Annotated in this window: 49 protein-coding genes and 1 pseudogene (2 of these 50 cut by a window edge); 32 read left to right on the top strand and 18 right to left on the bottom strand. The window is 42.5% G+C overall.

Features of this window, described 5'->3' with window-relative positions:
• Positions 1–449 carry the start of a hypothetical protein gene (locus BCU75_RS20640; protein ID WP_102474937.1) on the bottom strand. Its footprint begins 907 nt before the window's first position, so 449 of the gene's 1,356 nt are visible here — the first part of the coding sequence; it begins with the start codon at positions 447–449; its stop codon lies off the left edge, out of view.
• 28 nt (positions 450–477) lie between these two features.
• On the opposite strand from BCU75_RS20640, the gene BCU75_RS20635 reads away from it, so the two are divergent.
• Entirely contained in the window at positions 478–1,386 is a 909-nt protein-coding gene (locus tag BCU75_RS20635) for a CvfB family protein (RefSeq protein ID WP_198593442.1), read from the top strand.
• A gap of 304 nt (positions 1,387–1,690) precedes the next feature.
• On the opposite strand, the gene rsmF is transcribed toward BCU75_RS20635, so the two are convergent.
• The 4 genes from rsmF to BCU75_RS20615 form a co-directional block, all read right to left on the bottom strand.
• Positions 1,691–3,112, bottom strand: coding sequence for a 16S rRNA (cytosine(1407)-C(5))-methyltransferase RsmF (gene rsmF / locus BCU75_RS20630; RefSeq protein WP_076678174.1), 1,422 nt, complete (start codon positions 3,110–3,112; stop codon positions 1,691–1,693).
• 169 nt (positions 3,113–3,281) lie between these two features.
• Complete coding sequence (locus tag BCU75_RS20625; RefSeq protein WP_076678175.1) at positions 3,282–5,939, bottom strand: MlaD family protein; 2,658 nt, start codon at positions 5,937–5,939, stop codon at positions 3,282–3,284.
• Positions 5,926–7,263 carry a paraquat-inducible protein A gene (locus tag BCU75_RS20620; protein WP_102474936.1) on the bottom strand — a complete coding sequence of 446 codons (1,338 nt, stop codon included), beginning with the start codon at positions 7,261–7,263 and terminating at the stop codon, positions 5,926–5,928. Before BCU75_RS20620 ends, BCU75_RS20625 begins: the two co-directional genes overlap by 14 nt.
• A 78-nt stretch (positions 7,264–7,341) precedes the next feature.
• Positions 7,342–9,138: an ABC transporter ATP-binding protein gene (locus BCU75_RS20615; RefSeq protein WP_076678177.1), complete on the bottom strand. Its 1,797-nt coding sequence runs from the start codon at positions 9,136–9,138 to the stop codon at positions 7,342–7,344.
• 89 nt (positions 9,139–9,227) lie between these two features.
• Between BCU75_RS20615 and BCU75_RS20610 the strand changes: the two genes are divergently transcribed.
• The 14 genes from BCU75_RS20610 to rmf all read left to right on the top strand — a co-directional run bounded on the left by BCU75_RS20610 (position 9,228) and on the right by rmf (position 30,762).
• Positions 9,228–9,719, top strand: a complete 492-nt coding sequence (locus BCU75_RS20610) for a GAF domain-containing protein (RefSeq protein WP_076678178.1) — start codon at positions 9,228–9,230, stop codon at positions 9,717–9,719.
• A 97-nt stretch (positions 9,720–9,816) separates the two neighbouring features.
• A complete protein-coding gene (proQ, locus tag BCU75_RS20605) occupies positions 9,817–10,440 on the top strand; it encodes an RNA chaperone ProQ (protein WP_076678179.1) in 624 nt (207 codons plus the stop codon).
• Between the two features lie 17 nt (positions 10,441–10,457).
• Positions 10,458–12,452: a carboxy terminal-processing peptidase gene (gene prc, locus BCU75_RS20600; RefSeq protein WP_102474935.1), complete on the top strand. Its 1,995-nt coding sequence runs from the start codon at positions 10,458–10,460 to the stop codon at positions 12,450–12,452.
• A gap of 286 nt (positions 12,453–12,738) precedes the next feature.
• Positions 12,739–13,422 carry a hypothetical protein gene (locus BCU75_RS20595; protein WP_076678181.1) on the top strand — a complete coding sequence of 228 codons (684 nt, stop codon included), beginning with the start codon at positions 12,739–12,741 and terminating at the stop codon, positions 13,420–13,422.
• Positions 13,423–13,640: 218 nt separating this feature from the next.
• A complete protein-coding gene (pepN, locus tag BCU75_RS20590; protein ID WP_102474934.1) occupies positions 13,641–16,247 on the top strand; it encodes an aminopeptidase N in 2,607 nt (868 codons plus the stop codon).
• A 219-nt stretch (positions 16,248–16,466) separates the two neighbouring features.
• Positions 16,467–16,685: a DUF2835 domain-containing protein gene (locus tag BCU75_RS20585; protein WP_004733645.1), complete on the top strand. Its 219-nt coding sequence runs from the start codon at positions 16,467–16,469 to the stop codon at positions 16,683–16,685.
• Positions 16,686–16,913: 228 nt separating this feature from the next.
• Complete coding sequence (locus BCU75_RS20580) at positions 16,914–21,755, top strand: NAD-glutamate dehydrogenase (protein WP_102474933.1); 4,842 nt, start codon at positions 16,914–16,916, stop codon at positions 21,753–21,755.
• 333 nt (positions 21,756–22,088) lie between these two features.
• On the top strand, positions 22,089–23,099 hold the full coding sequence (gene pyrD, locus BCU75_RS20575; RefSeq protein WP_102474932.1) for a quinone-dependent dihydroorotate dehydrogenase: 1,011 nt from the start codon (positions 22,089–22,091) through the stop codon (positions 23,097–23,099).
• Positions 23,100–23,304: 205 nt separating this feature from the next.
• A complete protein-coding gene (locus BCU75_RS20570; protein ID WP_102474931.1) occupies positions 23,305–23,853 on the top strand; it encodes a cell division protein ZapC in 549 nt (182 codons plus the stop codon).
• A 558-nt stretch (positions 23,854–24,411) separates the two neighbouring features.
• A complete protein-coding gene (rlmKL, locus tag BCU75_RS20565; RefSeq protein WP_017086278.1) occupies positions 24,412–26,532 on the top strand; it encodes a bifunctional 23S rRNA (guanine(2069)-N(7))-methyltransferase RlmK/23S rRNA (guanine(2445)-N(2))-methyltransferase RlmL in 2,121 nt (706 codons plus the stop codon).
• A gap of 25 nt (positions 26,533–26,557) precedes the next feature.
• Positions 26,558–26,818, top strand: a complete 261-nt coding sequence (locus BCU75_RS20560; RefSeq protein WP_017106982.1) for a glutaredoxin family protein — start codon at positions 26,558–26,560, stop codon at positions 26,816–26,818.
• The gene (locus tag BCU75_RS20555; protein WP_017106981.1) at positions 26,796–28,712 is read left to right on the top strand and encodes an ABC transporter ATP-binding protein; all 1,917 of its coding nucleotides are present in this window, start codon (positions 26,796–26,798) and stop codon (positions 28,710–28,712) included. Before BCU75_RS20560 ends, BCU75_RS20555 begins: the two co-directional genes overlap by 23 nt.
• A gap of 9 nt (positions 28,713–28,721) precedes the next feature.
• Positions 28,722–30,428: a DUF3466 family protein gene (locus BCU75_RS20550; protein ID WP_102474930.1), complete on the top strand. Its 1,707-nt coding sequence runs from the start codon at positions 28,722–28,724 to the stop codon at positions 30,426–30,428.
• A 160-nt stretch (positions 30,429–30,588) separates the two neighbouring features.
• A complete protein-coding gene (rmf, locus tag BCU75_RS20545) occupies positions 30,589–30,762 on the top strand; it encodes a ribosome modulation factor (RefSeq protein ID WP_017074275.1) in 174 nt (57 codons plus the stop codon).
• 247 nt (positions 30,763–31,009) lie between these two features.
• On the opposite strand, the gene fabA is transcribed toward rmf, so the two are convergent.
• Entirely contained in the window at positions 31,010–31,525 is a 516-nt protein-coding gene (fabA, locus tag BCU75_RS20540; RefSeq protein ID WP_010440782.1) for a bifunctional 3-hydroxydecanoyl-ACP dehydratase/trans-2-decenoyl-ACP isomerase, read from the bottom strand.
• 70 nt (positions 31,526–31,595) lie between these two features.
• Positions 31,596–33,248 (bottom strand): AAA family ATPase, encoded by a 1,653-nt coding sequence (locus BCU75_RS20535; RefSeq protein ID WP_102474929.1) that lies wholly within the window; start codon positions 33,246–33,248, stop codon positions 31,596–31,598.
• Between the two features lie 188 nt (positions 33,249–33,436).
• Here BCU75_RS20535 and matP point away from each other — a divergent pair, with 188 nt between their 5' ends.
• The 4 genes from matP (at position 33,437) to BCU75_RS20515 (ending at position 36,001) form a co-directional block, all read left to right on the top strand.
• Positions 33,437–33,892 (top strand): macrodomain Ter protein MatP, encoded by a 456-nt coding sequence (matP, locus tag BCU75_RS20530; protein WP_102474928.1) that lies wholly within the window; start codon positions 33,437–33,439, stop codon positions 33,890–33,892.
• Between the two features lie 20 nt (positions 33,893–33,912).
• Positions 33,913–34,221, top strand: coding sequence for a DUF3634 family protein (locus tag BCU75_RS20525; protein WP_102474927.1), 309 nt, complete (start codon positions 33,913–33,915; stop codon positions 34,219–34,221).
• 104 nt (positions 34,222–34,325) lie between these two features.
• Positions 34,326–34,637 carry a hypothetical protein gene (locus BCU75_RS20520; protein WP_102474926.1) on the top strand — a complete coding sequence of 104 codons (312 nt, stop codon included), beginning with the start codon at positions 34,326–34,328 and terminating at the stop codon, positions 34,635–34,637.
• Positions 34,638–34,741: 104 nt separating this feature from the next.
• A complete protein-coding gene (locus BCU75_RS20515) occupies positions 34,742–36,001 on the top strand; it encodes a hypothetical protein (RefSeq protein ID WP_241905398.1) in 1,260 nt (419 codons plus the stop codon).
• Between the two features lie 97 nt (positions 36,002–36,098).
• Here BCU75_RS20515 and BCU75_RS20510 read toward each other — a convergent pair whose 3' ends face one another.
• The 4 genes and pseudogenes from BCU75_RS20510 to BCU75_RS20495 all read right to left on the bottom strand — a co-directional run bounded on the left by BCU75_RS20510 (position 36,099) and on the right by BCU75_RS20495 (position 39,540).
• Positions 36,099–36,701, bottom strand: coding sequence for a DUF2971 domain-containing protein (locus tag BCU75_RS20510; protein WP_102474925.1), 603 nt, complete (start codon positions 36,699–36,701; stop codon positions 36,099–36,101).
• 342 nt (positions 36,702–37,043) lie between these two features.
• Entirely contained in the window at positions 37,044–37,643 is a 600-nt protein-coding gene (locus BCU75_RS20505) for a porin family protein (RefSeq protein ID WP_076679274.1), read from the bottom strand.
• A gap of 358 nt (positions 37,644–38,001) precedes the next feature.
• Positions 38,002–38,529, bottom strand: a pseudogene (locus BCU75_RS20500) (helix-turn-helix domain-containing protein); the annotation flags it as partial.
• Between the two features lie 687 nt (positions 38,530–39,216).
• Positions 39,217–39,540, bottom strand: a complete 324-nt coding sequence (locus tag BCU75_RS20495; protein WP_157933917.1) for a helix-turn-helix domain-containing protein — start codon at positions 39,538–39,540, stop codon at positions 39,217–39,219.
• Between the two features lie 160 nt (positions 39,541–39,700).
• On the opposite strand from BCU75_RS20495, the gene BCU75_RS20490 reads away from it, so the two are divergent.
• The 3 genes from BCU75_RS20490 (at position 39,701) to BCU75_RS20475 (ending at position 41,646) form a co-directional block, all read left to right on the top strand.
• Positions 39,701–40,843: a phage/plasmid replication protein, II/X family gene (locus BCU75_RS20490; RefSeq protein WP_102474924.1), complete on the top strand. Its 1,143-nt coding sequence runs from the start codon at positions 39,701–39,703 to the stop codon at positions 40,841–40,843.
• A 9-nt stretch (positions 40,844–40,852) separates the two neighbouring features.
• Complete coding sequence (locus BCU75_RS20485; RefSeq protein WP_102474923.1) at positions 40,853–41,134, top strand: single-stranded DNA-binding protein; 282 nt, start codon at positions 40,853–40,855, stop codon at positions 41,132–41,134.
• 278 nt (positions 41,135–41,412) lie between these two features.
• Positions 41,413–41,646, top strand: a complete 234-nt coding sequence (locus BCU75_RS20475) for an RstC protein (RefSeq protein WP_102474921.1) — start codon at positions 41,413–41,415, stop codon at positions 41,644–41,646.
• Positions 41,647–41,820: 174 nt separating this feature from the next.
• On the opposite strand, the gene BCU75_RS20470 is transcribed toward BCU75_RS20475, so the two are convergent.
• The 3 genes from BCU75_RS20470 to BCU75_RS20460 form a co-directional block, all read right to left on the bottom strand.
• A complete protein-coding gene (locus BCU75_RS20470) occupies positions 41,821–43,545 on the bottom strand; it encodes an ATP-binding protein (RefSeq protein ID WP_102474920.1) in 1,725 nt (574 codons plus the stop codon).
• Entirely contained in the window at positions 43,545–44,729 is a 1,185-nt protein-coding gene (locus BCU75_RS20465; RefSeq protein ID WP_102474919.1) for an FIST signal transduction protein, read from the bottom strand. The genes BCU75_RS20470 and BCU75_RS20465 overlap by 1 nt, the downstream gene beginning before the upstream one ends.
• Before the next feature lie 115 nt (positions 44,730–44,844).
• On the bottom strand, positions 44,845–45,210 hold the full coding sequence (locus BCU75_RS20460) for a hypothetical protein (RefSeq protein WP_102474918.1): 366 nt from the start codon (positions 45,208–45,210) through the stop codon (positions 44,845–44,847).
• 252 nt (positions 45,211–45,462) lie between these two features.
• Here BCU75_RS20460 and ccoN point away from each other — a divergent pair, with 252 nt between their 5' ends.
• The 10 genes from ccoN (at position 45,463) to uspE (ending at position 54,450) form a co-directional block, all read left to right on the top strand.
• On the top strand, positions 45,463–46,896 hold the full coding sequence (ccoN, locus tag BCU75_RS20455; RefSeq protein WP_008221953.1) for a cytochrome-c oxidase, cbb3-type subunit I: 1,434 nt from the start codon (positions 45,463–45,465) through the stop codon (positions 46,894–46,896).
• A gap of 11 nt (positions 46,897–46,907) precedes the next feature.
• Positions 46,908–47,528, top strand: coding sequence for a cytochrome-c oxidase, cbb3-type subunit II (ccoO, locus tag BCU75_RS20450; protein WP_016767204.1), 621 nt, complete (start codon positions 46,908–46,910; stop codon positions 47,526–47,528).
• Between the two features lie 9 nt (positions 47,529–47,537).
• Positions 47,538–47,714: a CcoQ/FixQ family Cbb3-type cytochrome c oxidase assembly chaperone gene (locus tag BCU75_RS20445; RefSeq protein WP_017108018.1), complete on the top strand. Its 177-nt coding sequence runs from the start codon at positions 47,538–47,540 to the stop codon at positions 47,712–47,714.
• Entirely contained in the window at positions 47,714–48,688 is a 975-nt protein-coding gene (gene ccoP, locus BCU75_RS20440) for a cytochrome-c oxidase, cbb3-type subunit III (RefSeq protein ID WP_076678448.1), read from the top strand. Before BCU75_RS20445 ends, ccoP begins: the two co-directional genes overlap by 1 nt.
• A gap of 85 nt (positions 48,689–48,773) precedes the next feature.
• Positions 48,774–49,253, top strand: a complete 480-nt coding sequence (locus BCU75_RS20435; protein WP_102465478.1) for a FixH family protein — start codon at positions 48,774–48,776, stop codon at positions 49,251–49,253.
• Positions 49,254–49,258: 5 nt separating this feature from the next.
• A complete protein-coding gene (locus tag BCU75_RS20430) occupies positions 49,259–51,631 on the top strand; it encodes a heavy metal translocating P-type ATPase (RefSeq protein ID WP_102474917.1) in 2,373 nt (790 codons plus the stop codon).
• A complete protein-coding gene (gene ccoS, locus BCU75_RS20425; RefSeq protein WP_076678445.1) occupies positions 51,631–51,870 on the top strand; it encodes a cbb3-type cytochrome oxidase assembly protein CcoS in 240 nt (79 codons plus the stop codon). Before BCU75_RS20430 ends, ccoS begins: the two co-directional genes overlap by 1 nt.
• On the top strand, positions 51,860–52,534 hold the full coding sequence (locus BCU75_RS20420) for a sulfite exporter TauE/SafE family protein (RefSeq protein ID WP_102474916.1): 675 nt from the start codon (positions 51,860–51,862) through the stop codon (positions 52,532–52,534). Before ccoS ends, BCU75_RS20420 begins: the two co-directional genes overlap by 11 nt.
• An 86-nt stretch (positions 52,535–52,620) precedes the next feature.
• Positions 52,621–53,367: an FNR family transcription factor gene (locus BCU75_RS20415; protein WP_004733691.1), complete on the top strand. Its 747-nt coding sequence runs from the start codon at positions 52,621–52,623 to the stop codon at positions 53,365–53,367.
• A 132-nt stretch (positions 53,368–53,499) separates the two neighbouring features.
• Complete coding sequence (uspE, locus tag BCU75_RS20410; protein WP_102474915.1) at positions 53,500–54,450, top strand: universal stress protein UspE; 951 nt, start codon at positions 53,500–53,502, stop codon at positions 54,448–54,450.
• A gap of 137 nt (positions 54,451–54,587) precedes the next feature.
• Here the strand turns inward: uspE and ttcA are convergent, their stop codons facing one another.
• The 4 genes from ttcA to BCU75_RS20390 all read right to left on the bottom strand — a co-directional run.
• The gene (gene ttcA / locus BCU75_RS20405; RefSeq protein WP_102474914.1) at positions 54,588–55,481 is read right to left on the bottom strand and encodes a tRNA 2-thiocytidine(32) synthetase TtcA; all 894 of its coding nucleotides are present in this window, start codon (positions 55,479–55,481) and stop codon (positions 54,588–54,590) included.
• A gap of 341 nt (positions 55,482–55,822) precedes the next feature.
• Complete coding sequence (locus BCU75_RS20400) at positions 55,823–56,473, bottom strand: DUF2987 domain-containing protein (RefSeq protein WP_076678441.1); 651 nt, start codon at positions 56,471–56,473, stop codon at positions 55,823–55,825.
• A 123-nt stretch (positions 56,474–56,596) separates the two neighbouring features.
• Positions 56,597–57,445, bottom strand: coding sequence for a glucosaminidase domain-containing protein (locus tag BCU75_RS20395; protein WP_102474913.1), 849 nt, complete (start codon positions 57,443–57,445; stop codon positions 56,597–56,599).
• Positions 57,438–57,671, bottom strand: the 3' portion of a protein-coding gene (locus tag BCU75_RS20390; RefSeq protein ID WP_102474912.1) for a hypothetical protein. It continues 624 nt past the right edge of the window; the window shows 234 of its 858 coding nt (coding positions 625–858); the start codon falls outside the window, past its right edge; the stop codon is at positions 57,438–57,440. The genes BCU75_RS20395 and BCU75_RS20390 overlap by 8 nt, the downstream gene beginning before the upstream one ends.

Raw genomic sequence — 57,671 nt, 5'->3', positions numbered from 1 at the left:
ATGTTTGCGTAGTAGCGTTTGAGATTTTCTTCATAAGGAATACTTCGGCGAAGCTTCTTCAAGATGTCTAACGCTAGCTCAATGACTTCATCAACTTCATCAGCTGTTATGTCGTCACTATCAGTCTTATTTAAACTGCTCACAGCTTTATCTAAAGCAATAACATATTGATATGCGAACAAACTCAAACTGACACGATATTGTGTCGTCGATAAGCGCCCACGTTTTGCTAAGCGACTGTGAACCAAAGGCAACAGCGTTTTGTCACTGTAGTAGGCGCGCTTTTGAGTAATTGAGCTGTAGAAAAAGGCACTTTCAGAAAGTACTTCGGGAGTGAGTCCGAGTTCACCGGGGATGAATAGATAAACGTCCATGTCGAGCTTTTTGGTCTTCGCCATCGCATGGTTAATTTTAAGTGTTATCGCATCTTGTTTATCAACGGTGATCAACGATGTCTCCTAGAATGTAAAAATATGAATGAAACTAGCGAAAGCATATCAGAGATCACGTATAATCACCGCCAAATTTAAAGTAGAGACAATCTTGATGATTAATATTGGTCAAATAAACAACTTAGAAGTAGTAAAGCAAGCCGACTTCGGTGTATTCCTTGACGCTGCCGACTATGGAACCGTGTTGCTGCCAAAACGATTTACTCCTGAAGGTGTTGAAATTGGTCAAAAACTGGATGTTTTCTTATACATTGATTCTGATAACCAGATTGCTGCAACGACTGAAAAACCAATTGCTCAAGTGGGGCAGTTTGGCTTGATGACGGTTGAAGGCGTAAACAGCACCGGTGCATTCATGAGTTGGGGCGTGAAAGGTAAAGATCTTCTTGTTCCTTTCAGCGAGCAACGTGGCCGTTTAAACGAAGGTCAGTCAATCTTAGTATATGTGTATATTGACAAAGCATCTAGCCGCATTGTAGGTACAACAAAGTTCAACAAATGGTTAGACAATACGCCTGCGACTTATAAGCAAAACGAGCAAGTGGATCTCATTATCGCTGAGCGCAGCCAATTAGGTTATAAAGCGATCGTGAACGGTGAGCATTGGGGCATGATTTTCCCATCAGACATCATCGGTAAGCTGTTCATCGGTAAAGCGTTAAAAGGCTACATTAAAAACGTTCGTGAAGAAGACGGTAAGATTGACTTGTCTCTTCAGAAGATTGGTGTGGCTAAAATGGATGACTTAAGCACTAAGGTTCTCGATCTGCTTGAGAAGAAAGGTGGTTACTTACCTTTGAATGATAAGTCTTCCCCGGAAGTTATTTTCTCTGCATTCAGAACCAGCAAAGGTACGTTCAAGAAGACAATTGGTGGTTTGTACAAGTCTGGCAAGATCACTATCGACAAAGAAGGCATCAGCCTAGTTAAATAAGCGAGCTTGTCGGTCAAAAAAAAGCCCAAACCTTCCTGTTTGGGCTTAGGGGAAAGGGCTCCGAAGAGCCTACGCTAATCGTTTTAATTTTTTAACTATTAGACTGAAGTCTAGTTTAAATTCCCTATTAAGCGATTTTTGTAATTGGAAATAGTGACTTGAATTGATATTTGTGTAATTAAGTGTTGATTTTTCAGTGCTTCCCTTGAAATGAACTAGCCGACAAGAATAGAAAAAGCCCAAACAATGAATGTTGTTTGGGCTTTTTGTTTTTATCAGTACAGTGAGAGCTTTAATCGAACGACTAGAAAAGGTTTTTGTCGCGTACTAGCTCTCTTGGTAAGCCATTTTTCACTCGGTTACCTACCCATTTACCAAGGCCGATGATTGCACCGTTGTATTTCACTAGCACTTCGCCTTTGCCTGACAAGCCTTCTGGGCGAACGTCTCGACCCATGAACCATTCTCGAGCATCTTCGATGCTGAGGTCTACAATATTAGCCTCACGACCTGTCGCGAGCGTTGTCGCGACTTGGTGTTGCCAGCGGTAACCTTTTTTATGGGTTTCAGCGATCTTGATGCCCATGCGAGAGAAACGGAATTCGCCAATCATCGGCTCTAGTGCTTCAGGGAATAGCCAAACGTCTTTGTCACGAATCCAAACTTGAGCATCGCTTGGCAGTTCAATATCGAGAGCACTAAGCAGATGTTCAGCGACTTCTTGCTGAGCTTTCTTTGACGCTTTTTCAAATGGGAATTTCCCCATTCGTTTTTTAACTTCTGGTGGAGTCACAGACGCTAGTTTACGGATACGGGCAACAAAGAAACCTTCAGAGTCATACACCTGAGGGAAGATGTGAAGAAAGCCTTCTTCAGTCGTCGTTGCTTTTGCGTTGTCGAACAGTGATTCAAGAGATTCAAACTCAACCGCATCACCAAAGGTTTCTTTTAGGTGATGGCACACTTGTTGGTTCTCTTCCGTGCTTAACGTACATGTTGAGTAAACCAAAACACCATTAGGCTTAAGAGCATGGAATGCACTTTCAATCAGGTCTTTTTGCGTGTCGGCAATATCGACTACAGATTGATACGTCCAGTTCTTCATCGCATCAGCGTCTTTACGAATGGTACCTTCGCCAGAGCAGGGTGCATCCAGCAAGACAGCATCAAACTGTTCTGGCAACCAACCACCGAAAACTCGACCATCGAAGTTACTGAGTGCGGCATTACGAACGCCACAACGTTCGATGTTGGCGTGAAGTACTTTCACACGGCTTGCAGCGTATTCATTGGCAACCAACACGCCGCGATTATTCATTAGCGCAGCGATTTGTGTTGTTTTAGAACCGGGTGCAGCAGCAGTATCTAGCACGGCTTGGTAATCAGCTTCGCCTTGGAAAAGTGCCGAAGGTGGCATCATAGAACTGGCTTCTTGGATGTAGAAAAGACCAGACATGTGTTCTGCCGTATTACCTAGAGGCGCTTCACTTTCATCGGCTGTAATCCAAAAACCTGTTTCACACCAAGGTACAGGTTCCAGTTCCCAGCCTTTCTCTTTTGCTCGTACTAGGAAGTCTTCCACACTGATTTTTAGTGTGTTGACTCGAATACTTTTACGAAGTGGTTTTTGGCATGAGGCAACAAAAGAAGCCATATCTAGGTGACTAGGCATGATCGCTTCGATGTGCGTTAGGAATTCTTCAGGAATATATACGTTAGCGTGCAAAAGAGTATCTCGAATTATTGCATTAATGCGGGGAGTTTAAAGCAAAATGAGGTCGTCCTAAACCATATTTACGGCAAACAACAAAAATGCAGCCGAATGGCTGCATTTTGATGAAGAATTAGTCTTCGTTAAGCTGTATTAATTTGCTTGGAGTTTCTGAGGATTCACTCTATGGGCGAGGAATCGCGGTTCTCCATGACTTCCACTCATCTTCTGCTTGAGGGTATAGGTAGAAAGACTGATCTTCGCTTGCCACAGGCTGAAGTTCACTCGTCGGTGGCGTTGAGAAGGTAATTCCGCCTCTTAATAAACTGTCTACCGTTCCGGCTTTGATGTTTGCACCAGAGAGGCCGATAGAAACATCGACACCTGACACGTTCCAGAACACAGTGTTTGCGCGGATCAGATACGCGTAGTTAGGTTCTATTTGAATCGTAGAGATGATGCGGTCAGCAAACTCGCCTAGTTGAACATCGATAACACTACCGATTTCTAGCTCACGGAATAGGATAGGTGTGCCTTCAGACACCGAGCCTCGCGTTTCGCTTTGTAGCTGGAATATCTTGCCTTCAGGCTGCACTGGTCCTTTACTAAGCTTAAATTTCGTATTTCTGTCACCACTGCCCGGATCTACGTTGATGTGCTTAGAGAGAAGCGCAGAGACGTTTTTGATGCCATTAAGGCCGATCTCAGGTTCTGCCAACCAGAAGTGACTGTTCGCCACGGCAATCTTGTCAACGTACTCAGGTAAGATTCGCGCGGTGATTTCAATGCCACCTTTATTAAAGTTAGGAATCACCAAAGTGACCTCACCAACAGTGACACCTTGGTATTTGATAGCCATACCCTTGCTGACTTCTTGATCGCCCGAAGAGGTAATCGTAATTGCGCGGCCAAATTTTCGAGCGGATTTAGAATCTTTGTAAAGCTTCCACACATCACCGAGCTTATTGTCGATACCAGGAAGCGAATCAAAAGCAATACCACCTTGAATTAGCGTTTTAACGGGGGCCGCTTTAATACTAATACCTGATAGCGAAGCATCAATCTCTACACCTGAGCGGTTCCAGAAAACAGTATGTTTATTGAGTAAGTGTGTGTAACGATTTTCGATCGTGACTTTGATTCTTACACCACCATCTGCAAGCTGAAAATCCGAAATGCTGCCAACTTGTAGGTTACGGTAGAGTAATGGGCTGCCTTTAGAAATTGAAGGTAACTCACTAGCAAATAACGAAAGCGTCTTTGAGCCTGACTGATTAAATTTAGCAATTTCTGCTAGCGATTTGCTTTGGAAAAGCTGGTAGTCAGTTCGAGCTTCAGGTTTACCTTCACTCACAAAACTAATCGAGCCAGTAAGAAGCTGTTTTGCTGGTGGAACCGTAACACTTAAACCTGATTCGGTCAGCTCTGCGGTCGCACTACCAGTAACAAAGAAACGGTTGTGGCTTTTGATAAGGTGAGCATATTCGTTATCGATAAGCGCATCCATAAACACTTCGTGCTTGTCAGAGCCAGTGCCAACACCATCGACTAAGCCAACTTGAATGATAGAACCAACAGCAATGCCTTTGTAGAGCAGTTGTGTGCCGACATCTAATCCGAATGAATTGTTTGATGTTAAACGAATCGCGACTGTCTTCTCTTGTTCTTGACTGAATTCGTTTTTACGAATGGCAGTAAATCGACGTGCCTTTTCACCTTCGCCCGGTACCAAGGTTAAAAAGTTACCTGTCACTAAGTTGGCAATGTTTTTCATACCAGTGAGTGATAGTTCAGCTTCTTCTAAAACGAATTTACTACCGTTATTTAAAAAGTCACTGAATGCCGGTTGGATAGCTGCAGATGCAACCACGTTTTCGCGGCCTTCGCTTAAAGATAAATCAGTGATCTGACCGATTTCGATGCCTCGATACATGATCGGAGCGCCTGTTGCGCTGATCTTGTTGTCATCTGGCACGGCGATCTTGATAGAGATACCACGACCGGCGGTTTTCAAATCTGGGTAGAGCTTGAACTTGGTGTTCATCTCGACGGGCTGACCTTCTCCTGGAGAATCAACCGCAATTGAACCACCAAGCAGTGCGCTCAGGCTCTCTAAGCGCACGTCGACGCCTGAAAATCCAATACTGGCACCTAAGCCACTCACATTCCAAAAGCGGCTTTGATCGGTAATGATATGGCTGTATTCATCTTTAATCGATGCTTGAATCGTAACGGATTTAGCGTTGTCGTTTAGCTGGTAGTTGTAAACCTCACCAATAGGGATTCTACGATAAACTATTTGAGAGCCAACAGACACACCGCCCAGATCTTTGGTCGTCAGTGAAATGTTCAATCCTTCAGAAGCGAGTAAATCAGAAGGGGACGATTCTAGGGCTTGGAAAACGGTTTCTGGTTCTTCTTTCGTTTCGCTAGGATGAATAGCAATGTAGTTACCTGAAACAAGCGCGTCTAACCCTGAGATACCGGACAAACTCGCCGTTGGTTTTACGAGCCAGAAACGTGTGCCCTTTGAAAGTAGCTTCTTGGCTTCTGGGTAGATGTCAGCATCGACATAGATGCTCGATAAATCTTTGGACAAGGTGATGTCGCGCACCATACCCACCTCTAAGCCTTGGTAACGAATCGTTGTTCGACCTGCGACCAAACCTGCGGCATCTGAGAAGTATATCTGCACACGTTGCCCTGCATCGTGTATCGATTTCATGACTAACCAACCGGCTAATGCGACGGTTAATATCGGCAGAATCCACAAAGGAGAGATGCCTTTGTTTTTCCTTACTTCTGGTGAATATGACGTTTGTGATTGGTTATCGTTGTTCATTCACTGACTCATCTTTAGAGGTGTAGTTATCCCAAATTAGCCTAGGATCTAAGCTTTCCGCTGCCAGCATCGTAAGAACAACAACGACACCAAAAGCGACTGCACCATAACCTGGTGTAAAGTTTAAAATTTGTCCACGGTCGACCAAGGTCATCATGATAGAAATAACGAACAGATCCATTACCGACCATTTCCCCACCCATTTCACAATGAAATAGATGGTCATGCGCTGCCTGTGGTAAACCGCGCGCTTCATCTTTATACAAATCAATATGTACGTTAAGCCAAGTATTTTCGCGACAGGTACGACGATACTGGCAATAAAAATGATCGCTGCGATACCATACATATCGCTATTAATTAACGAAGCGACACCAGAAATTATTGTGTCTTCTAACCTTTGTCCGTTTGTAATAAGGATAGAAATGGGAATAACGTTGGCTGGTACGATTGCTACTGATGCAGCAAACAGCAAAGCCCATGTCTTCTGTATAGAGTAGGGCTTACGGTGATATAAGTCATGGTGACAACGCACGCAAGTATGACCGTCAGGTTGAGAAAGATGGCAGTTGTGGCAGTGTACTTTCTTACTTTCAGCAAAAGAGTAATCAGACTCTTGAGACCAAGCTTCCCAATAGCGACGCACACTGATACGACTTACTAGTAAGACACTGAAAAGCTGTAGCAGAATAAGGCCGACTAAGCCCGGGCCGACAAAAATATCGGAATAATCTTGTAGTTTGAAACATGAGACCGCCAAACTTACCAGAAACACATCCAACATCATCCAATGCTTTAATGTCTGGATAATGGCTAACGCATACCTAAATGGTGTGAAAATCTTAAAACGCAGTGATGCATGAGTGACGAGTACAGAGGTACAAACGAGTAATGGGGCAATCGAACTGCAGAATAGGATGAGTAAGCCAAGTAGAGGGAAGCCTTCACCCATTAAAGTAAAGACGCCTGATGGCAACGTCGCAGGTATCATGACGCCAATCAGACGAATACTGATAAATTCAAAAAAATGTGAGGGGATAAACAGCAATAAACAGGTAATCGCGATGGCTAGATTCCCAGACAGGCTAGGAGTACCGCCTCGGTAAAGCTGGGTGCCACATCTTGGACAATATGCGGATTTCCCCAGAGGGATGTCCATTTTATCAATGGGGATCTCGCAGCCCTGACACAGACGTACTGAGCTGCTATCGCACTGGTGCCCGGTTCTTAACGGAGACTTAGTTGTTGACGGAGACTTAGTCGACAACTGGTGTTGAGTCGATAAAGAGTTGGTTACGGATGGGGAGGTCACGCGACCTCCCAAGTTGAAACACTAATCAGGCTGTTAAACTGATTGAAAAGTCCGGAATAAAACTGATTTAAATCCTTAGAACAAAAAACATCAGGCGTGCGATTGCACACTGCCATAGAGTGTTTGATATAGTCCTTGTTGTTCAACCAATTCACCATGTGTTCCCGTTTGTGTTACTTGCCCATCTTCTAAAACATAGATTAGATCGGCCTGTTTCACCGCTGATAACCGATGAGCCACTATCAAAGTTGTGCGATCTTTCAAAAACTCGCTCAGCGCTTTATGCAGTGCTGACTCTGTTGCTGTATCAAGTGCCGATGTCGCTTCATCAAGAATAACAAATTTAGGATTACTCAGCACCATGCGGGCTATCGCTAAACGTTGTCGTTGACCGCCAGACAGTCGAACGCCATTCCTACCAATTTGCGTATCCAAGCCATTACTCAGTTGTTTGATTACATCTTGCATCTGAGATACTTCAAGCGCGCGCCACAGCGACATTTCATCGTATTCAGCACCAAGGGTCAGATTATGCCTTAATGTATCGTTAAAGAGTATAGGTTGTTGTAAAACAACGGCAATTTGACTGCGTATCACGTCAAAACTGATGTCGTCTGTTGTTTCACCGTTAAAGCGTATACAACCAGAGTCCGCCTGATAAACCCCAATTAGTAACTGGATCAACGTTGATTTACCACCACCGCTAGCACCTACCAGAGCGACTTTCTTGCCTGCAGGTATGTGTAACGACAGCCTATTTAAAACAGTGTTTTCTAATGTGTAAGAGAATGTAACGTCTTCAATGTCGACTGTCACTTCTTGATGTTCATTGAACGGATTTACTTTACTCACCGGACGATGTTCTTCTTCAAGTAACAGTAGGTCGTTAATACGCTGAAGCGCTGCCTTCGCGCTATACCAAGAGAATTGAATTCCTAGTAATTCTTGAACAGGGCCTAACATGAACCATAAGTAGCCGAATACAGCAAAAATCTGACCAATGGTTAAGTCACTGAATAACACCATTAGCATAGCGACGGCACGGAAAAGCTCGAAACCTAATAAAAACAGTAGAAAGGAAACACGGCCTGCAGCTTCAGATTGCCACGCGTATTTATCGGCATCGATTCTTACTTGGTTTGCTTGAACTTTAAGTTCATCCAGAAAGATACGCTCTTTATTAGCGGCACGAAGTTGATAGATGCCATCTAAGGTTTCGACAAGGCGATTTTGGAAACGCTCAAAAGACTGGTTCTCATATTTTTTGAGGTGTTTAACTCGGCTACCGAGTTTACGAGAAAAGTAAATAACAACAGGATTGACCAGTAGAATGAACAACCCTAAACGCCACTCTAACCATAGTAGGACGATAGCGGTACCGAGCACCGTTAAGAAGCTGATGATAAACTTAGAAAGGGTTGATCCAATGAACTTATCAATGGTCTCAATGTCTGTAATCAGATGAGCATTAATACCGCCGCTGCCTTTGGTCTCGTATTGTCGGATGCTAATGCGGCCAAGTTTATCGATCATCTTGCTACGCATCTGGTAGGTGATCGTCTTGGAAACCAAAGTAAACTGACGACCTTGTAGAATATTCAGCGCTTGGCTGGCCGAGCGCATTAAGATAACCAACAAGAGAGTAAGAGCAATATAACCAGTCGGTGTTTGCAATGATACTGGAAGTAGGTGATTCATCATCTCTAACCCTGAAGCTGGCTTATCAAGCAATACTTCATCGACCATGAGTGGCATAAGCAGAGGGATAGGGACGCTAATCAGGGTTGCAAGAATAGCAACAAAGTTAGCAAACAGTAATTTGGACTTGTGTTTTTTTACTTGAGTTATCAACCAAGAACGGCTAATAGTGTCTTCTGAATTGTTCATTGTAATGAGAATGAGTCCTATTTAGTTTGATGGCCGCATTTTACTGCGTTCTCTTGATAATGGAAGTCTCAATTTAATTGGAAGTTAATATGAAAATAGAACATTACCAACGCTTAACCAAACAAGCCGTTGCATTAATTGAATCAGAAACCGATCTAATTGCAAATCTTGCCAATATTAGTTCATTATTATTCATGGAATTGGATGAACTGAATTGGGCGGGTTTCTATTTAATGAAGCAAGACCTAGCTAAGGAAAAAGACGAACTTGTACTGGGTCCATTCCAAGGTCAACCTGCTTGTGTTCGAATTCCGGTAGGGCGTGGTGTGTGTGGAACTGCGGTTGCGACGAATACAGTTCAGCGCATTCATGATGTGCATGAATTTGAAGGTCACATCGCTTGTGACGCTGCAAGTAACTCAGAAATCGTCATTCCATTCTCTATTGATAGTAAAGTCGTGGGTGTTCTTGATATCGATAGTCCAAATATTGGTCGTTTTTCTCAAATAGATGAAGACGGATTGACATTTTTTATGGCTGAAGTGGAAAAGGTGCTTAATTCGCACGCGAACAAGGCATAAATTATTCTCTTACTGTGGTTTTTCCCAAGCATCTCTCTATAATACGTAAAAATATTTTCTTAATGCTCGCGGAAAACCGCAAAAACCAGGAACCCACATGGAAAACACTGAAAAGTTAAAAAACAGCAAAGAAGTTATCGCATATGTTGCTGAATGTTTCCCTAAATGCTTTACTCTAGAAGGTGAAGCAAAACCACTTAAAATTGGTATTTTTCAAGATCTTGCTGAACGTCTAAATGAAGACGAAAAAGTAAGTAAGACTCAGCTTCGTGCAGCGTTAAGACAGTACACATCATCATGGCGTTACCTGCACGGCGTAAAAGCTGGCGCAGATCGTGTTGACCTAGACGGCAACGCGTGTGGCACATTAGAAGAAGAGCACGTTGAGCACGCTAAAGCTACACTTGCAGAAAGCAAAGCGAAAGTTCAGGCTCGTCGTAAAGAACAAGCACAGAAAGCTCGTGAAGAAGGCAAAGCGAAAGCTAAGGCGAAGAAAGCTCAACAGCCTCGTCGTCAAGCGCCTAAAGCACCGAAAGTAGAAAAGCCTGTAGAAACACGCGCTTTGAACGCTGACGAATTCATCGCTGGCAAAGAAGTAAATGTGAACATGGGTACAGGAAACATGGCTGCGACCATTGTTGAAATCAATAAGGAAGATGTGCGTGTTCAGTTAGCAAACGGCCTACAAATGGTTGTTAAAGCGGAGCACTTGCGCGCTTAAAGGAGATACTCCTACGCATGAAATGCCGTTTAAAATTGACACTGATTGCTGCTAGCTTTTGTCTAGCAGCTTCAGCTCAGGCTCTTGAAGCCAAATTAGATCAGGACGATTTACCTCTACTCGTTCCTGAGGCCCAACACGAAACTGCTAGTAAACGTGTTACTTCTCGATTCACTCGTTCTCACTACAAGCACTTCAATCTCAACGATGATTTCTCTCAAGCTATCTTTAATCGTTATTTAGAGATGCTGGATTATAATCGTAATATCTTCACTCAAGCTGATATTGACTCTTTCTCCTCATCATCTGTTCAAATTGACGATCAGCTGAAAGCGGGTAATAACCAGATTGCTTTCGATGTTTATAATCTTTCTATGCAGAAGCGTTTTGAACGTTTTCAGTATGCGCTGTCTTTGCTAGACACTGAGATTAAGTTTGATACCGATGAAAGTATTGAGCTCAATCGCAATGAAGCGGAATGGCCGAAAGATATCGCCGAAGTGAATGAGCTTTGGAGGAAGCGTGTTAAATACGATGCGTTGAACCTAAAACTTACTGGTAAAGAATGGCCAGAGATTCAAGAAGTTTTGGAAAAGCGTTACAACAATGCGATGAAGCGTATCACGCAATCGCATAATGAAGATGCTTTCCAAATCTACATGAACGCATTTGCACGTGAAGTTGATCCTCACACCAGCTACCTTTCTCCAAGAAATGCAGAGCAATTCCAATCGGAGATGAATCTATCTCTAGAAGGTATTGGTGCTGTACTTCAGATGACTGACGACTACACCGTTATTCGATCTCTCGTTGCTGGTGGCCCTGCGTCAAACAGCAAACAATTGAGCGACGGCGATCGTATTGTTGGTGTTGGTCAAGATGGCGAAGAGATTATTGATGTTATCGGCTGGCGTTTAGACGATGTAGTGCAATTAATCAAAGGACCGAAAGGGACCAAAGTTAAGCTACAGATCTTGCCAGATGGTAAAGATGCAAAAAGTCACGTTGTCACAATTGTGCGCGATAAGATTCGTTTAGAAGACCGCGCTGTTAAATCAGAAGTTATCGAGAAAGATGGCAAGAAGATTGGTGTACTAGAAGTACCAAGCTTCTATGTTGGTCTTTCTAAAGATACAGACAAACTGATCACTGAGCTTAAAGGGCAAGGTGTTGACGGTATTATTGTTGATCTGAGAAACAATGGTGGTGGTGCACTCACTGAAGCAACTGAACTCTCTGGTTTGTTTATCAAAGAGGGACCCGTTGTTCAGGTGCGTGATAGCTACGGTCGTGTCAAAGTGAACAGTGATACTGATGGTGAAATTAGTTACCAAGGCCCACTAACGGTATTGGTCAATCGCTATAGTGCTTCAGCCTCTGAGATCTTTGCGGCAGCGATGCAAGATTACGGTCGTGCAATCATCCTTGGCGAAAACTCTTTCGGTAAAGGAACGGTGCAACAACATCGCTCTTTGAATCATATCTATGATTTATTCGATAAAGAGTTGGGCTACGTTCAATACACAATCCAGAAATTCTACCGAATCAATGGTGGGAGTACGCAAAACAAAGGTGTAGTACCTGATATTGCTTATCCAACACCAATTGATCCTGCTGATACTGGTGAAAGTGTTGAAGATAATGCTCTGCCTTGGGACAGTATTGATAAAGCAAATTACGCAGTGTTACAGCGTAACGATGAAGAAGTTATTGCTTTGACTGCCCAACATCAAGCTCGCATTGCTACTGACATGGAATTTAGCTTTATCGCGCAAGATATTGAAAAATATAAGGCAGATAAAGACGATAACGACCTTTCTTTGAATGAAAAGGTACGTCAGCAAGAAAGTGATGATGCGGATGTGCTTCGTTTAGAGCGTATCAACCAACGTCAAAAAGCCGCTAAATTAGAGGCATTTAAAACGTTAGATGATATTCCTAAAGACTACGAAGCCCCAGACGCCTATCTTGATGAGTCAGTCGCTATCATGGTAGATATGATAAAGAAATAGACCCTAACATACCTTGTTAAAGATGGCATTTGGTAAAAAGCGAGCTTAGGCTCGCTTTTTTTTGTATCTGAGATTTGACAAAAATAAGGTGTTTCTTTGTTAATTTAAGCTTGAAAATATTCTGAATTACTCATTTTTAAGAGCTGTTTTTGCGAGTGATTATGTCACCCAGTTACTTCGTATTTAAAATCTGGTTACTTCGCACTTAAAATTTAGTGACTTGGATCATATTTTTTCGCTTTCTATTCATTACGTGCCTAAGCTTAAAGAAAACGAGGGCGTGCGTATGAAATGGATTCTACTATTTTTATCTTGTTTAAGTTTTGTTGCTTTTGGGAGTGAGGTCGCTCCAAGCGATCAACAATCAAAAAGTGATAGCAATCTATCTCATTTTGACCTTCCTTTGTTACTTGGTGATTGGTATTTGATGAACTCAGCCCCTGAAAAAGGTACTGAAAATTTTAGAGCAATCAAGCTTACCCTCGATTCAAACTACTCATTCTCCATTGATATTCAAAAGAAAGACTATAGTGTCGACCATTGGGAAGGTTTGTATAATGCCAATGAAGACACAATTATTTTGGGTTTGAATACCTCAGAGCCTCAAGTTTACGCCTACAGCAGTAACCATAATATGTTGAACCTCAATGGCGTCATGTTTACTAAAGCCTTACCGAATGCACTGGCTGGTATTTGGTCGAGTGCTGAACTTTCAGGTAGTGATTTACGTGCAAGTAATATCCAAAAAATGGATCTAGTACTCCAACCTGACTTTGTGTTTATGTTCCGAGTGTCTGATGAAGTGGGCAGTGAAGTGGTTCGTCGTGGAGTGTATTACACGGAAGGCGACCAGCTAGTACTCCTGTATGAAAATGGCGAACATGGTACTCGTTACACATTAAACAGTGATGTGTTGACGCTTCAAGGTGAAGAAGGTGATATGTTTGCGGTGCTCAATCGCATTCGTTAAGCACCTTATCTCGCTATAAAGTCGGGTTCGTTGATAATATGGTTCACAGTTCATTTCTTAGCCGTTCCTGTCTGATTTGATTGATAAAATAGCAAAACATGGAGGCATTTTCCTGTAATGCCTCCTTTTTTCAATAATCCTCTTGTGTTCTTGGCGCTCAACCTTTAGATATATACAGTTAAAATATAATTACGTATAACGATCAAAAGGAACCCGTCATGGCACATACACCTCAAGCCAAATATCGTAAAGATTATCAATCACCATCTCATACTATTTCTGAAATCGATCTTACTTTCGATTTGTACGATTCGGCATCTATCATTACCGCTGTTTCTAGTGTTAAGCAGGAGAAAGAAAGCTCGACATTAGTACTTGATGGTGAAGGCTTGAAGTTGGTGTCTGTTTTGGTAGAAGGTACGGAATGGACGCAGTTCGAACAGTCTGAAACTCTACTTACTTTGAATGATCTTCCGAAAGAATTTACGCTAACGATCGTGACTGAAGTTAACCCTGAGGGGAACAGTGCTCTTGAAGGCTTGTACAAGTCGGGTGGTGCGTTCTGTACTCAATGTGAAGCTGAAGGTTTCCGCCGTATTACATATTACATGGATCGCCCAGATGTGTTGGCGAAATTCACGACAACGGTGATCGCAGATAAAGCAGAGAATCCATTCCTACTCAGTAACGGTAACCGAGTAGACGAAGGTGAAGCTGAAAACGGCCGTCACTGGGTGAAGTGGCAAGACCCACATCCAAAACCTGCATACCTGTTTGCTTTAGTTGCGGGTGACTTCGATGTACTTCGTGACGCATACACCACACAATCTGGTCGTAATGTTGACCTAGAAATTTTTGTCGACAAAGGCAACCTCGACCGCGCAAGCCACGCGATGGTTTCTTTGATTAACTCAATGAAGTGGGACGAAGAGCGTTTCAACCTCGAGTACGACTTAGACATCTACATGATCGTGGCCGTTGATTTCTTCAACATGGGCGCGATGGAAAACAAAGGCCTGAACGTATTTAACTCTAAGTTCGTTTTAGCGAATGACCAAACAGCAACCGATACTGACTACCTAGGTATTGAAGCAGTCATTGGTCACGAATATTTCCATAACTGGACAGGTAACCGAGTCACTTGTCGTGATTGGTTCCAGTTGAGCTTGAAAGAAGGTTTAACGGTATTCCGTGATCAAGAGTTCTCTTCTGATCTTGGTTCTCGCGCAGTAAACCGTATCAATAATGTTCGAACTATACGCGGTCCACAATTTGCTGAAGATGCGAGCCCAATGTCTCACCCAATTCGCCCAGAAAAAGTGATAGAAATGAATAACTTCTACACATTGACGGTATACGAAAAGGGCAGTGAAGTGATCCGAATGATCCACACATTGTTGGGTGAAGACGGTTTCCAAAAAGGCATGAAGCTGTACTTTGAACGTCACGATGGCACGGCGGCAACATGTGAAGACTTCGTAACGGCAATGGAAGATGCATCGGGTGTTGATCTTTCTCAGTTCCGTTTATGGTACAGCCAGTCTGGTACGCCGACGCTGTCTGTTGAAAGCCATTACGACGCAGAGAAAAAAGAGTACACGTTAACGACTCGCCAAGTAACAGCGGCAACTCATGAGCAAACCGAAAAACAGGCTCTGCATATTCCTCTAGACATCGAACTATACGCAGCGTCGGGTGACGTGATTGGGTTACAATGTAACGGTCAGCCAGTTCACAATGTATTAGATGTGAAAGAAGCGGAACAAACGTTTGTGTTTGAGAATGTAAACGAGCAACCAGTTCCATCTCTGCTGCGTGAGTTTTCTGCGCCAGTGAAACTTGAATACAACTATTCAGACGAAGAGCTGATCTTCTTGATGGTTAATGCTCGCAATGAGTTTTCTCGCTGGGATGCAGGTCAAATGCTATTGGCTAAGTACATCCGCAGTAACGTTGAAAAAATTCAACAAGGTCAAGCGTTTGAACTTTCAGCTTCTGTTGTTGATGCATTCCGTGGCGTACTGCTTAGTGATTCTTTAGAGCCTGCGTTTATTGCAGAGATGCTTTCTCTACCAAGTCATAATGAAGTGTCAGGTTGGTATGAGCGTGTCGATATCGATGCTGTTGCATCTGTATTGAAAGCGATGAAAGTGATGCTAGCGAAAGAGCTCGAAGATGAACTTTCTGCGGTTTACCACAGCAACGCGTTGACAGAATACACGATCGACCACGATTCAATTGGTAAGCGAACTCTGCGTAAAGTTTGTCTAAGTTACTTAGCTTTTACTGAGCAGGGGAATGACTTGGTTGTTGCTATGTATCAGCAAGCGAACAACATGACAGACACCATGGCAGCAATGGGCGCGGCGAACAGTGCACAACTCCCATGTCGTGAAACTTTAATGGCGGATTACAGTGACAAGTGGAAACACGATGGTCTTGTCATGGACAAATGGTTTGCTCTTCAAGGAACAAACCCGAGTTCAAACGCACTTGAGGTGATTAAGGCGTCTATGTCACACCAAGCGTTCAGTTTGAAGAACCCGAACCGTACTCGTAACTTGGTTGGTTCGTTCTTAAACATGAACCCGGTTCAGTTCCACGACAAGTCAGGACAAGGTTATGCGTTTGCTGGTGAGATCCTACGTGAGCTGAACAGCAGCAACCCGCAAGTGGCTTCTCGTTTGATTGACCCTCTACTTAAGTTCCGTAAGTACGACGATGCCCGTCAAGTTCTGATCAGAAAAGAACTTGAGACGTTAAAGAACATGGACAACCTAGCAAAAGACTTATTTGAGAAAGTGACGAAAGCACTCGAGGCTTAAGTTCGCGATCATTCACGTAACTATTTGCTAATAAGCGGTTTGCTAGAACCTGTTTATTAATAACGAAAAGTCATCAGTGGTAGAGAATCTCTGCCGCTGATTTTTTGTTTCTGGTTCATCGAATTTTCGATAAGCTAGAGCAGTTTCAAGCTCAGTTTCACATTCAGACATCGTTAAGTGCCAAAAAATACCGGCACTGTATGTTTATACAGGTATCGTATGAATCGCTATATTTTCCAACTTAACATCTCATATCAGCAGTTTTTGGCCAGCTATTCTGGTGCGGCAAGTAAAGTCCAAGTGATCACAACAACTGGATTACGTTTACAGTTACCTGCAACTCGGTTCAGACCATTTCTTACACAAATAGGGGTTAGAGGGCAGTTTAGACTGACAACTGACCAAAAAAATAAGTTTATTAAGTTAGAAGCTCTGTAAACCTTGGCGTGCCTAGTGAGTTAAAAGGAATCTTAATCACATAATCAAACATTTCACCTCCTACCACCTCCAAAACAATTAACTATTTCTCAATAATGCTTTTACAATAAATGAATGCATTACCTTTGCTTAACTCGTTAGTAGGAAAGAGCTTAACGGCTCAATTCAAACACCAGCTTAAGTAAGCCCCCTAATAATAAAATATAATTCTAATTGTGGAGTGTGACTATGACCGCACGTGAAACTGTGGTTCCAGTTTTACTTGAAAAAGTGTACAAACTGATTCAAGACAAACTTGACCTTGCTCATCGACCTCTCGTAACTCAACTTGCTCAACACTTGTTTAGTAACGTTTCTCACGACGACCTAACTCAGAGAAACGAATCCGATTTATACGGTGCTGTAGTTAGCTTATGGCATCACATCAATGAAAAGAAAGCCGGCGAAATTTCTGTCCGCGTTTTTAACCCGACAGTGAGCCGCCAGGGTTGGCAATCGACTCACACCATCGTTGAGATAGTGGTACCAGATAGCCCATTCCTCGTTGATTCTGTAAAAATGGCATTAACTCGCCTCGATCTCTCTTCTCACCTTATGCTTCATAACCCAACACAAATCTCACGTTCTGATAAGGGGAGTGTTGTTGGGGTAAGTAACAATGAAGGTGCATTCCAATCGCTTTTCCATATTGAAGTTGACCGTCTTAGCAGTAAATCTGAAATGGCAGCGCTTAAAACGGAACTGCTAGATATCTTTACCGATACTGACTTAGTTGTGAACGATTGGTTGAAGATGGTTGAAAGACTTGAAGAAGTAACGAATCAAGTCGAAAAACAAAAAGAGAACATCCCAGTAGACAGCCAACGTTTTGATGAGACGCTAGCGTTTCTTCGTTGGTTAGGCGAACACAACTTCACATTCATGGGTTATAAGGAATATGACCTTGTTTCCGTTAACGGCGACACTGAACTGCAACCGACCAATGAGCAAGGTCTTGGTTTGTTTGCGAATTCAGATCGCGTACGTAACGTTAAGCTGTCTGAGTTTTCTGACTCGGCGCGCTTAGAAGCGAAAAAACCGTATGTATTGATCGTAACAAAGGGCAACACGGCTTCACGCATCCACCGTCCAGCTTACAACGATTACATCGGCATCAAGAAGTTTGATAAAAACGGCAAGGTAATCGGTGAGCACCGCTTTACGGGTCTTTATACTTCTGCTGTTTATAACCAAACCGTTGAAACCATTCCACTGGTTCGCGAGAAAGTAGAGCGTATCTTAGATGCAAGTGGTTACCGTAAGGGTTCATATTCTTACAAAGCACTGCACAATATTCTAGAAAACTACCCACGTGATGAACTGCTTCAAGCTCGAGAAGAAGAGTTACTTGAAGTCGGTACGGGCGTAGTTCAAATGCAAGATCGCGATCTTCTGCGTTTGTTTGTTCGCAAAGACCCATTTGGCCGTTTCTTCAGCTGTATGGTTTACGTAACAAAAGATCGTTACAACACCGAACTTCGTCGTCAAACGCAGCGTATCTTGAAGCAATACTTTGGCTGCGAAGAAGAAGTTGAATTCACGACTTACTTCTCTGAAAGCCCACTGGCAAGAACGCACTATATTGTTCGTGTTGATAACAACAACATGGATGTGGACGTGAAAACAATTGAGCAAAATTTAATGGAAGTATCGTCTACGTGGGATGACCGCCTGTCTGAATCAATCGTTGCAAACTTCGGTGAGAGCAAAGGTCTTCCGTTATCGAAAGAGTACATGCGTGCATTCCCACGCTCGTACAAAGAAGACATGATGCCAGGTTCTGCTGTTGCAGACATCGAGCGTCTAGAAGCACTAAGTGAAGATAACAAACTTGGTATGCTTTTCTACCGTCCTCAAGAAGAGGCGGCAGACTCTAAAGCTGTTCGTTTGAAGTTGTTCTATCACAGTGATGAGCCGATTCACCTGTCTGATGTTATGCCAATGCTTGAAAACTTTGGCCTGCGCGTTATTGGTGAATCACCTTATGAAGTGCGCAAGACCAATGGGGTGACTTATTGGATCCTTGATTTCTCGATGCTGCATAAGAGTGACAAGACGATTGATCTTCGTGAAGCTCGCGATCTATTCCAACAAGCCTTTGCTGCGATTTGGGCGGGTGAGTTAGACAGCGATGGCTTCAACCGCTTAGTGCTGGGTGCTGGTCTTTCAGGCCGTGAAATCTCAATATTACGTGCATATGCGCGTTACATGCGCCAAGTTGGTTTCCCATTCAGCCAACAATACATTGAAGACACATTGTCTCATTACCCAGATCTAGCGAAAGGGTTAGTGAGCTTATTCGGCAAGCGTTTTGATCCTAAATTAAAGGGCAGCGCGAAAGGCCAACAAGATCTTATTAAGAAGATCACTGAACAGTTGGATCATGTAGAAAGCTTGGATGATGATCGTATCATTCGTCGCTACATGGAAATGATCACAGCAACGCTTCGTACTAACTACTATCAGTTAGACGACAACAAACAGTCTAAACCTTGGTTGGCTCTGAAAATGAGACCAAGCGAGATTCCAGATATCCCAGCGCCGGTTCCTGCGTTTGAGATCTTCGTTTACGCACCAGACATTGAAGGTGTACATCTACGTGGCGGTAAAGTCGCTCGTGGTGGTTTACGTTGGTCAGACCGTCAAGAGGATTTCCGTACTGAGATTCTAGGCCTTGTTAAAGCACAACAAGTTAAGAATACAGTAATTGTACCGGTTGGTGCAAAAGGTGGTTTCGTTTGTAAGCGTCAGCACATGATGTCTGGCCGTGATGAAATTTTTGCTGAAGGTCAACGTTGTTACAAGCGTTTCATTCGTGCACTATTAGACGTATCAGACAACATTATTGAAGGCGAGGTTATCCCACCTAAGAGTGTTGTTCGTCACGATGAAGATGATCCGTACTTGGTTGTTGCTGCCGATAAAGGCACAGCAACGTTCTCAGATCTAGCAAACTCAGTATCTGATGAATACAACTTCTGGTTAGGCGATGCATTTGCCTCTGGCGGTTCAAACGGTTACGACCATAAAGCCATGGGTATCACCGCGAAAGGTGGTTGGGAATCTGTTAAGCGTCACTTCCGTGAAATGGGCATCAACTGTCAAACAACGGACTTCACCGCTATCGGTGTAGGTGATATGGCGGGCGATGTGTTTGGTAACGGCATGCTGTTGTCTAAGCATATTCGTATGCAAGCTGCGTTTAACCACATGCATATCTTCATTGACCCGAATCCAGAATCAGCGTCAAGCTGGGTAGAGCGTGAGCGCTTGTTTAATCTGCCTCGCTCAAGCTGGGAAGATTACAACAAAGATCTTATCTCTCAAGGTGGTGGTATCTTCTCTCGTAGAGCGAAGTCTATCCCTTTGACGCCTGAAATTCAGAAAATGCTGGGTACCAAGAAAGCATCAATGGCACCGAATGACTTGATCAAAGCGATCTTGTCTATGCAGGTTGATCTTCTTTGGAATGGCGGTATCGGTACATACGTTAAGTCTTCAAACGAGACTCATACTGATGTAGGTGACCGTGCAAACGACGTGCTCCGTATCGATGGTCGTGACCTGAAAGCTAAGGTTGTTGGTGAAGGCGGTAACTTGGGTATGACTCAATTGGGTCGTATTGAATACGCGCTTACGGGTGGCCGAGTTAATACCGACTTTGTTGATAACGTTGGCGGTGTAGACTGTTCGGATAACGAAGTAAACATTAAGATCTTCTTGAATGGTTTGGTGTCTAATGGGGATCTAACCGTTAAGCAACGTAACCAAGTGCTTGAATCGATGGAAGATGAAGTTGGCGAAATCGTACTAGATGATGCATATTGCCAAGCTGAGTCTATTTCGGTTACTGAGCATCAAGGTGTTGGCTTAGTCAAAGAGCAAATCCGCTTTATTCATACAATGGAAAAAGCAGGGTACTTAGATCGTGGTTTGGAATACATCCCGGATGATGAAACATTGCTTGAGCGTGAGAAGCAGGGCCAAGGCCTAACAAGACCAGAGCTTTCTGTACTTGTTGCTTACGGAAAAATGGTGCTTAAAGAAGATCTTGTTAGTGATGATATCGCTAATGATGAATTCCATGCTCAACAGCTTATGCAATACTTCCCAACAGCGTTACGTCGTAACTACTCGCAGCACATGGATAACCATCCACTACGTTCTGAAATCATCGCGACGGCACTGGCTAACCAAATGGTTAACGAGATGGGTTGTAACTTTGTCACTCGCCTGCAAGAAGAGACTGGCGCAAATATCGTTGATATTGCAAATGCTTACGCGGCATCACGTGAAATCTACGGTCTTGGTAAAGTTCTGAAGAGCATCCGTGAGTTGGATAACGTTTCAAGTTCTGAAGCTCAATATGAATTGATCTACCATGTTCGCCGTACACTTCGTCGTTTGGCTCGTTGGTTGCTAAGAAACCGTACTGGTAAACAGTCAGTGAAAGCACTGATTGAACTTTACCAAGGTGATGTTCTTACTATTACAGAGAAACTGGATGAAAATCTAGTGGCTTCAGAAGTAGAAGAGCATAACGCAATGGCACAGTTATGGATTGACCAAGGCGTAAACGCTGAGTTGGCCAATTCAGTCGCGCGTTTGTCTAGCTTGTACTCAGCACTGGATATATCCACAGTGGCTCGTGAAACGGGTAAAACAGTACAACAAACGTCTAAGCTTTACTTCAACCTTGGTGACCGTTTGTCTTTGCACTGGTTCTTGAAACAAATCAATGGCCAAGCAGTAGACAACAACTGGCAAGCGCTGGCACGTGCAGCATTCAGAGAAGATCTGGATTGGCAACAACGTCAACTAACTGGCCAGGTGCTTAACTGCGGTTGTGCTTCAGATATTGACGTGATTAAAGCGCTTGATGATTGGATGGAAAGTAATTCTGTTTCTTTACATCGTTGGGAAAGCATCTTGAACGAATTCAAAGTAGGTTCGGTTCATGAGTTTGCTAAGTTCTCAGTGGCACTACGTGAATTGATGCTATTGAATCTAAACTGCATGTCTACAGACTAGCGATTAGATAAACGAAAAGAAACAAGGGCAGGCCATTAGGTCTGCCTTTTTCGTTTGGCTGAATAGTAAATGACGTGTCCAATTATTTCGTTGAGTCACTTATGCTTGTCCAAGTTAGCTTATCCCTAGTCGAGTCAACCTATGCTCGTTACATGAATGATAGTCAAATAGGCTGTTCGCGAGAGGAAACGGTAACGTTTGCTTAATAATAAACCTCATTCGTTAGCAAACTTGATTATCTTACCCTTACAGACAGTAATAGATTGAATAGTTGAGTAAATAAGTAAATAATATCGCCCCGTTTACACGGCGCTTTTTTCTATCGGAGGCACAATGCTTTACCGTCTAGCCAGAACTGGCTTTTTTCAACTTGATGCCGAAAAGGCTCATGATCTTGCAATTCAAAATTTCAAACGCTTCACAGGTACGCCTATTGATCTTTTGTATCGCCAACAATTACCTCACCGACCTGTAGAGTGCATGGGGCTTACTTTTAAAAACCCAGTTGGCCTTGCAGCCGGCCTAGACAAAAACGGTGAATGCATCGATGCATTTGGCGCAATGGGTTTTGGTTTCGTAGAAGTAGGGACTGTTACTCCTCGTCCACAGTCAGGTAACGATAAACCTCGTTTGTTCCGTCTTGTTGAAGCTGAAGGTATTATCAATCGCATGGGTTTTAACAACCTAGGTGTAGATAACCTAATTGAGAATGTTAAGAAGTCGAACTATGACGGCATCTTAGGTATCAATATTGGTAAGAACAAAGACACGCCAATTGAAAAGGGCGCAGAAGATTACATTATCTGTATGGAGAAGGTATACCAATACGCAGGTTACATTGCGGTAAATATCTCTTCACCAAATACTCCAGGACTTCGTTCGCTACAATATGGCGAAGCACTTGATGATCTGTTGTCTGAACTAAAAACCAAGCAATCTGAATTAGAAGCGAAGCATGGCAAATATGTCCCGCTTGCTCTTAAGATCGCTCCGGATCTAAGTGATGACGAAATCAGCCAAATTTGCGAATCATTGATCAAAAATAAGATCGATGGTGTGATCGCAACTAACACGACACTTGATCGCAGTATCGTTGAAGGCATGAAGCATTGCGACGAAGCGGGTGGCCTAAGTGGACGTCCAGTTCAATCTCGTAGTACTGAAGTTGTTCGCAAACTTCACGAAGAGCTGGGTGACCAACTACCGATCATCGGGGTAGGTGGCGTTGACTCTTACGTTGCTGCAAAAGAGAAAATGATGGCGGGCGCTAAGCTTGTACAAGTTTACTCTGGTTTCATCTACAAAGGTCCAGGCCTTGTGGGCGACATCGTCAAAAATCTATAGTTCGTAAAAACGATCTTAGTTCAAAGACTACAATCTGGCACCGTCTTACTAAAAGAGACACTGTAACTCACTGAGTTGTAGAGAAAAGCGATAAGAAAGAGGAATTCATTTCCTCTTTTTTTTTGCCTATCGCACAGTAAAATTACTGTAATTGAAGGTAATTTTGCGTTTTACCTAATGGAATGGTTCAACAGTGTGAGACGAAATGATGCTTAAACCTAGCGATACATGGAGTTGGTATTACGATGAGCAGCAATGTTCATTGATGCTAAACCTCGGAGAGGATATGATTTTTAAAACGAATCTGGTCCGCAATAAGCTGGTGGACTGCGCTTTTAAAGATAATGAATTCACTGTTGATGATGCATCTTCTTACCAAACCTTCAAAGAACAAATTTCTGGCTTAGAACTGTCTGAGCCACGCCAAGCAGAGCTTGCACTTTATTGTGTGGCTGCAAAGCGTTTCCATAAGCCTGTACAGCCTAAAAGCTGGTTCTTCGACTCACAAGGCACTGGCCATGAATATCCTCAAGAAGGGGATATTGTACAAATGAATAACGAGCATAGTCTTGGTTACTTCATTGTATTGGAAGTAGGAGAGTGTGCGAGCCTATGTGCATTTGTAGACTTAGAAGAGTTCCTCTTAACGCCTTCAAAAGGGTTACGCTTTGGAGACTCGATTAAAGTCATGCACGATAGAATGACTGACGCAAATGCCATCCTTCATCAAGCGCATATTGCGATGGTGGGTTAACCTCTATTCTCTAATCTAGAGCATCACTAGAGCATCACTAGAGCATTATTTCGACCAACCATCGCTACGAATAAACCTGTAATACCTTCCCCATAATCGGCTTAATAGCCGATTTTTTTGTGTCTAAAAAAGCCTATCTCAATAAATACGACGTAGTTCATTCATTTGAATGACGTTGTTCACTTATTTAATTTGTAAAAAACGTATCTTTTTTAACCTCAATTTCGATCGATTCTCTTATTATCGATAGCGGATTTCCTCCGTTTATTCCCTGTTTTGGGTCTTTTGTTGCTAAGTTTCAGCTTGAATTTATTCTTGGTATATACCAATTTATAGGTGAATATAAATGCACTTGATGGTTTAAGCCTAATGATGAGTATTATTTCTGTGAGATTGAGATTTGTTGTGTTGTAAGGGGATGCGAGTAAGCGATCGCTTCATGACTGACCATTTGCTAAGCAGTTAGTCGAAAGATTCAATGAAAAGACGAGTTTAGTGTGATGCTCTAATAGCAAATTCAGGTATAATCGAGCTCATTTTTATCAATAAAAGAACACTATGAATCAATATCTAGCGGTTACCTCAAATGGCCTTGAGAATTTATTAGTTGAAGAACTAACCCAACTAGGGATTACAAACGCAAAACCTGTTCAAGCAGGTGTTAAATTCAAAGCCACCAATGAGCAAATTTATCGTTGTTGTTTGTGGAGCCGTTTGGCTTCTCGATTTGTACGTGTCCTTTCAGAATTCACTTGTATGGATGACATGGATCTTTACCTATCGACCACTGCGGTTAACTGGGTAAATCAATTCCATAGCACTAAGCGTTTCGTTGTTGATTTCAATGGTACGAACAACGAAATTCGTAATAGCCAATACGGTGCGATGAAAGTAAAAGATGCCGTTGTAGATTGCTTCGAGAAGAAGTCTTTACCGCGCCCATCTATTAGCAAAGAAAATCCAGATATTCGTATTCACGTTCGTCTGCATCGCGACAAAGCGATTCTTGGTGTGGATATGGTAGGTAGTGGCCTTCATCAACGTGGCTACCGTCCAGAATCCGGTCGCGCACCACTGCGTGAAACTCTTGCTGCAGCGATTCTTCTTCGTAGTGGTTGGGATGCAACGAAACCTTTCCTAGACCCTATGTGTGGTTCAGGTACGTTAGTGATTGAAGCGGCAATGATGGCTGCAAACATGGCGCCTGGTGTGAAACGTCAAAAATGGTGTTTTGAATCACTAGAAGATTTCGAACCAGAGCTTTGGGCTGAAGTGAAAGCAGAAGCTAACGTTCAAGGCCGTCGTGGCGTTAAGAAAGTAGAATGTAAGTTCTTCGGTTACGATAATGACGAGCGCATGATCAAAACGGCGCGTGATAATGCACGTCGTGCTGGCGTTGAAGAGTTGATTGAATTCGAAGTAGGTGACGCTGCAAAGCTTAAGCGTCCAGCAGAGTTTACTGATGGTGTGATTGTGTCTAACCCGCCTTACGGTGAGCGTCTAGGTACAGAACCGGGCCTGATTGCACTCTACACAGCATTTGGTGCTCAACTGAAGGCTGAGTTTGGCGGTTGCAACGCTTCTATCTTCTCAAGTTCTGATGAATTGCTTAGCTGCTTGCGTATGCGTGCAGACAAACAGTTCAAACTGAATAACGGTGCGTTACCGTGTCACCAGAAGAACTACTCAATTTCAGACCGTCCTATGTCTGAGCGTCCAACTGGCGAGCAAGAACAGCTGATTGCTCCTGATTTTGCGAACCGTCTTAAAAAGAACATCGGCAAAATCGGTAAGTGGGCTAAGAAAGAACAACTAGATTGCTACCGTATCTACGATGCAGACTTACCTGAATACAATGTAGCGATTGACGTATACCCAGGTCACCTTGTGATTCAAGAATACGCAGCGCCTAAAGATGTGCCGGAAGACAAAGCTAAGCGCCGTTTAACCGATATCATCCGAGCTTCGATTCAAGTGACTGGCGTTGAAGCAAACAACGTAGTGCTTAAGGTTCGTCAGAAGCAGAAGGGTCGTTCTCAATATCAGAAGATGGCTCAAGACTCTTCTAACCTAGAAGTAAACGAATACGGCGTTAAGCTGATTGTTAACCTTCATGACTACTTAGATACAGGCTTGTTCTTGGATCATAAGATTACTCGCCGTCGTATTGGTGAGATGGCTGGTGGTAAAGACTTCTTGAACCTGTTTGCTTACACAGGCAGTGCTTCTGTTCATGCTGCAGTAGGTGGCGCTCGCTCTACAACGACAGTTGATATGTCGAACACGTATCTCGAGTGGGCAAAAGAGAACATGGAACTGAACGGCCGTGTTGGTCGTCAACATCAATTTGTTCAAGCTGACTGCTTACAATGGCTGGCGAAAGAGCAAGGATCTTACGATTTGATCTTTATTGATCCACCAACATTCTCAAACTCTAAGCGTATGGATCAATCTTTTGATGTTCAACGTGACCACATCCAGTTGATGGAAGACCTAAAGCGTCTTCTAAGAGAAGAAGGCACAATTGTGTTCTCTAACAACAAGCGCCATTTCAAGATGGATATGGAAGGTCTGGAAGAGCTGGGTCTTAAAGCTCAGAATATCTCGTCTAAGACGTTGCCTCTGGATTTCTCTCGCAACAAGCACATTCATAACTGCTGGTTGATTACTCATAAGTAATTAAGAGATTGTATAAGGATATATAGTGCTGACTCTCTACAGTACAGAAGGGTGCCATCTATGTGAGATGGCATTCAAACTCACGGAACAGCTGAATATAAGTCATCAGATCAATGTGGTGGATATCGCATTAGATGATGAGCTCTTTTCCCGTTACGGGGTCACTATTCCGGTGCTCAAATTTGAAAGCTCTGATTTGTCTCAACACTCAGAGCTTAACTGGCCATTTGGCTTGTTAGAACTTAACGATTGGTTAAAGAAGAATGGCATTACTTACAATTCATAATGGGCAATTAGCGTTTGGCGATCACCCGTTATTAGATGGTGCGGATTTCGCACTGCAAGAAAACGAACGTGTGTGTTTGGTTGGCCGTAATGGTGCAGGCAAATCAACGTTGATGAAGATTTTGTCTGGCAACATCATCATGGATGACGGCAAGATGCAGATCACGCAAGATGTGGTTGTATCTCGTTTAGAGCAAGATCCTCCTCGTAATGAACAGGGCTCTGTTTACGAATACGTATCTGGTGGTTTAGCTGAGATAGGTGAGCTGCTTAAGGAGTACCACAACTTACTTGATGTTATTGCAGAAGACCCTAGCGAAAAGAATTTAAACCGTCTTACTCGCGTGCAAGAAAAATTGGATCATGCCAACGCTTGGCGTTTTGAAGATCGCGTAAGTAATGTTCTTGCCGCTCTTAAACTAACAGCAAATACCAAACTGACGGAACTGTCTGGTGGTTGGCAACGTAAAGCAGCACTTGCACGCGCGCTTGTATGTGACCCTGACGTATTACTACTTGATGAGCCTACCAACCACTTGGATGTGGCAACGATCGAATGGTTAGAAGCTTTCCTAAAAGACTTCCGCGGTTCAATCATCTTTATCTCGCATGACCGTGCTTTCATCAAATCAATGGCAACACGCATCGTCGACCTTGACCGTGGCAAGCTAAGTTCTTTCCCTGGTGATTACGACAACTATTTGTTAGAGAAAGAAGAAGCGCTGCGTGTTGAAGAGATGCAAAACGCAGAATTCGACAAAAAGCTAGCACAAGAAGAAGTTTGGATCCGTCAAGGTATCAAAGCGCGTCGTACGCGTAATGAAGGCCGTGTTCGTGCCCTTAAAAAGCTTCGCGAAGAGCGTCAAGATCGTCGTGAAGTACAAGGTAAAGCGAATATCCAAATCGATACGTCTGCACGTTCAGGTAAAATCGTATTTGAAGCCGAGAACCTTAACTTCGCATTCGAAGGCAAAGAGATCGTTACAGACTTTAGCTTCAACATCATGCGCGGCGATCGTATCGCACTTATCGGGCCAAATGGCTGTGGTAAGAGTACGGTGCTTAAACTGCTTCTTGATCAACTTAAACCCGATTCAGGTCGTTTGCATTGTGGTACTAAGCTTGAAGTGGCTTACTTTGATCAATACCGCGAAATTCTAGACCCTGAGAAGTCGGTGATTGATAACCTGGCTGATGGTAAGCAAGAAGTAACTGTAGGCGGACGTGAGCGTCACGCACTGAGCTACTTACAAGATTTCTTGTTCTCTCCTAAACGTGCTCGTACACCGGTTAAAGCGCTGTCTGGTGGTGAGAAAAACCGCTTGTTATTGGCTCGTATTTTCCTTAAATCGAATAACTTGTTGATTCTCGATGAGCCTACTAATGATTTAGATATCGAAACATTGGAACTTTTAGAAGATTTACTTGCCAACTATGAGGGTACGTTGCTTCTCGTGAGCCACGATCGTCAGTTCGTTGATAACACGGTAATGACGAGTTGGATATTTGAAGGTAACGGTGTAGTTGAAGAGTTTGTTGGTGGTTACCACGATGCTCAGAAGCAAAGAGCACAAGCACTGGAGTATCGTCAGGTTGAAAAGCCAGCAAAGGCGGAGAAAGTTGTTGAGGAAACTCCCAAAACTGCGCCAGTTAAAGCTAAACCTAAGAAGTTATCGTATAAGCTACAACGAGAACTAGAAACGTTACCTTTGCGTTTGGAAGAATTGGAAACCGAGATTGAAACTCTGCAGCAAGAAGTTAATGATCCAGACTTCTTCTCAAAATCTGTAGAGCAGACACAACCAGTTTTAGATAAGCTATCTGCAGTAGAGCAGGAGCTTGAAGTTGCTTTTGAGCGCTGGGAAGAGCTCGAGGCACTACAACAGGAAAGTTAAGAAGTAATAATGACTTGTACTAAATTTAAATTAACAACAGTTGCAGCATTAGTATTTGCTGTAACTAATGCGAATGCAGCGCTTTATACGATTATTGAAGTGGACAGCCCTGTATCAGGTAATGAAGTTCATGGTGTTGCAATTCAAGATTCTAGCAATAGCACTCTTGGTACACTTGGATGCTTTGATGAGAATGCGACAGCGTCTGAGTGTGATGGATATTTGCTCGCAGGTGAAGCTCGTCAAGGTGTTGAAGGGTTGAGCCATAGAGAGGAAGTGCCTTTTGGTTCGGATAATGCTTTTTATTACGCACAAACTGATGATGGCTCTGATTATTTTCGTTCGTATTGTAGAGATTACTTAGGATATGATAATTGTGATACATCGGGGGGCTGGGGTGATCAATATTGGTATGCTTATGAGCGTGAAAGAAACGGCCAATCTAATTTCAAAGCTTTTGTTGAAGGTTCGACTGGCCAAATTGAGCCTTCGGGTCTTAATACGGTAATCAACTCTCTAGATTCCAATGCTCAAGCTATAGGGAACAGCAGTACTTCTGTTGTTGAGCGTAACCAAGCTTTCCCTTCTGTTACTGTTGGGGGGGATGTGACAAGTACTCCCGTTCAATCTCGAGCATGGGCTACTGATGGAGTTTATACTGTAGGAAGCGTTTCGACGGCTCGTTCAAACGAAAACGAAGGTTCCACACCATTCAACACCTATAATTCTAAAGCTGCGATTTGGGACTCATCCTATACTCAATTGCTAGATTGGGATTCCAAAGCTAAGGAAGAAGAAGATGAACTTCTAGCACAAGGAAGCTTGAGGGACTTTGCGGTTGACGGGACTAAAATCTATGCGGTTGGCTACAATACTTACGATGATCAGCATATGAATGCGACAGTTTATATTTCTGATACTAACGCACTTCCTGCATCCTGGACCAAGAGAGTGATTGACGGTTCTCAGGTTGGTGATGATGACACATATGCTAATTCGACGGGAAGTTCTATTAACAAGCACCTTAATATTGTTGGACAAGCTAAATTGTATAATAAGAGTAATGCGGAGAATGGCGCTTTTCCTGATAAATTGTTTGTGTCTACGTATGAAGGTAATGATACATGGAGTCGTGCTAAGTTCTTAAACGATGGGTCACAATCTATTTTCTTTAATGGTGCGGGAGGGAAAATCGGTAGAATTAATAACTTCAATGAAATTGTTGGTCAGATTGACTCAGAAACTATCCGTGAAAGCGGTGGTAAGCAGCGACGCCATCGAGGCTTTATTTATCCATATCAAGCGACTGGTACAGAAGCAAGCAGAGCTAGCTTGTTTAACAATAAAGCTTGGTGGCTGGATGATTTAACAAACGACGGCAATGCTTCTGGGAATAATAATAGATATCGAATTATCGATGCTTCAGATATTAATGATGCTGGTGTAATTTCAGCGACTGCGATTAGATGTACCGTCAACGGTTCCGCACGTCCTTATGACACAACGGCACACAATTCTTATTGTAATAATGCAGAGTCTTCGTCGACTACTGAAGAGATCGTTGCTGTTAAATTGATTCCTAAACAAGGGAGTGACGCTTCTAACATTCAAGCTCGTGGCACGGATGAACATAAAGTTGATCGTCAAGGCGGTAGCCTAGGTTGGTTGGGTTTGACTGTACTTGGCCTGTTAGGGTTCCGTAGAAAATTTAAATAATTTTACCTCTTGAGCCCGAGTTCACAATTCTGAACTCGGGCTTTTTTTCGCCTTGAGAAAAGTTCAAAAGTGGTCGATTCTTTAAGTTGGAGTCAACAAAACTCCACGAAGTTGTAATCATTGTATGTTAGTAAACGAACACCCGTATGAGGACTGCACTATGAAGAGACAAAAGCGTGATCGCCTAGAACGAGCACAATCTCAAGGTTACAAAGCTGGTTTAAACGGCAGGTCACAAGAAGCTTGCCCATACAGCCAAATGGATTCTAAATCGTATTGGTTAGGTGGTTGGCGTGATGCCAAAGATGATAAGCATTCAGGTCTCTATAAGTAGATAGGGCGAACATATTCAAAGGTCAAGGCTCCATGTTGTATAACAGCTGGAGCCTTGTTAGTTTCTGATAACCATACAAGGCCTTATAAACCGAGAACTGGCTGATTAGAAAGTGATTTAAGGTTGTTCCGCTGGTGGACATATAATTGATGACTTTACTTAATTACCTTTGATGCACTATAACTAAATGAATTGGAATGAAAATAAAGCAACCATTGGCTGCTTTATTAAAAATTTAACGATTAAACTAGAACGCTGACGTGTCTTGGAAAAGACCAACTTTCAAATCTTTAGCAACATAGATCTCTTTACCATCAACAAGAACGCGACCATCTGCAAGGCCCATTACTAGGCGACGGTTAACAACACGCTTCATGTGAATTTCGTAAGTTACTTTTTTAGCCGTAGGTAAGATTTGGCCAGTGAATTTAACTTCACCAACACCTAGAGCACGGCCTTTGCCTTTGCCGCCAACCCAACCAAGGTAGAAGCCAACAAGCTGCCACATTGCATCAAGGCCTAGACAACCAGGCATTACTGGGTCGCCAGGGAAGTGACAGTCGAAGAACCATAGGTCAGGAGTAATATCCAGTTCAGCAAGAATCAAACCTTTACCGAAATCACCTTCAGTCTCAGACATTTTAGTGATGCGATCCATCATCAACATGTTCGGTGCTGGTAGTTGAGGACCTTCTGGCCATAATTCGCCTTGGCTTGATGCTAGAAGATCTTCGCGAGTGTAAGAATCACGTTTGTTTTGCATTATCAATTACTCCGATTTTTGATAGGTGCATATTAGTGAACAGGTGTACGCTAAACAAGTCCGATCAGTACTAGACAAACCAGTTTTTAATGCGTCCAACGATTCCAATAGGGTGCTCATGTCTTTCAAAATTTTCAATACGTTCCGCGATTTTACTCAGAACGCTTTCTTGTTCTTCGTCCCTAAATGGTGCGTTCATAATAAGAGGAATCGCTTCATCTACATTAGACACAGACCAAATATGGAATTCTTCGTTTTTGATGCTTTCAATTAGGTCTGGTTTCAGAGCAAGATGTCTTAAGTTAGATCTTGGAAGGATCACACCTTGTTCGCCAGTTAGCCCGTTGTGTTTACACACATGGTAGAATCCTTCGATTTTCTCGTTTAGCCCACCAACGGCTTGTACACGACCGAATTGGTCGACAGCACCGGTTACCGCTATTTGTTGATTGATAGGGTATTCCGACAAAGCACTTACCAGAGAGCAAAGCTCAGCAAGAGAAGCACTATCGCCATCAACTTCGCAGTATGATTGCTCAAACACAACAGAAGCAGCATATGGCAACGGATCTTCAAGGTTTAGCGCGCTACTTACAAACGCTTGCATGATCATCATGCCTTTCGCGTGAAGGTTGCCACCAAGCTCTGCTTTTCTCTCTACATCGGTAATGTCGCCATCGCCAAAGTGAATAACACAGGAGATACGAGCCGGTTCACCATAAGAAATAGGGTGTCCAGGAACGTCGATGACCGTCAGGCCGTTAACTTGGCCGACTTGCTCACCCTCAGTTTCGATAATGACTTGGCCATCTCGAATATCATCGAGGGCACGTTCAGGAAGGTAAGACTCGCGGTTGTATTTGTGTTGTTGAGCTTGCTGAATATGGTGAATATCAATGTCACCACCATTTGCTTCGATGAGCGCTTCATTCAACAGCGCGTTATGCCAAATCGGACATAGCGGTATGTAGCTTTGGTCTTCCGTTTCTCTTGCGCCTGCCGTTAGGATTCCTACCAACGCTTCTTGAGTGATCGTTGGAAGGTTATAACGACGCTGTAACCACTTAAGATAGCCAAGGTATTGCGTTAGGCTTTCATTGGAGAGCTTAATATCTTGTTCTATTTCACTGAATAGACAAAACCCTGTTTGAATATCGCCATCTAGATAATCCAGATCACCAAGTTGAGCGCGGTCTCCGACAACAATCAACTTAATGTTGTATGTCAATGCTTCGATAGGTGCCTGATTTAGATGCTCAGGAAAACTGCTAATTGGCTCAACAGCTTCACCGAGAAGCGCTGATTTCAATAATAGCCAGCTTCCTGGGTTTGCCAGGATCAGATTGGCTGAAACAACCAGATAGCCATTGTTTGCTCTAGAAAGTAGGCCTGGCTTTGTTGCTACAATTTCACCATTTTTAGACTGAACTTGGTCAAACAAAGTGGCTGCATTTAAAGATTCGGTTTTTATAACAGGCTGAGCTTCGTTGTTTAACTCCGCCGTTAAAGATTCAACGATAAGTTGACGATAGATCGAATTGTCAGGCGCATTAACAAGTAGAACTCGTGAAAGATTGGATAGGCGTACAAAACGGGTTAGCGCATCTCTAAACCTATGTTGAATATCTGAGAATGTGAAAGGAGAGATGTCAGGGAATTGCTCAAGTTGAGCGCTATATTCATCGTACTGAGGCGTTACATGTCGCCAATCTACTTGAGTCATTTAAATGTCTGATTATGATAATAAGGTAGGGAGTATATAGAAAAAGCGGGGAGTCATATAGGTCTATGTTGTAGTTACTAAACACTAAGCTAATATAAGTATGATCTTGGTCTACTCTTTCAAGACAATAATTGTTAAACAACCCATTATGGGTTACGCTGTCACTAGGTTAACTCTCGAGATTAGACATGAAATATCAGCAGCTTGAAAATTTAGAATGTGGTTGGAAATGGAACTACCTGGTAAAAAAATGGAAAGAAGGTGATTCGATCACCTGCCATATTGATTCAAGTGAAGTTGATGTTGCCGTGCAAGCTTTGTTGAAGCTAGAACACCAACCTACAGGCGTTCTTGAGTGGATCTCAAATAACATGTCGCCAGAGCTTGATAACAAGCTTAAACAAGCGATCAGAGCCAAGCGCAAACGTCATTTCAACGCTGAACAAGTACATACTAAGAAGAAGTCTATCGATCTTGATTATCGCGTTTGGGAGAAGCTATCTCAACGAGCAAACGAACTTGGTTGTACGTTATCTGATGCCATAGAGTATTTGGTTAGTGAAGCGTCTCGAAGTGAGCAGGCCAGCAAAACAGTAACCAGTCTCAAAGAAGATTTGAGTAAACTTCTTTCCGACGACAAATAAGCAGCAATAGTGGTGGCATTATGATGTATGTAATCTTAATCGGAGCCGTATTGATTTTTTGGCTCGTCGCAATTGATAGACCCGTATTAAAGATCAAGTTCAACGAAGGTGAGATTGAACAAGTAAAAGGGCATTTACCGCCTAGTTTTAAGCACAATCTTCAAGAAATCGGTCACAACAATGCATTTCAAGGAGAGCTTAAGGTTTACGCAAAGCGTTCTGGTTATAACTTGAAATTTACCAAAGAGATTCCCAAGAATGTTCAACAACGTATTCGAAATGTATTTCCTCATAATGGCTTCAAATCTAAAGGTTCCAAGAAGGCATAACTTTTGAAAGCATGGTTCGTTTAGCAATTTTTAGTACTAATTTAATCTCATACATTTCTTAATAATTTGCATACTGTTTTCAACGCCACATAATTGAGAACAGTATGAAATATCTCGCATTTCTTTTGTGCCTTACGTCTCCAAGCATACTAGCCGATGATGCATTAATTAACCCTGTAGCCAAAAAAATCAAAGTCACAGTGCTGAAAGGGCTTAACAAGAGTAATGTTGATTTTGATGGTTATTGCGACCTGATGATAGAAATGAAGCACTCTAAAGGTTATGCCATAATTAAAAAGGTTAGGGCATCAGGCGACAGCAAAGCATGCAAACAAGCTAAAAAGCACTTACCGAGGAAGAAAAAATTCAAATACAGCTTTCCTGAAAAGTACATCCGCCTCCATATCACAGAATAATTAAACATAATGCACTATAACTAAATAACCTTAATTTTATTGAAACAAATACGTGAACCAATCTCTAATTTCTATTAATATTAATTTTATTATAAAAGCTGAATATGCACGCAAAAATGCATTTAGGGCAAGGGAAAGTCACGGTTGTTGTTAACAAAAAAAATTACACCCCTGAAGTGATTGAGATATCTAGAAAGGTCTCAATCAATGTTGAGGCTCGCTTTAATCGGTGGCTAATCTCGCCTGAGTACAAGCTCGAGCAATCTTCGGTAGATACATTATTGAGTTTGGAAAATAGATACTGTGATAGCGTCATATTTGATGAATCTGACCGCATATCTCACAATCAGCGTATTTTATTGCGTTGTGAACAAGATAGAGTAAACGCTCATCGTGAGAAAGTTGTCGCGAAACAACAAACATTGCGCTACGTGGTCGATGATGTAAGTAATGCAGCCTCGGATCTTATGCTTGAGAAGCTTCAAGGGACTTTAATAAGCACATTGTTCTCAGAGCTACCAGACTACAACCAGTTCGCTGATGTTGGCTATTCGCCATCCTTAAACTTTTCTAAGCTTCATGAAATATCGACCAAAAGTAGTGTATTGAGTTCAAGTCTAATCGAGTTTGTTTCCAATCGTGAGTTCACTGAAAAGTACGGTAAAAAATCCAGGGTAATTCTCGACCCTAAAGTTGCAGCGCGTCAAATAGGTATCGAGAACTGTCGCTTGTTGTTTCCATTGCTAATGAGCCAGCAGCTTATTAAATGGAGTGATAGCAACATCAAGCACATTACACCTAAGGTTTGGCAGCATTTGATGGTTACTTCAAACGCGACTCGAATTCGACTTCAAGAAACGTCGGTAAAAGATCCTAACGTCGGTATTCTACTTGGGGTTTTGAGAAGCTTACCTTTGTTTTTGATTTGTAACCATTTTTCTTCAGTTTTTGAAGATGCATTAGTAAAAACGATGCTAGGTTATCGTGAAGCAAGCGACAAGCATGATGAATACTATGCTTGTACTGAAGTGATGCCAAACACACAGTTTCTCGAAATAATGGTAGAGAAATTAGACCTTATGTTACTAAAAAATCTCGTTGAATTTGTAGATTGGAGCCCAAGTAATCTGTTCATCAAGAGGGCGCTTTTGGAAGAAGTGAATGATATCCCCGTACTTGAGCGAACAGTTTATGGCGCAGCTCTTGCTCAAGGTCGAAAGTTTTCTATTTTCGAAGCATTAGATAACAGCGAGTTGTTTAACGTTAAGCATCGCCCTTATTGGTTTTCTACAGTTCAAATGTCTATAACGACAATTGAACAAATGCAGGATAGGGTGCTTGGAAAACTGACGACGAACATGTAAACAAAAGGGAGCTACATTAAATATAGCTTCCTTTTTGCTACAGTGTAACCTTTAATAAGTCGTTATTTTTCGATATCAATCAGTTGTTTGTGTTATTTTAACTGACCACTTCGAATGTAAACGACTCTTGTTTGGCTATTGCGTGTTTAACGGGAATTCCAAGGCGCTGGCAAGTCATCAGAACTTTCAACTTCCTGTCGGCAGGAGCGTGTTCAGAGAGGATCACAGACCTTAGGCATTCTCTATTAAGGTACAGCTTATTGCCGAGCATCTCCTCGTTAGGTAACACCCAGCGATATTCCTTTTCGTAACGCCAATTAGAATGCTTGATCTTAAATATTTCTGCTTCCAATCCTGATGCTTGGATTTCCGTCAACGATTCTAAGTGGAACATGCTTGGGTCGTCTTCATACTGGACTTCAAAGCAATTGAGCTTGGCCTCACCATTGTAACAATTGAGATCATACTCGATACACATGCCTTTAAAGTTATCGCCATACTGAGACCAGAGTATTGGATGGTCATTCGACTGAGAAAAACACATAACTTTGAAATCGTTCTGAAGTTCGTTGTCGAGCAGATAGTTAGACTCAAAAGGGTTATTAAAGCTCTTAGCGTAATCAAACCACAACGAACACTCGGAAATAGATTGTATGTTTCTGTCGTGGAGAGATCTGAACTTATAAAGTTTAGGCAACATATCAAACACCTAGTTTACAACATCGTCTGATGTTAACACTTTAATCCATAACTCATACCCGAATGCATAGCATTTGATTGCTCAATCACCAAATTTATTGGTACAACTGTTTGATAGATCAAAATTTAAACACGAAATAGTGGCCGGTTTAAGTGGTTTGTTTTGCATCAAGCTACGCTTTTAAGTTGTAGCTCTTAAATAAGATACAACGTAACTTTATTTATGGTCAAATTATCTTGTTAAAGCAGAGGTCGAGGTGGGAAGGTGAAATAGGCGACCAAGATTAAAGCCGAACTTTAAAAGGACGGCTTTACTTGTATCGAGCCTACGTATGAATAAAGATTAGAAGTGGTACCTTGCGCCTAGGTAAGCTGTTTGTGGTGACACGTCGATTGATTCTATTTCAACGTTTGCATAGCGGTATCCAATATGGATGTCGACGTTGTCTGCCACTATCGCACCAAGCTCAGCACCAACTTGGTAGGCTGCTTCAGACTTAGAGCCTGAGACTCCAAAAGCTTTCGCTTCCATATCCATAGAGCCAACACCTGCTAATAGAGATACATACAGATCTAATACGTCACCTTTAACAATGAACTTCGGTTTAACGTTTAAAAAGAAAGCTTGTCCTTCAATATCCATTACATCGTTAAAGTTAACTTTACCTATTTTTCGGTATTCAGCTTCTACTCCTAGTTTTACTACATCGTGAGTATCGAATTCATAACCTCCAATTAAGTTGTAACTAAGGTCGGATAGGTCAGATGAATCTTCAATGGCACTACCGCGATATTCCAATTCAGTTTCATTATAAAAGCCGATATCAACACCAGCATAAAAATGACCATGTTCTCTAGGTGAGTTTTCGTTTTCACTAGCAAGCGCCTGCGAGTTGATGCCAAAAGCGGTGAATAGCGATAGGGCGATTGTACTTATTTTCATGTAAGGCCTTCTGAGATAGTAAGTTATTCAATTCCAGAATATGTTAACAAACAAAAGATACTCTAACTAATTGAGAACTGGTCTAAATATCTGATTTTAAAGACTTGTTGGTAATAGAGTTATCACTATCGCAGTTGTAAGACAAAGTACTACAATCAGAAAGTGGCGAATAGTATTTTTTGTTGCACTGTAAATTATTATCAAACTAAGCTGTCATATAAGTACGTTTTGAATGGAAACGTCTGGTAATAATGACAGTTGAGCATCAAGCAAATCAAAGCTTGTGGTTCGAGAGTATGTTTGGCTTATTGCATAATTATATCTAGCGAAAAAGAGTAACCAAGTCTTCTCAGTCTACAAACGCGGATTCTGTCTCACTGAATCTTAGGTTCATCAAACGACCAGTCGCATCATCAATGAGCACCAATAGACAGCATTTGTCACTGCGGCCTTCAAACCCGTTTATTTGGATAAGTTCACCTAAGCAATCACGGCGGTAACGAGACTGTTAGATCCGAGGTTTACGTTGTGAATGTGGAAGCCACAGTCCGTCGGCAATCATCCATTGACGCAAAGTTTCGTTTGATATAGGCAAGTTGTGCAGCTCAGATAACTTTTCTTGAGCGAGTGTTGGTGAGAAGTCGTTGTAGTTTTCACGGACAAGACTTAGCACCGAGTTTCGATAATCACTTGAATAACGATGATTGCTAGGCTTACCGCGAGCGCGATGAGCCAATCCGCTCGCACCGTATTTACGAAGTCGGTTCATCAGGCGTTGGATGTGACGGACACTCAAGCTGAGGATCTCGGCAGCATCGACTCGACGTATCCGTCGCTGACACACATCTTCAATTACTTTAAAACGATTGATCTCTGAATCACTCATAGTCACCAGCATGTTGTTATGTCCATAGCGTTTACCAATATCAATTAAGCCTAGTGGTGATGAGCTAGAGGGACAGTTTAACTTTGGAAAATAGTGACATTACAACTTTGCGCTTACAAGCCAACTGCGTATTATGGGTCTAAATTATGTTGAGTGGTTTGCTTTGCTTAACTGAATAAGAACGTGGGTGAGTAACATGCTCAATGAGGAGGTCGGCTTGTCCGGCCTTTTTGATGCCCGTTAGGAAAATCGTTGTTAGAAGTTAACCCGTAACATAATTTGCACAATACGCATTGAACCACCCCTGTATTCGCAAGCATAGCGCGCCAGTGTTTGAGATTTATCGAGTTCTTTTGCCCCGCAGGGATAAGGGCACTCGATACCGTTCTTTGGCATGACTCCCCTAAATGCCCGAAAAGCAGCGAAGCGTTACTCCCTCAAAAGAAGAGCACAAAACTAGTTCTTCATCTTGCCAGAATAGCTTTTTGGTACAGGGCACTGCCAACTTCCGGTTCTATCGATGATTTTCTAACTGCAAAAAGCCATTCGTAAGAATGGAGGGGCCCCGTTTCGCCGGGGAGGAACCATTCTCTAGAATGGCTCTTTTCTTATGCGATTATTTCGAAGATAAGGTTGGGGTTCCTGTAACACCCCAACTAACTGCGGACATCCGCATAAACTCCGAGTTTATTTGTCTTCCTCTTGAGTGTCTCTTTTTAGATCTTTCATCTTTTGGCTAATTATTTTGTCGCTGATTTTTACAACGGCCTTTAGTAGTTCTTCAGCGCCATTGTCGATGAAGTTATTTTTTTTTTCACCGTAAACGATGTAATTTAAACTTGTGTTGGTTACTTCAGATATGCTCACCGCATCCCTTAGTTTTGGTTCGGTTTTTCCTTTGGCAATTCTGACTAGTGTACTAACACTGATTCCGGTCTTTTGGCTAATTTCCTCATATCCACCGTTTTCTTTTATTGCGGCATGAAACCTTTCAGCTTTGTTACTCATCATTCTATTCCTGATATTCATTTGCTCTTATTGTACACCCACTTTTCCAGTTGTGACCTCTAAATGGTCAGAAGTGACAATTTAACATTGTTATTATTCGCACTTCTGATATATCATTTGTGACTTAATTATTATCACTAATGACCATTGACAGGGTTTTCATTTGTTCTTTATTGACCAACTATTCATGCAACAAGATCACCATGAGGGGAATCTTCCTCTTGTGGGGCGTCATGTTATCGAAAGGGTTGAGTTGGAAACTGGTGAAAATCTTCCTCCGACGGTTAATCAGAAAATATTAGAAGGCTCATACAGTACCAAGTTAACCATTCGATGTAATGGCACCCGTGTTCGAGTTGAAGGAAACCCGTCACGATGGCAGCGCATGGACAATCTCTTCGGGTTACAGACGCTCGATGAATGCGTAGCAATTTATAACCATATTTTAGCTTCGTATGACTTACCTCCGTTTACTAAAAATACTCGCTTTGCTCACCGTCAATCTGCTGATGGTAAATCGTCTTCATTGATTGGTAATGGTGCTGAAATCACATCGATAGACTGGACTCGGAATTTAGCTGTAGGGAAGGGCAAGGAACGCTCTTTTATTCGAGGTCTTTCTTCTATGCAGATTGGTCGAGGGCGGAAACCTAAGCTTTATCCTGATGGGAATACCTGTAACTGGGGAGAGGGTTCTACTTGGATAATGGACAAGCTCTATGCAAAAGCAGTTGACTTACAGAGACATTTATTAAAAGACCAACGAAAAAAAGAAGGGGTATCACAAGAAGCATTAGATTATGTGAACAAACTTATTGATTATTGCGAATCATCTGGCGTAGTCCGAGAAGAGCACAGTTTAAGACAAGCATTATTAAAACGACACGACTTACAATTTTACGGCATCACTACAGAACAAGACTTTCACAAACACTTACAAGATATTGAGAATGCTATGAAAACAACACAAATATCATACGACGAACATCAATCTTTTGCAGATCAACTTTTATCGCTGGGCGTAGTTAAGAGCCGACAAGCAGCCAATGCAACGCAGAGTTACGCCATTATGTGGCAGCATGGAACAGACTTAAGGAGTGTTTTAAAAGATCGTCAATTTTACGAACATAAAGCGCGCCTAAAAGCGATTGGTATCGATATTGGTCAACAATTCGATGTTAGTCGTATGTGCCCAACACTTAAACGCTCTGAAATTATCGAAGTTCAGCCACTCGAAATTCCGCCCTGGTACAAAATGCCAGTCGTAGCCGAAACCAATATTTTACCTTTCAAAGCCTACGCATAGGAAAACACCATGTTAAAAATCGAAGTATTCAAAGAAGACGTAAAAGTCATACCTAGAACCATGCCAGGGAAAGACGGCAAGCCACCGCGTACTATTTATGAACAAGATGCTTATGCACATCTACAAGGTCGTTTCCCAACGCTCACCAAGGTTCAACTTGAAGAAGGTCAACCACCTTATGAAGCCGGATTTTATACCTTTCATAGCTCTTCTTATATCGTTAATAACTTTGGCACTGTGGAGCTAAAGAAGTACGGGAAAATCATCACACCTCTGGAGCTGGATTTATGATTTGGAATTTACCGAAACGTACCATTCTCTATAAGGGGGGATTTATGATGGTGAGCCGTGAAGATGACCCTAAATATCAATGTACGTCTTGCTATAAATTATTCTGGGATGAGGAAGTCTACATTAGTGGATTCTTATCTAAGATTGAGTGTCCCAATTGTGAATCATCGTTACGAACGCTAACGGAAGAAGAGCCAATTATTACTGATTAAAACAAAGCCCGTAACTGATGAGACAGCTACGGGCTTCTATCACAATCAACTATACGAGAGTTAATTATGAGTTTCCAAGAGTACACGCTAACGGATGTTTCCGACAAGGTTAATGATCTTCACAACATGTCTACGTTCTTAAACTCCGGTGCTTACACTGAAGAAATAGGCGACAAATTGACATTTCACATGCTTGAAGAAATTGAGACGTTACAGAGCATGCTTAGCTTTATTCGAATCTACCCACAGATTCAGGCTCAAGAGCAGCTAGACAGCCCTCAGAAAGAACTTACGCCTTAGTGCGTATTATGTATATTATGTTAAATTAATTCTAGCGTTTATGAAATTAGTGTCTTTTCATAGTGCCCTGCGTCTTGTCTATCGAATTAATTGTCGTTCTATTTAACAGTAAGACTATTTACCATAAAATACCTAATAAACATATATCCTAATCTTCGATTAAGAATACGTTTATTAGACTTCAAGCATTAATCGATCAATAGCCTCTGTAATCTCTTTGGTTCTTACTGGTTTGGTAACGAAATCATTCATGCCTACCGCTAAGCATGAACATTTGTCTTCTACTGATGTGTGAGCTGTTAGCGCGACGATTGGCGTTTTGATGTTCGCGTCTCTCATATATTTGGTTGTGGTTAATCCATCCATTACCGGCATCGACACATCCATTAAGATAATATCTATCGAGTCATTGGATCTTTCAACAAAGCCAATAGCTTCCTCACCGTTGCTTGCGATGAAAACTTCATGGCCTTGTCGCGTTAGGATTAATTTAATCACCATTTGGTTCGTTGGATTGTCTTCGACAACTAACACTGAATACCGGCTTCTTAACTCTCGTGCACATTCATTATTTTCATTGTTAGACAAATTGTTCATGACTCTGGTAAGCACTGGCAACTGTACTTCGAATTTAGAGCCTTTTCCTGGTTCACTTTCTACCGATATGCGCCCACGCATTAGCTCAACAAGTCTTTTTGTGATCGCCAGGCCCAAACCTGTACCACCAAATCTGCGTGTGATTGTGCTATCAGCTTGCACGAATGGACTGAACAGCGACGAAATTTGTTGTGAGCTGATACCAATCCCAGAGTCTTCTACTGTTATATAGAATGAGCTCTGCTGGTACTTGATAGAAACGTGTACATGTCCACGCTCAGTGAACTTAATCGCATTGCCAATTAGGTTAAAGAGGATCTGTGCCAGACGGCTTGGGTCGATATAATGAAGTTCACCTTCAGGGATATCGCTGGTTATCGTTAGCACCAATCCTTTATCGTCTGCTGTCTTCTTTTGTTCAGATAATACAAAAGTTACAGTGTCTCTTACGTTGCTCCATTGAGGCGCAAGCGAAAAACATCCTGACTCGATCTTAGAAAAGTCCAATACATCACTGATAATCGCCAGTAGAAGTTCAGATGATGTGCTCATATTGAGCAGTATAGACTGTTGTTCGTCGTTCAGATGTGTGGATTTCAGCGTGTCAATTAAGCCAATGATGGCATTTAACGGTGTTCTTAATTCATGACTCATCATTGCTAGGAATTCAGACTTTGCCCTGTTGGCTCTCTCTGCATCTTTCCTAGCTGTGACGAGTTCTGCTGTGCGTTCTCTAACCGTAGCTTCAAGCTTTTCTTTGTTTTCAATATCGAAAACAGCACGCTCAATCAATGGTCTAAAGCGGTTTAGGGTTGCTTTGGTTTCAACACTAAAGTGCTTGGTATTGGAATGGATAAAGATGATGACGGACTGCGTTAGCCCACTATCAATACCAGTAATCAAAACGGAGTTGATTTGGTCGAGGACAATGGGATGCAGAGAGTTGAATTCCCCAAGAGACTTGGGTTCAAAAAGGATGGCGCACTCTCCATTGATCACTCGCGATAGCTTGCCGCAATCGCTCCAATTCATCTGTTCGAAGACTTTGTTATTGGTTAGTAGGGTCTTAAAATTGCCTTCGTTTCCTACCCTAGATATTACGATAAAGTCATCAAATTTAATGTATTTTTTGAGCACAAATTCAAGGCTATAAAATATCTCAGATATGTTACTTGCCTTACTGATCGCAGAGATGGTTGATAAGATCACCCTATTCTCTTCAGCCAACTTTCGCTCTCGGGATTTTAGTTTTTGCAGTTCAATACGTGCTTCTTGCAGCGCTTCTTGACCTTCAGAACCCATTACTTTTTCAACCTATAAAACGTTGCAGACGATACCATTAAGTTTCCGTGCGCACTCTCACCGCCAGATAGCCTTCCTTGTTCACCAAAGGTGAATGGACATATGTATGGGAGTCCATTAAGTGCTTGATTTATTTGATCACAAACCTCGTCCATATCTTGCTTAAGGTTCAACATTGGCCCAGCGCAGAAGATATTGATCGCCCCTAGTTTCTCTTCTAAATCCATATCGTTGTAGTAAGAAGAGTGAATAATATTAGCGGCACGGCTTATCAATTGTTGCTTAGAGCCCTGCATCAAATAGATGGTGTCGCCCTCACTGATGTCGGTGAATAGCTCGATTCCATTACACTCTGTTTCTCTGATTGAATGGGACAGTTTGAAATATGGGTAATCGTATGAAGAGCCAACTTTTCTCCCTAGCGGATACACTGACGACTTTTCGAATATATAACCATCATCACTGCCACCTAAATGGAAATTGGTCCATTCGTTATAAACGGTAACGGCTGGCCTATGGTCAATCTCCAACAATATTCGATTTCTTACTTTTGTGACGTTCCCAGAATAGCGCGTGGGCGTATGGCCTGCACTAAAAGACGAATAGATGGACTGAGAAGCAAATACCACAGTTAAAGACACGCCATTGATAGAGAGTGACTCTTCGGTAAAGATGCTCCAGTTTCCAGAAACCTGATTGTCCGCTGCGCTACCACCAATAACAGGCACCTCAGTGCCAAACTTCTTATCGATAGCTGCCATGACCTTCTCTTCATTCCCTGGAGTGGAATGTAGCAAGATAAGATCGGGGATTTCACCTTCTCGGTTGGCGTTCTTAAGTGCTTTATCGATGGCGCTGAAGGTACTTTGGTTTATGGAGTCGCTAAAATGCTCGATACCCGTACCATAGGCGTTGATCCCAGAGTCATAGATGATGAGTACGCCTATAATTGGGCCTGAGTGGAACCCAGTTTCGGTCATGATACCGTGACAAGTGGTGCAGCCATGTATTGGGGTGTTAGGGAGAACATCTACGAAGTATCTCTGCACAGCGAGTGTTGAGTACTCTTCTGTGCAGTAGCAAATAAGACAGGCAATATCGTCAGGGTTTTCTACCCCATTGAGCAACTCATCTACTGCGATTTTATCGTCTAGGGAATAAGAGACTTTTGATAGAAATTTCATAGATTCCGGGAAACTTTATTAATGTCCTCTTTATAACACTTTAATGCATGGTGTTTCACTGATTTGGTACATATTTCTATCAAAAGAACCGAGGCGTGACTCAGTTTTCCCTCTATTACTCTTTAGAAAGGTTTACGGAAAACGTGTTTATCTGTTGTGGAAATGTAACTGTTATTGAGGAGGTCTTATCATTAGTTTGTAACAGCCAATTCGATGGCCCTTTTTCTTCTAGAATTCCACTCTCATGGTAGCTAATGATAAATTTGCCAGTTTTAGATGTTTCGATTGAATACCCTGATCTATCGCCCGAAATTAAAACATTATGATTATCAATGCTAAATTCACACGGTTTTGAAATTATACAGCTTACTGTTTCGTTATTATCGTATGTTACTGTTCTCCAAGTAAATGCCGCTATTAAAATAACCAACATGACGATAATTTGAACAAGCCTGCCTTTTGTTAGCTTTTGTGCCGCCATTATAATCTTTACTCCTTGTTACAAAGTTCAAAGTTTTTAAATAAAAATCCAATTCCAGACCAAGCGTAAGGTTACTACTCTGTCATTGATTTGTTAATTCAAGTATAGTGTCGCGTTGAAAATGCCACTTTTTTTTAAAATCAGCAAGTGGAAATAAGGTCCTGAATAGGCTGAATTTCCCTTTCTAATTTGGGTGGCATTACGACGTGAGTCGTGTTGGAAGTAAAGTGTAGTAAATAAGAAATTGGAAGCATGCAAATGAGCCAAGAAAAGCAGCTTGAACAAAACTACAACTATACGGTCGTCCGTCAATTTACCCTCGTTACAATTTTGTGGGGTATTGTCGGTATGGGCGTTGGTGTTTTGATTGCCGCTCAATTAGTTTGGCCACAGCTAAACTTTGATACGCCGTGGCTGACGTACAGTCGTTTACGTCCCCTGCATACTAATGCGGTTATTTTTGCGTTCGGTACAAGTGCGCTGTTTGCAACATCATATTATGTTGTACAACGTACCTGTCAGACGCGTCTCTTTGGTGGCCCTCTCGTAGCCTTTACCTTTTGGGGTTGGCAAGCGATTATCCTGTCCGCTGCAATTACTTTACCGTTAGGTTTAACCTCTGGTAAAGAATACGCAGAACTTGAATGGCCAATCGATATTGCTATTACTCTTGTGTGGGTAGCTTATGCGGTCGTGTTCTTCGGAACCATGATTAAGCGTAAGACATCGCACATTTATGTAGCTAACTGGTTCTTCGGAGCCTTCATCATCACGGTTGCCGTGTTGCACATCGTTAACAGCCTAGCTGTTCCTGTATCTGCGTTTAAATCGTACTCGATTTATTCCGGAGCGATCGATGCAATGGTGCAATGGTGGTACGGACACAATGCGGTAGGCTTCCTATTGACAGCTGGTTTCCTAGGTATGATGTATTACTTCGTTCCTAAACAAGCTGGTCGCCCTGTTTACTCTTACCGTTTGTCGATTGTTCACTTCTGGGCTCTTGTGTCACTGTATATCTGGGCTGGTCCTCACCACCTACACTACACTGCACTTCCAGACTGGACTCAGTCTCTAGGTATGGTTATGTCTTTGGTTCTGTTTGCTCCATCTTGGGGTGGCATGATCAACGGTATTATGACTCTATCTGGTGCGTGGCATAAGCTACGTTATGACCCAATCCTACGTTTCCTAATCGTTTCTCTATCATTTTACGGCATGTCGACGTTCGAAGGCCCTATGATGGCAATCAAAACGGTTAACGCACTATCTCACTACACGGACTGGACTATTGGTCACGTTCACTCTGGTGCGTTAGGTTGGGTTGCTATGGTTTCTATCGGTTCGGTTTACCACTTAGTTCCTAAACTATTTGGTCAAGAGCGTATGTACTCTGTATCTCTAATCAATGTTCACTTCTGGTTAGCAACGATTGGTACGGTTTTCTACATTGTTGCAATGTGGATCTCTGGCGTGATGCAAGGTCTGATGTGGCGTGCAGTTAACTCTGACGGTACATTGACTTACAGCTTCGTAGAGTCTGTAGAAGCTTCTTACCCGTTCTACTTTGTACGTTTCTTAGGTGGTTTCATCTTCCTATCTGGTATGTTCTTATTGGCATACAACACGTACAAAACTGTTTCTGCACCTAAAGATAGCCTTAAAGCTATCCCTCAACCGGCTTAAGGAGATTTAGAATGAGCTCAAATTCAAATAATCGCCATGAGTTGGTCGAGAAAAACGTTGGTCTACTAGCGATCTTAATCGTTATTGCAATCAGCTTTGGTGCTTTAGTAGAAATCACCCCTCTTATTTTCCAAAAGCAGACGACTGAACCTGTAGAAAACCTACGCGTTTATTCTGCTCTGGAAATGGAAGGTCGTGATATTTATATCCGTGAAGGCTGTAACGTATGTCACAGCCAAATGATTCGTCCTTTCCGCTCTGAAACTGAACGTTACGGTCACTACTCTGTAGCTGGCGAAAGTGTTTGGGAACACCCATTCTTGTGGGGCTCTAAGCGTACTGGTCCTGATCTAGCGCGTGTTGGTGATCGTTACTCTGATGAGTGGCACCGTGTTCACCTCCTAGACCCTCGCGAACTTGTTCCTGAATCAAACATGCCTGGTTTCCCATGGCTTGCTGAGAATGTACTTGATGGCAAATTGACTAAGCAGAAGCTTGAACTCTTCCGCAATCAATTTGGTGTTCCTTACACAGACGAACAAATTGCCAACGCTAAACAAGATGTTGAAGGAAAAACAGAGATGGATGCAATCATCGCTTACCTTCAATCGCTTGGCCACGCAATGAAATAAGGAATAATTATGGACATTATTACATTTCAAAGTGTTTGGACTGTTACTGTTTTTGCTTGTTTCATCGGCATCGTTTGGTGGGCATATGGCAAGAATCGTAAAACACGTTTCGACGAAGATGCGAACCTAGTGTTTGCAGACGACGAGCCGGCAACAAGTTCTAAAAATCAAGGAGTGACAAAGTAATGAGTACATTCTGGAGTATCTGGGTTAGTGCGATTACGATTGGTACCCTAATTGGTTGTGCGGTTTTACTTCGTTGGTGTTTTAAAGACAAAACAGGCGTAGAACCAGGTCATGATATGGGCCATGAATACGATGGTATTCGTGAGCTTAATAATCCACTGCCAAAATGGTGGACATACCTTTTCATCAGTACAATTGTGTTTGCAGCGGTTTACCTTGCTCTATACCCAGGCCTTGGCAACTTTAAAGGTCTACTAGGTTGGACAAGTTCAAATCAAGAAGTTCGTAGTATCGAAGAGTCTCGCTCTGCAATCGCTACGGCTCAAGCAAACAAACAATTGGACGAGTATGCGAAAGAGCTTGATGATGCAAACACCTACTTTGGTGAAGCGTTCAAAAAGCTAGCTCACGACGAAAATGGTCTACGTTCTGTTCCTGACATTGCATCAGATGCTGACGCAATCAAAGTGGGTCAGCGTTTATTCCTGCAAAACTGTTCTCAGTGTCACGGCTCTGATGCACGTGGTCAGAAAGGTTTCCCTAACCTAACTGATGATGCATGGTTATATGGTGGTGAACCACAAGCTATCGTGACTACGATCATGCACGGTCGTGTCGGCCAAATGCCAGCGTGGAAAGACGCTCTAGGCGAGCAAGGTGTTAAAGAAGTAGTTAGCTACACTCTTAGCCTTTCTGGTCGTAGCGTGAATGTGCGTGAAGCTGAAGCTGGTAAAGCACGTTTCGTCGTATGTGCTGCGTGTCACGGTACAGATGGTAAAGGTAACCCTGCTGTAGGTGCACCTGACCTGACAGACCGCGATTGGTTGTTCGGCGATTCTCGCGCTGATGTAACTGAGACAGTAATGAACGGACGTTCTGGCGTAATGCCTGCTTGGAAAGATATTCTAGGCGAAGACAAAGTTCAGCTTGTTGCATCGTACGTGTGGAGCTTAAGCAACTCAGATAATAAGTAACATTTCAATAACAGCCTCTTTCTAAGAGGCTGTCTTTCCTTTATTTTATAACCCCTTCTTTTTATTCTTTTTTGAGATATTTTTTATGGTAAAGCCTTGGTATAAACAGTTTTGGCCGTGGTTCTTAATCGCGCTGCCAGCGACAGTAGTTATTTGGACCATCATGACGGTTATTGTGTTTACACAGAACTCTGTCGACCTTGTAACTGAGGATTACTATAAAAAAGGAAAAGGCATTAATGTCGACATTTCAAAAGTAAATATTGCAAAGGAACTGGGCTTGTCGGCGACGGTTAATGAGAGAGGTAACTCCGTTATCATTACTCTAGACAAAGGCAAGCTTGATCACTTCCCTGCTATCAGCGCAATGTTCGTTCACAGAACACTACCTGATCGTGATTTCACGCAGCTTCTTACTGCTGATGCGAAAGGTAACTACACGTTGACTTTGGACCACGAAATGCAAGGTCCATGGTTTATTGAACTTTCCCCGCACGATACTGAATGGTTGGTGCAAGGTCGCATGAACTTCCCTATCGACACTCCTACTCAACTAACGAACTAAAGCTTATGTGTGAATCCTGTTATCACTGCGGTGAAGATGTACCAGCGGAAACGGATTTTGAAGTAGAGATCTTAGGAGCGACTCGTAAGATGTGTTGTCCTGGCTGCGAGACCGTAGCTCAGACAATCGTTGATAGCGGTTTGGTCTCTTATTACCAATATCGTACCGCTCCGGCTGAAAAAGCGGATCTAGTGCCAGAGCAACTTCTAGCACTCAGTCATTACGACAACCAAGATGTTCAATTGGAGTTCGTTCGTAACTCCGAAAACACATCAGAAGTGACATTGTCACTAGAAGGCGTCTCTTGTGCTGCTTGTGCATGGCTTATTGAGAAGCAAGTCTCTTCAAAGTTAGGGGTTGTTAGTATCCGTGTTAATACCACGACTAACCGTGCCCTACTCAGCTGGGACAACACCCAGGCTAAACTGAGCGAACTGTTGTCTGCAATCCATACCCTAGGTTACAAAGCGGCACCTTTCGAAGCAGACCAACAAGAAGCAGCCTACCATCGTTCGATGAAAAACTACCTTTATCGTCTTGGTGTCGCGGGTTTAGCGACCATGCAAGTCATGATGCTAGCTGTGGCGCTCTACCTTGAAGTTTTTGGCAGCCTTGAACCTGAATTCAAAAGTTACTTCCGTTGGGTAAGTTTGATCTTCGCAACCCCTGTTCTCTTATACTCTGCGTTGCCTTTCTATATTAATGCATGGCGTAGTATTAAAGGCCGAACATTGGGAATGGATGTACCTGTGTCGATTGCTTTGTTGTTTGCCTACGTCGCAAGTTTGATAGCAACGGTGACAGAGAAAGGCGAAGTGTTCTTTGAATCTATCTCGATGTTCACCTTCTTCTTGCTTTTAGGGCGCTTCTTAGAGATGAGAGCTCGTCGTAAAGCGGCGGCTGCGAGTGGTAACCTGCTTAAGCTTGTTCCTGCAATGGCGACAACGCTAGACGGTGATCAAGTTCCGGTTAAAACTTTAAAGGTTGGCGACCAAATCCGCGTTCTTCCTGGTGAACATATTCCCGCAGATGGCGAAGTATTGTCTGGCAGAATTCATATCGATGAATCCATGCTGACTGGCGAATCTATCCATGTGGTTAAGAATGAGGGTGACACGGTCTTTGCTGGCACATTGAATGGTGATGAATCGTTTGAATTGGAAGTAATGACCTCCAAAGCGGATTCGGTTATTTCTAATATCGTTCGTCTACAAGATGAAGCGCAGTTATCAAAGCCTCGCATTGCTGAAATCGCCGATGTGGTGGCTCGATACTTTGTCGCGGTTATTTTAATCATCTCATTCGGCACTTGGTTCTACTGGCACCAAACACGTCCAGAAGATGCTTTCTGGATCATGCTCTCAGTGCTCGTTGCTACATGTCCCTGTGCTTTATCACTTGCAACACCAACGGCGATTACCTGTTCAACCTCTCGTATGGGTAACTTCGGTATCTTGCTGCGTAAAGGTCATGTGTTTGAAACCTTGTGCAAGGTGAACCACTTGATCATCGACAAAACAGGTACCTTGACTGAGGGTGATATTCGTATCAGCCAAGTTGAAACCTTTGCAAAGCTTGATAAAGACACTTGTTTGCAAGTTGCAGCAAGCCTAGAGCAACATGCTAACCACCCTATCGCTAAAGCGTTTAAGGCCTATGTTTCAGATAATATTGAAGTAGAGTCTGTTAATAATGTCATTGGTTCAGGTATCACTGGTGAATGGAATGGACAAGAAGTCGCGATCGGCAGCAGTGAATTTATTCTAGGCGAAGATCAAACGTCGGAAAGCAATGGTATTTACTTGTCGATGTCTGGTCATCATATAGCTACATTCACTTATGAAGACCCCATTCGTAAAGAAAGTATCGAGCTTATTAAGCAATTTAAAGAAGCCGGAATAAAAACGACTTTGCTAACTGGCGATTCCTTAACTAACGCGAAACCTGTTGCTGAAGAGATCGGTATTACTGACATTGTTGCTAATGCGAAACCAGAAGACAAGCTGGCCTATCTTAACTCTAGAGACGCAAGTGATATCACCATGATGGTTGGTGACGGTATTAATGACGCTCCTATTCTTGCCGGTGCTCATCTGTCTGTTGCTATGGGCGGCGGTACTGATGTGGCGAAAGCCTCTGCGGATATGGTGCTATTGGGAGATAAGCTCGATAGATTGCTTAAGTCTCGTACTTTGGCGCTAAAAACGCGTAAGATAATCCGTGAAAACCTAGCTTGGTCATTAGGATATAACTTACTTATTCTTCCATTGGCTATCGCAGGTTTGGTTGCTCCATACATTGCTGTTGTTGGCATGTCTGCTAGCTCTATTATTGTAGTATCTAACTCGTTAAGGCTTTTAAAAGAGCAAGGTAAATAATGGAAAGTTTATACATACTCATTCCAATTGCGATCGTACTTGTATGTATCGCAGTTGGAATCTTTCTATGGGCAGTGAAGAGCGAGCAGTTTGAAGATCTTGAACGCCAAGGTCACAATATTCTTTTTGATGAAGATATTAACGCTCATAACAACTCTGACAACAAACCTTCAGCAAGCGATAAGCAAAGTTCGCTTGAAGATCAATCTAGCGTAGAAAATAAGAACAATGACGCCTGATTGGATTGGAGCTTTTCTTGTTGGTCTGATCGGCGCAGGCCACTGCATGGGAATGTGTGGTGGTATTGCTTCACTTCTTTCGATTGGTAATACCAAACCTTCTCCTGTTGTTCCTCTGCTTTATAATCTAGGTCGTTTATCAAGCTATGCCGTAATTGGTGGTTTAATTGGTGGTGCCATTTCTTCAATTGGACAGTTAAGCGATTTTAATACTCTGTTAGCGTGGCTTCGTTTGTTCGCTGCCGCCTTCATGATTATCTTGGGGTTGTATATTGGCAAGTGGTGGTTTGGTCTGTTGTTCTTTGAAAAAATCGGACAGAAGCTATGGCGTTATATCTCTCCTTTAGGTAAATCATTTCTACCATTGAAACACCCTAGCCATGCTTTGCCGTTTGGCTTTATCTGGGGCTGGCTTCCATGTGGCCTTGTTTATTCAATGCTTACGTGGGCAGCCGTGTCAGGAAGTTGGTATAACGGAGCGGGTATCATGCTTGCTTTCGGTTTAGGAACTCTTCCAGCGATGCTCACGGTTGGAATGGGTGCCAATTTCCTCAAAAAACTGCAACAAGCTGACTTATTTCGCCAGTTTGGCGCAATTTTAATCCTCATTTACGGCTTCTATACCGGTTATATGGCGCTACAGTTCATTGTTTATACCGTATAGTGGTGTCTTTAATCCGGTTTTTTTACTACCCTTTAGGATTAAGGAATGCTAAAATATTGACGTATATCAAATAGTGAAAGATTGTTATGATTTCTGAAAAGCCTGTGACGAAACGAGTTCAGTCTGGTGGCTGTGCGATCCACTGCCAAGATTGTAGTATTAGCCAACTCTGTATCCCATTTACTTTGAATGAATCTGAGCTAGATCAACTTGATCAGATCATTGAAAGAAAGAAACCTATTCAAAAAGGCCAAGAGCTGTTTAAAGCGGGAGACGAACTTAAGTCTCTTTACGCTATTCGCTCTGGAACGATTAAAAGCTATACGATTACCGAGCAAGGTGATGAGCAGATTACTGCATTCCACTTAGCGGGCGATCTTGTTGGCTTTGACGCGATCACGGGTGACGAACACCCTAGTTTCGCTCAAGCTTTGGAAACTTCTATGGTATGTGAAATTCCATATGAGATTCTCGATGACTTATCAGGGAAAATGCCTAAATTGCGTCAGCAGATTATGCGTTTGATGAGTAATGAGATTAAAGGTGACCAGGAAATGATTCTGCTTCTTTCTAAAAAGAACGCGGAAGAGCGCCTTGCGGCATTCCTTTACAACCTTTCAACTCGCTTCTCTCAGCGTGGCTTCAGCCCTCGTGAGTTCCGCTTAACGATGACTCGCGGCGATATTGGTAACTATCTTGGTTTGACTGTTGAAACAATCAGCCGTCTGTTAGGTCGTTTCCAAAAAGCGGACATCTTGAGCGTTAAAGGCAAATACATCACTATCGAAGATCACGATGCGTTGATGGAACTTGCTGGCGTATCAAAAGAATAGTCTAGATATCAATGATGTAGTTCAATAATGAGCTACATCATGTTTCTCTCTTAAAACCTCTTATATTTCTCTTATTCTCTCCATAACTACGCTACATTATTTATATGTTCGGTCTGAAAAGTAGGCTTAGTTATGAGTATCTATAACAAAATTTTAGTTGTCGCAGACATTAATCACGATGAGCAACCTGCTCTAGTTCGTGCTATCCAACTTGCCAAGAAAAGCACCTCAACAAGCCACATCACTTTCTTTTTGTCGATCTACGACTTCTCGTATGAAATGACATCTATGCTCTCTGTCGATGAGAGAGACGCAATGCGTAAAGGCGTAATTCATCAGCGTGAAATTTGGATGAATAAGGTTGCTGCTCCTTACCTTGATGATTCTATCGAATTTAACGTACAAGTGGTTTGGCATAATCGCCCGTATGAAGCGATCATTGCTGAAGTTTACAGTGGTGAGCATGATATTTTGATCAAAGGCACGCGTAAGCACGACACTCTAGAATCGGTCATCTTTACTCCAACCGACTGGCACCTATTGAGAAAGTGCCCTAGCCCAGTGCTATTGGTTAAAAATGATTTCTGGCCAGAACACGCGAAGATCTATGCTTCCGTTCATGTAGGCTCTGAAACAGAAGCTCACTTAGAGCTCAATGATACGATGGTCGACAGATTACTTGAGATCACTGGGCGTTTGGATGCTGAACCGTTCTTGGTGAATGCCTACCCGGTGACACCTGCAAATATCACCATCGAATTGCCAGAGTTTGACCCAACCTCTTATACAGACGCAGTTCGTGGTCATCACTTAACGGCAATGAAAGCGCTGCGTCAAAAGCATGGTATGTGCGAAGAACAAACGGTTGTTGAGCAAGGTTTACCAGAAGATGTGATTCCACGAGCCGCGTCTGAGAATAACGCCGCTATGGTGATTTTAGGAACGACAGGCCGTACTGGTTTATCTGCCGTTTTTATTGGTAATACCGCCGAGCACGTTATCGATAAGATTAATTGTGACGTTCTGGCTCTTAAGCCATCGGGTTATGTGAGCCCCCTCGATCCTAACCTTGCTAAAGGCTAAAAGGTTTAAACGTTCAAAAATCGACAATCTGAATATGTATTTCAATCTACATATTTAACCCATAAAAAACGCCTCAAGCATTGCTTGAGGCGTTTTTATTTATCTATACGTTATAGCGACTCTTCGACGAATAAGGCTTAAACGTTGGTTACATCAATGTACAAAGACTCATCGATGTTTGACGACGAGATTTCAGCTTCTTCGAATTCGTATGCTTTACGATCTTCGCTACGATCCAGTGGGAGGTTAATGAAATCAAACAGCTCACGGTCAGCCAATTGGCTTGGGCTCACGTTCTGAATTGACTTAAAGACCTTCTCAACACGGCCTGGAGTCTGTTTATCCCAATCAATGAGCATCGCTTTAATGTTTTGACGCTGTAGGTTTTCTTGAGAGCCACATAGATTACATGGAATGATTGGGAACTCTAAGTGCTCAGCGTATTGGATTAGGTCCGTTTCACGACAATAAGTCAGTGGACGAATAACAACGTTGCGACCATCATCAGAGCGCAGTTTTGGAGGCATTGCTTTCAGGCGAGCACCGTGGAACATGTTCAGGAACATAGTTTCAACAATGTCGTCTAGGTGGTGGCCAAGTGCGATCTTAGTTGCCCCAATTTTCTCTGCAAACGAGTACAACGTACCACGACGAAGACGAGAACATAGACCACACGTTGTTTTACCTTCTGGCACTTTCTCTTTCACTACTGAGTACGTATCTTTATCTACGATGTAGTAAGGAATGTTCAGAGTTTCAAAGTATTCAGGGAGAATGTGCTCAGGGAAGCCTGGTTGTTTTTGGTCTAGGTTTACAGCGACAACATCAAATTTGATAGGTGCTGCTTCACGTAAACGTAGCAAAATGTCTAGCATCGCAAATGAATCTTTACCGCCACTAATGCACGCCATTACTACGTCATTCTCTTCGATCATGTTGTAGTCGACGATGGCATTTCCAACATTTCTTCTCAGGCGTTTCTGAAGCTTGTTGAATTCAAGTGTATCTTTTTTATTTTCGTTTTGGTTCATTGCGACTCTCACACCGTCGAGTTATCGACTGTAGATTGCTAGTGGGACTGTTTTAGGGCGTGGATTATACGGATTTTTATTTCATGTTGAAATAGTAACGACAGGATAAACAAGCCAGGCAAGAGAAAGATTCTGCCTTATTATACGATCTGTCCTTTAGCGGTGAGAAAAATAGGTCGCAATAAGAGGTAAGAATCAAAGATGAAATGCAGTGAGATATGCGACTTGGTAAGATTTAGGTGTTTAGATTTAAGACTATAAACGAAAACAGCCTATTCAAAGAAGAACAGGCTGTTTCGTCACGATCTTAAGCTGAGCATAGAACTCCTGGCTAGCCGCTATTATTGCGCTGGGATGTAAGGCAAAACGCGAACTGTGGCTTCTGGTAACGTGATGCTGTCACTTCCATGCAGTTCGTCCAACGTGAATTTCGCACGTCCTTCTTCAATTGGGATTTGTTTACCATTAGACAGAGCAATGTTGCCTTTAAGTTTATTATCAAACTCTAGCGTCAAGCCTTGGATATCTGGAGTGAACCAACTAGAAAACATGCCGCTGACGTCTTCTAGCATCGCTTGCATCTGTGGTAATAGATTTTCTAACTGTGCAACTTCAACCGTTCCAGCCAAAGGCTCCTGAGTCATTACAACGAGCGAATACGCACATTCTTGTTCTTGGGTTTGGACAAAGATAAGCGGGTTTGCTGAGCGCAGGTTTTTGTCTACCGGTAGAAGCAGTTCATTCGCAGGAGACACTTTTAGTTCTTCGTAGTGCTCCTCTTTCTCCATCCAAGCTTTACTGATATGACAGGTTTTTTGTGCTTGTTGGTCAACAAAGAAGACCGCTACTTTGACATCATCGTGTCCTTCTTTGGTGTTGTTTTTCAGCTGAGTATAGAGTTTAGAATACGTGAACATGTATTCTTGTGCCGAAGCCGGAAGAGATACGCCAAGGCTGAAAGTGGCTAATAGAGCGAGTACTGTCTTTTTCATTATTATAGTCTTGTTGAAGTTGAGCGTTTATAAATAGAAAGAGCAGCCAATGAGCTGCTCTTTTAGTGATATTACTTGTTGTAGGCCGACTATCGAAGGTAAACAAGTTGGTATCAAAATGAGTTACTTTTTCCAGTATACCTTGTTGTGACGGATCATAGCTTGTAAATCAGTCACATAGTCTGAACCTCGCTCAGAATATTTTAACAAGCCGTTGGTTAACTCCATCGCTGTTTCTGTGGTCAACAAATCGTCACCTTTAGCTGCAAGCTCTGTACGAATGGCTCTTAAATCTGAATATGCACGGTTTCGGTTAAGGTTCATGAAGTAACGATGCACAGATTCTTGGCTTGAAGAGAATGTTGCTACTTCATGCGAGCTACCTTCGTTACGTTGTAGCGGAACAAGTCCACAACCTTTGGTATAACACCAGTGTCCGAAATAGTTGTTTGCTTTGGTGGCGAAACGTGACGTCCCCCAAGCCGATTCATTAGCAGCCTGTGTCAGTACAAGTGCCTCTGGCAGTACGTTGACGCGACTAAGCATTTCAGTTAGCCATGTCTGATCTAAACCTTCATTAGGCACTGGTAAGCTGTACAACTTCCCTAACCTTTTCGCATAAGACGCGTCTTCAGAATCAATATTGCTTAAACCAGATTCAGATAGCTTAGTTAAAAACGCACGTTCTTTGGTGATACGTTTGTTTTCAATATTGATACTTGGGCGAAGGAACGAAAAGAATGTGTCTTTTTTTTCGTTCACATCTTCGATGGCCGCAAAATTTGGTCGATCTGAAGCGACGGTCAAATCACCAAACTCACTTGATGTATTTGAACTTTGGTCTGCCGTACGTCGGCGCTCTTCTTCTTGGTAAATGTACGGGCCAACCAGTGAGATAGAACCCACGATCGCAAGGGCAGTTACCTTTAGCGCAAGTGATTTACTTGTGCTGCCTTTGACGTTATTACGCATCGAACACCTGAGGATTTTTGTTTTTGTTACCATCGTTACTGTTGTTGCTGTCGTTATTATTTTCGCCGTTGCCGCTATTATCGTCATCACTATTCGGTCGATCTGACGCAATAACCTTCAGTTTGATACCAAACATTTCACGGTAGATGATACCTTTCACATGGAAAAAGAATGGTAGAACGAAAATCAAACCAATGCCGTACATCATCGCAGCGACGATGAACAT

This window comes from Vibrio splendidus, from assembly GCF_002873455.1.
GTDB lineage: Bacteria > Pseudomonadota > Gammaproteobacteria > Enterobacterales > Vibrionaceae > Vibrio > Vibrio splendidus_J.
The sequence above is the reverse complement of the archived record's forward strand: the minus strand, read 5'-3'. Positions and strand labels throughout refer to the sequence as shown.

Excerpts from the sequence above, each read along its gene's own strand:
- BCU75_RS20635 (WP_198593442.1), top strand. The coding sequence starts at position 478 with ATGAAACTAGCGAAAGCATATCAGAGATCACGTATAATCACCGCCAAA.
- BCU75_RS20625 (WP_076678175.1), bottom strand. The coding sequence starts at position 5,939 with ATGAACAACGATAACCAATCACAAACGTCATATTCACCAGAAGTAAGG.
- BCU75_RS20615 (WP_076678177.1), bottom strand. The coding sequence starts at position 9,138 with ATGAACAATTCAGAAGACACTATTAGCCGTTCTTGGTTGATAACTCAA.
- BCU75_RS20610 (WP_076678178.1), top strand. The coding sequence starts at position 9,228 with ATGAAAATAGAACATTACCAACGCTTAACCAAACAAGCCGTTGCATTA.
- proQ (WP_076678179.1), top strand. The coding sequence starts at position 9,817 with ATGGAAAACACTGAAAAGTTAAAAAACAGCAAAGAAGTTATCGCATAT.
- prc (WP_102474935.1), top strand. The coding sequence starts at position 10,458 with ATGAAATGCCGTTTAAAATTGACACTGATTGCTGCTAGCTTTTGTCTA.
- BCU75_RS20595 (WP_076678181.1), top strand. The coding sequence starts at position 12,739 with ATGAAATGGATTCTACTATTTTTATCTTGTTTAAGTTTTGTTGCTTTT.
- pepN (WP_102474934.1), top strand. The coding sequence starts at position 13,641 with ATGGCACATACACCTCAAGCCAAATATCGTAAAGATTATCAATCACCA.
- BCU75_RS20585 (WP_004733645.1), top strand. The coding sequence starts at position 16,467 with ATGAATCGCTATATTTTCCAACTTAACATCTCATATCAGCAGTTTTTG.
- BCU75_RS20580 (WP_102474933.1), top strand. The coding sequence starts at position 16,914 with ATGACCGCACGTGAAACTGTGGTTCCAGTTTTACTTGAAAAAGTGTAC.
- pyrD (WP_102474932.1), top strand. The coding sequence starts at position 22,089 with ATGCTTTACCGTCTAGCCAGAACTGGCTTTTTTCAACTTGATGCCGAA.
- BCU75_RS20570 (WP_102474931.1), top strand. The coding sequence starts at position 23,305 with ATGATGCTTAAACCTAGCGATACATGGAGTTGGTATTACGATGAGCAG.
- rlmKL (WP_017086278.1), top strand. The coding sequence starts at position 24,412 with ATGAATCAATATCTAGCGGTTACCTCAAATGGCCTTGAGAATTTATTA.
- BCU75_RS20555 (WP_017106981.1), top strand. The coding sequence starts at position 26,796 with ATGGCATTACTTACAATTCATAATGGGCAATTAGCGTTTGGCGATCAC.
- BCU75_RS20550 (WP_102474930.1), top strand. The coding sequence starts at position 28,722 with ATGACTTGTACTAAATTTAAATTAACAACAGTTGCAGCATTAGTATTT.
- rmf (WP_017074275.1), top strand. The coding sequence starts at position 30,589 with ATGAAGAGACAAAAGCGTGATCGCCTAGAACGAGCACAATCTCAAGGT.
- fabA (WP_010440782.1), bottom strand. The coding sequence starts at position 31,525 with ATGCAAAACAAACGTGATTCTTACACTCGCGAAGATCTTCTAGCATCA.
- BCU75_RS20535 (WP_102474929.1), bottom strand. The coding sequence starts at position 33,248 with ATGACTCAAGTAGATTGGCGACATGTAACGCCTCAGTACGATGAATAT.
- matP (WP_102474928.1), top strand. The coding sequence starts at position 33,437 with ATGAAATATCAGCAGCTTGAAAATTTAGAATGTGGTTGGAAATGGAAC.
- BCU75_RS20525 (WP_102474927.1), top strand. The coding sequence starts at position 33,913 with ATGATGTATGTAATCTTAATCGGAGCCGTATTGATTTTTTGGCTCGTC.
- BCU75_RS20520 (WP_102474926.1), top strand. The coding sequence starts at position 34,326 with ATGAAATATCTCGCATTTCTTTTGTGCCTTACGTCTCCAAGCATACTA.
- BCU75_RS20515 (WP_241905398.1), top strand. The coding sequence starts at position 34,742 with ATGCACGCAAAAATGCATTTAGGGCAAGGGAAAGTCACGGTTGTTGTT.
- BCU75_RS20510 (WP_102474925.1), bottom strand. The coding sequence starts at position 36,701 with ATGTTGCCTAAACTTTATAAGTTCAGATCTCTCCACGACAGAAACATA.
- BCU75_RS20505 (WP_076679274.1), bottom strand. The coding sequence starts at position 37,643 with ATGAAAATAAGTACAATCGCCCTATCGCTATTCACCGCTTTTGGCATC.
- BCU75_RS20495 (WP_157933917.1), bottom strand. The coding sequence starts at position 39,540 with ATGATGAGTAACAAAGCTGAAAGGTTTCATGCCGCAATAAAAGAAAAC.
- BCU75_RS20485 (WP_102474923.1), top strand. The coding sequence starts at position 40,853 with ATGTTAAAAATCGAAGTATTCAAAGAAGACGTAAAAGTCATACCTAGA.
- BCU75_RS20475 (WP_102474921.1), top strand. The coding sequence starts at position 41,413 with ATGAGTTTCCAAGAGTACACGCTAACGGATGTTTCCGACAAGGTTAAT.
- BCU75_RS20470 (WP_102474920.1), bottom strand. The coding sequence starts at position 43,545 with ATGGGTTCTGAAGGTCAAGAAGCGCTGCAAGAAGCACGTATTGAACTG.
- BCU75_RS20465 (WP_102474919.1), bottom strand. The coding sequence starts at position 44,729 with ATGAAATTTCTATCAAAAGTCTCTTATTCCCTAGACGATAAAATCGCA.
- BCU75_RS20460 (WP_102474918.1), bottom strand. The coding sequence starts at position 45,210 with ATGGCGGCACAAAAGCTAACAAAAGGCAGGCTTGTTCAAATTATCGTC.
- ccoN (WP_008221953.1), top strand. The coding sequence starts at position 45,463 with ATGCAAATGAGCCAAGAAAAGCAGCTTGAACAAAACTACAACTATACG.
- ccoO (WP_016767204.1), top strand. The coding sequence starts at position 46,908 with ATGAGCTCAAATTCAAATAATCGCCATGAGTTGGTCGAGAAAAACGTT.
- BCU75_RS20445 (WP_017108018.1), top strand. The coding sequence starts at position 47,538 with ATGGACATTATTACATTTCAAAGTGTTTGGACTGTTACTGTTTTTGCT.
- ccoP (WP_076678448.1), top strand. The coding sequence starts at position 47,714 with ATGAGTACATTCTGGAGTATCTGGGTTAGTGCGATTACGATTGGTACC.
- BCU75_RS20435 (WP_102465478.1), top strand. The coding sequence starts at position 48,774 with ATGGTAAAGCCTTGGTATAAACAGTTTTGGCCGTGGTTCTTAATCGCG.
- BCU75_RS20430 (WP_102474917.1), top strand. The coding sequence starts at position 49,259 with ATGTGTGAATCCTGTTATCACTGCGGTGAAGATGTACCAGCGGAAACG.
- ccoS (WP_076678445.1), top strand. The coding sequence starts at position 51,631 with ATGGAAAGTTTATACATACTCATTCCAATTGCGATCGTACTTGTATGT.
- BCU75_RS20420 (WP_102474916.1), top strand. The coding sequence starts at position 51,860 with ATGACGCCTGATTGGATTGGAGCTTTTCTTGTTGGTCTGATCGGCGCA.
- BCU75_RS20415 (WP_004733691.1), top strand. The coding sequence starts at position 52,621 with ATGATTTCTGAAAAGCCTGTGACGAAACGAGTTCAGTCTGGTGGCTGT.
- uspE (WP_102474915.1), top strand. The coding sequence starts at position 53,500 with ATGAGTATCTATAACAAAATTTTAGTTGTCGCAGACATTAATCACGAT.
- ttcA (WP_102474914.1), bottom strand. The coding sequence starts at position 55,481 with ATGAACCAAAACGAAAATAAAAAAGATACACTTGAATTCAACAAGCTT.
- BCU75_RS20400 (WP_076678441.1), bottom strand. The coding sequence starts at position 56,473 with ATGAAAAAGACAGTACTCGCTCTATTAGCCACTTTCAGCCTTGGCGTA.
- BCU75_RS20395 (WP_102474913.1), bottom strand. The coding sequence starts at position 57,445 with ATGCGTAATAACGTCAAAGGCAGCACAAGTAAATCACTTGCGCTAAAG.